Raw genomic sequence first — 56269 nt, 5'->3', positions numbered from 1 at the left:
ATGAAATTGATGCAAATTCAATCAGTAAAGTATCGATTCACCACGCTAACTTTTTTTGATTATTTTCTGAAAAAAGCAAAATAGTACTGCCCGGATGCGATAATTAATCCACCTTTTGATTCTGGATAACTAACATGGATAACGTTGAACTTTCACCCGCAACACGCTGGGGAATGATTGCTACCGGATTACTTCAGGGACTGGTTTGTTACCTGCTGATCGCCTGGCTTGCCGGAAAAAATCTCAGTTGGATTGTTTATGGCGTGCCTGCGACCGTCGCGTTTTCATCCGTTTTACTCTTCTCCGTGATCTCCTTTAAACAGAAGCGCCTTTGGGGATGGCTGGCGCTGGTGTTTATTGCCACGCTGGGAATGAGCGGCTGGCTGAAGTGGCAAACTGATGGCATGAACCCCTGGAGAGCTGAAAAGGCGCTTTGGGATTTTGGTTGCTATCTGCTGCTGATGGCAATGTTGTTGCTACCGTGGATACAACAAAGCCTTCGCATCCGCAATGACAGTAGCCGCTATCGCTATTTTTACCAGTCAGTATGGCATAACGTACTTATATTACTGGTGATTTTTCTCGCCAATGGCCTGACGTGGCTGGTACTTTTACTGTGGGGCGAGTTGTTTAAACTTGTTGGCATCACGTTTTTCAAAACGCTCTTTTTTGCAACCGACTGGTTTATTTATCTCACGTTAGGTCTGGTTACCGCACTGGCGGTGATCCTCGCGCGTACACAGTCACGTTTAATCGACTCTATTCAAAAGTTGTTCACGTTAATCGCCACGGGGTTGCTGCCGTTAGTATCATTGCTAACCCTGATGTTTATCATCACCCTGCCGTTTACGGGCCTGAGCGCGATTTCTCGCCACATCTCCGCCGCCGGGTTGCTGTTGACGCTGGTCTTTTTGCAATTGATTTTAATGGCTATTGTCCGCGATCCGCAAAAAGCGTCACTTCCCTGGACGGGGCCGTTGCGTTGCCTGATTAAAACCGCTCTGCTGGCTGCTCCGCTGTATGTGTTCGTCGCCGCCTGGGCGTTATGGCTGCGGGTCGCTCAGTACGGCTGGACTGTCGACCGCTTGCAGGGCGCGCTGGCGGTGCTGGTGTTACTGGTATGGTCGCTGGGGTATTTTGTCAGTATCGTCTGGCGTAAAGGGCAAAACCCTCTTGTTCTTCAGGGCAAAGTGAACCTTGCGGTTTCGTTATTGGTGTTGGTAATACTGGTGCTTCTTAATTCGCCGGTGCTGGATAGTATGCGCATTAGTGTGAACAGTCATATGGCACGTTATCAGAGCGGCAAGAACACGCCAGATCAGGTAAGTCTCTACATGCTCGAACAGAACGGTCGCTATGGACGTGCGGCGCTTGAGTCGCTGAAAAGCGATGCCGAGTATATGAAAGACCCGAAACGCGCACGGGATCTGCTGATGACGTTAGATGGAGAGCAACATCTTCAGGAACAGGTATCGGAAAAAGTATTAGCCGAAAATGTGTTAATTGCCCCAGGCTCTGGCAAACCGGATACGGCATTCTGGTCGGCCTTAATCCAGGATCGCTATAACGTGATGACCTGTATTGAAAAAGACGCCTGCGTACTGGTCGAGCAAGATCTGAATAGTGATGGTCAGGTGGAGCGGATCCTGTTTGCTTTTAATGATGACAGAGTCATTGTCTATGGCTTTGACCCGGCCAGAAAAGAATGGGACGCGCTTGATATGAGTTTACTTCCGCGCCAAATAACGAAAGAAAAATTACTCGCTGCTGCGAAGGATGGAAAACTGGGGACGAAGCCTAAAGCATGGTGTGATCTGACGGTAGATGGTGAAACGCTGGAAATAAACCTAAGTAAGTGACAATGCGTATTTGATTTTTTATCGGATACGACGCTTTATCTTACCAACAATAACTTGCGAATTATTGCGTAGGCCTGGTAAGCGCAGCGCATCAGGCCATTACGTCGTAAAATCCGGCAGAGCACTCTCTGCCGGACATACTCATTAATGAACTTGCGGATCTGCCGGAGACGCGTTGTTGCGGATTTCAGCAATATCCATCGCATTGAACAGATAGTGGTTACCGCAGTAATCACAATGCATGTCAATTTCGCCTTCTTCCGCCAGAATGCTATCCACTTCTTCATCCGGCAGTGTTTTTAGCGCGTCGGCGCAACGTTCACGCGAACAGGTGCATTTGAACTCCACATCCTGCGGATCGTAAACCGTCACCTCTTCTTCGTGATACAAACGCCACAACACTTCGTTTGCCGGTAAGGTCAGCAGTTCTTCAGTTTTGATGGTTTCGGTTAGCGTTGCCAGGTGGTCAAAGTCGTCCTGCTGGGCATTTTGCGCAGGCATTACCTGCAACAACATACCGCCTGCAGCCGGTTTGCCGTCTACGTCGCCGGTGCGAATAAACAGGCGCGTCGGCAGCTGTTCAGAACGCATAAAGTAATCTTCCAGGCAGGCCGCCAGGGTATCACCTTCCAGACCCACCACGCCCTGATAGCGTTCACCTTCGCTCGGGGTGATGGTGATCACCACGTAACCATTGCCCACTAGCGTTTTCAGGTCGGCATTTTCTGGAATTTCGCCCTGCACGCGCGCCACACCGCGCATCTGCTGGTTGTTGTTACCGTTAATAACCGCCAGATTCATCGGTCCGTCGCCTTGCAGTTGTACGGTGATATCACCATCAAACTTCAGCGTAGCGGTTAACAGGCTGGTCGCAACCAGCAGTTCTGCCAGCACGTTTTTAACGGGCTGCGGATAATCGTGATTCTCAAGGATCTGTTGCAGGGTTTCCGAAACGGTTACCAGTTCGCCGCGAACGGCAAAGTTTTCAAACAGATAGCGATGTAATTGGTCATGTTGCGGCATAATCATCTCTCTTGCAGGTGACAGTTATTCACTGTCGCCGTGTTTAAATCGTAACAGGTCGCGGCGCTCTTTTTTGTCCGGGCGTCGGTCCGGGTGCGGCATGGTTAAGGCATTAAGTTTACGTGCCAGCGCCATTTTTTCGCGTTTCTCTACACTTTCTGCAGTCTCTTCATACAGCAAGACTGCCTCGCTGGCGGGGCGACGCTGTTCAGTAATCGCCTTTACAATCACCGTTCGTTCGTCATTTCCCTGGCGCAGAGTGAGCGTGGCATTCAGCTCGACGATTTTGCTTGGCTTGCTGCGCTGCCCGTTGTAGTGCACCTTACCGCCTTCGATCATTTCGCGGGCCAGCGCGCGGGTTTTATAAAAACGGGCGGCCCATAGCCATTTATCCAGTCGAACCTCAACAGCAGGTTTTTCTTTCATGGCGTCTCCTTCACATTAGCGAGGGGATCAGGCGGCGGTAGTCATTCAGTGACGGATGGTGCTGATACTGTTTCTCGGCAATCCCGGAGTCAGGATTAGTCACGCCGAGGCAGTAACGAATACCAAATTGTGCGGCAGCATCGAGAATCGCTTCGCTGTCATCAATAAACAGCGTTCTTTCAGCTTTCAGACCCGTAGCTTCGGCCACCGCATGCCATAACCGCTGATCCTCTTTCGGATAACCAAATGTGTGGGTGGAAAGTAATAAATCAAGGTGTGCGTCCAGACCGGTATGCTCAAGTTTTACCGCCAGGTTATGCGGATGAGCATTGGTGAGCAAAATTCGCTGCTTACCACTGGCTTTCAGTGCCTCAAGAAACGGAATGGTATCTTCACGCAGTACGGCACGCGGTCCCATCTCGGTGGTCATCGCACAGATATCCAGACCCAGTTGCTCACTCCAGTAATCAAGACAGTACCAGTTTAGCGTATGCTGCACGTCGTGATATTGCTGGCGCATATAGTCCATCGCTTCCTGTGGTGTGACCCCGTTTTTCGCCCCCCATGTTTCAGGCACCAGCTTTTGCCAGAAATAGTTATCGAAGGCGAGGTCGAGCAACGTGCCGTCCATATCCAGCAGAACGGTATCTACGTCCTGCCAGGCAATGTTGATATGCATGAGAGAAATCTCCAGAGTGAAGCAATTTGCGCGACAGGGTAGCATAACCTGCCGCGCAAACGTGTTATTCGATAAGGCTTTCTGAAGGGGTGATCAGTTGCGGGTTCAGGCAGCTTTCATAATAGGCCTGAATCTCCATCATGCGAGTGCGATGACGCTGGTAACGACGCCAGGCCTGTACGCCATTGTAAATGGCGCTACCCAGCATCGTCAGTAGCAGCAGTGTGGTGCTGAGATAGCGCCACAGACCGGAACGATCCGGGATCGGATGAAGGCCAATATGCTGCGTACCATTGGCGTCAGTGAAGATTTTTGTGACGATACCCTCGGCGTTAAACGGCGTATGCATTAACATTTGCGCCAGTTTCTGGAAAGCGTTCCACTGTTCTTGCGGCGGGTAGTCGTAAAGTGATGTTGAAGGCCAGGGTTGATCAACAAAATCGCTGCCTTCGTCGCTGACAATCAGGAATCCGCCGGGGGCCGGACTGTTTAGTGATTGTGCCGCTCGCGCCGTTTCATGCGTGATAAACGGCGCGGTGGAAGTTGCCACCAGGTTATCCAACGATTCCGCACTCACCGGGCGTAATAACACATTCACGCCATCGAGTTTCCCGGCGTTAGCGCGTTTAACCAGCGCGTCCCAGTCTTTACTGTTGCCGAGATTGACCAGCGCATTTTTCAGTCGCACACAGTCATCTTTGGCAGAACAAAGATCCGCTGTCTTCAGTACGATATCGCCAAAATCATCAAGCAATACCATACCGGATTTTTGAATTGCTGAACGTAATGAGGCGCTGACGCGAGATTCATCTTCCGGCTTTGGATGTAACTGGCGGTTAACTGCTTCGGTCAATGCCGTCGCTTTGTTGACCAGTTCAGATTCCGGTAATGGTAATGAACGGGCGTCATTCCAGATGATCTGCGAGCAGTCAAACGGTAAAAAAGGTGAATTGGTTTTCGCGCTCCAGGTACCGGAAGTGCGAATATTACACATTCCCGTACCGCTAATACGCAATGTATCGCCAACCCGCACGCCAGCGTCAGCCAGTTGTTTCACGCTGGTGGCTTCAATGGTCTGCGCGCCTTTCATCCACGAGAGGGTGAATTTCAGCGGCATATCCAGCGGGATCCAGAATAACAGCATAAACAGCACCAGTAGCGAGCCCGCAGCGATAATCGTACTGCGCAGCCAGTGCTGTAACGGAAAGTTTTTTACTTCATCATGCAGCGAAAGATATCGCCCCTGACGCACTACGTGGCGGTCGAGATAGATATCGATATCGGTTTGTTGACCGAGATCCTGAGCAATGTAGGGCTGCCAGTGTGCGGGATAGACCAGGTCGATAATACCGAGTGAAATATTGTTGATCTGTTCCTGATCGTTTTCGCCAAACAATCCCCAACGACGGGGTGTACCGCGCAGACAATGAATTTCCCGCAGGGAGGATTTTGCCGGGGGCGCGAATAGCCCCCACAGTCCTGCGCCCAGCAGCAGTAACGCGCCGCCTGCCAGCCACGGAACAAATACATCCGGGGTAATCAGGCAGAAAAAGAACATCAGGAAGGAGGCGACAATCAGCAACGCTTCGCGCAGCCCGCGCGGACGACTTAGCGCATACTCTTCGTGCGTTTCTTTGCGAATATTGAGTAGCTCGATTTGCTCACTCTCTTCCCCGCGAATAGACGCCTGTGTTGACGGAACAGGTTGCAAGGCATAGCCGCGAGTTTCCTGTATGTACTCCTGCAGCGTATGACCGTTGAGTGAAATAACCAGCGGCAGCGAATCGGTATGAATCAGTTCAACGGTATTCTCATCGTTGATGTACTGCTCCCAGAAAGGGGGCAGGTGGACTTCTACCGAATCGAGGTAGTAACGCCATTTATTCGGATCGTCGGTAGAGATGCCGTAACGCGTGATAGCGTGTGTCAGCATCATGACGTTGTTGCTTTCGGCATTCAGCGCCAGAGAGACCGGTGCCGCGCTGGCTCCCGTTGGGCCAGGCACCTGTAATACCTGCGTCAGGCTCTCAAGATAATTTTCAACGGCGCTACGTTCTTCAGGTGTGAGTTTGCGCGTTTGCGCGTCTGCGAAAGCGTTGGTCCAGGGCAGTTGACGCCGTCTGGATCGCACTTTTATCAGCCATCCCGCAAGTAGTGAGCAGGCCAGCAAAGCAGCTAAAAAAATCACAATGGTGCTCATGCTTTCCCCATCTTACTTAGTCTGTCAGGCGTGGTCAGTCGCACCGGACACAATACATGATTCTGCGGTTGGCTATCGGCAAGCGTGGAGTTTAACTTGAGCATCATTAAGCACATCACAGTAACCGCTGATCATAGCAAACCCTCTGAAGGCGGAATATCAGCAAATTCCTGGAGTTATTTCAACCTATTGACTTTTAATTTGATTTGAGGATGATTATTTAATAAGTTACATAAATGTAAATAACATGCAATTCACATTGCCGAAAGCGTGTCCGATATCGCACAATAACCGCTGATTTCACAGCATAGATCCCACGATGAGCAAATCATTACAAAAACCCACCATTCTGAATGTTGAAACTGTAGCCCGTTCACGACTGTTTACCGTCGAAAGCGTGGATCTGGAGTTCAGCAATGGCGTGCGGCGTGTTTATGAACGAATGCGTCCAACCAACCGGGAAGCGGTGATGATTGTGCCGATTGTGGACGATCACCTGATCCTGATCCGCGAATACGCAGTGGGAACGGAATCCTACGAATTAGGTTTTTCGAAAGGATTAATTGATCCGGGTGAAAGCGTCTACGAAGCCGCTAACCGCGAGCTAAAAGAAGAGGTTGGATTTGGTGCGAACGATCTGACTTTTTTGAAGAAGCTCAGCATGGCACCGTCTTACTTTTCCAGCAAAATGAATATCGTGGTAGCGCAAGATCTCTATCCGGAATCGCTGGAAGGCGATGAGCCAGAGCCGCTACCACAGGTGCGCTGGCCGCTGGCGCATATGATGGATTTGCTGGAAGATCCTGACTTCAACGAAGCACGTAATGTCAGCGCACTGTTCCTCGTGCGCGAGTGGTTGAAGGAGCAGGGGCGAGTGTAAATGCGTGAAGTTTGCCTGATGCACAATGCTTATCAGGCCTGCGCGGCTCCTGCAATATATTGATTTTTCTCGATGTTGCCAGACGGATAACGTGTTCACGCCGTATCCGGTATAAATAAAGTGACACTTTGTCAGCAAACTGAAAAAGGCGCCGAAGCGCCTTTTTAATCAGAACAATTCCTGTGCCTCGCCATTATCGATAATGGTCGTTCCCACCTCGTGCACCGCCTGTTGTGTTGGCTGTGTACCTTCGATGAAATACTCTTCGCGGCTGTTGCCACCATTAGCTAACTGCCCGGTGCTGCGATCGATATTCACCGTCACAATACCCGGCGGCGGCGTCAGCGGCTGTTCCGGCACGCCTTCAAGAACGGCTTTCATATAAGCGTCCCATGCAGGCTGGGCACTCTTGGCACCGCCTTCGTAACCTGAGATCTGATCTTTAATCGCTCCGGAAGCCGTTGTATGACCGAGATTACGGCGGTGATCATCAAAGCCAATCCAAACCGAGGTCACAACGCCCGGACCGTAACCCGAGAACCACGCATCTTTCGAACTGTTAGTGGTACCCGTTTTTCCGCCGATATCATGCCGTTGTAAATCACGACCTGCTCGCCAGCCGGTACCCTGCCAGCCTGGCTCACCAAAAATATTGGTGTTCAGGGCGCTCTTAATCAGGAATGCCAGCGGAGTGTTGATGACGTGCGGTGCGTACTCCTGCGCGCCAGTCTTCGCGACTAACGCCTGATTCGCCTGCTCCAGCTGCGGCATTGGTACAGAAGCATTCTGCTGCTCGCGGGAGATAGCGACATCTTCAACATCGTTATTTTCCAGCACGTTCGATTTCTGCGTATCACCGTAAATCACCGGAATATCGCATTCCGGGCAGGCTACTTTCGGTTTCGCTTCGAAAATCACGCCGCCCTGATCGTTTTCAATTTTGCTGATAAACCACGGGTCCACCAGGAAGCCGCCGTTCGCCATTACCGCGTAGCCGCGCGCCACCTGCATTGGGGTGAAGGACGCTGAACCCAGCGCCAGCGATTCGGTGTGGACAATGTTTTGCGCCGGGAAGCCGAAGCGTTGCAGATATTCTGCAGCGTAGTCGACGCCCATCGCCCGCATTGCGCGTACCATCACCACGTTTTTCGACTGGCCCAGTCCCTGACGTAAGCGAATTGGACCGGCATACTGTGGTGGTGAGTTCTTCGGCTGCCAGTCAGAACCGGCACCTGCATCCCAGCGGGAAATTGGCACATCGTTCAACATACTTGCCAGCGTCAGACCTTTATCCATCGCCGCGGTGTAGAGGAACGGTTTGATGTTGGAACCTACCTGACGCAGTGCCTGGGTGGCGCGGTTAAACTTGCTCTGATTGAAATCAAAGCCACCGACCAGCGCCATAACGGCACCGTTTTGCGGATTGATCGACACCAGCGCCGAGTTCACTTCCGGCACTTGTGCAAGCCACCATGCATCGCCAACCTGACGAACCCAGATTTGCTGACCCGTTTGCAGAACATCGGTCACTTTACGCGGCGTCGGTCCCTGCTGAGTATCCGAACGGTAAGGACGCGCCCAGCGAACGCCTTCCATACTCAATGCGACGGTCGACCCGTCCGCCAGCATCGCCGTCGCTTCCTGAGGATTGGCGCTGGTGACTGCGGCAGGCAGCAGCGGACCATAGGTCGGCAGCGCCTTCAGCGTATCGGTAATCTTGTTGTTATCCCACGCCGATTCGCCCACTTTCCACAGCACATTTGCCGGGCCGCGATAGCCGTGGCGCATGTCGTAGTCCAGCACGTTATTACGTACTGCCTGCTGTGCGGCCTGCTGTACTTTGCGGGTGATGGTGGTGTAAATGCGATAACCGTCTTCATAGGCACTTTCGCCATAACGGTTATACATCTCCTGGCGCACCATTTCGCTCAGGTACGGCGCAGAGAAAGCAATCTCCGGCGCGTGATAGTTAGCGTTAATCGCCTCAGTGCGTGTCTGATCGAACTGTTGTTGGGTGATATACCCTTCATCCAGCATCCGCGACAGTACGACGTTACGCCGCGCGACGGCACGATCCATTGAGTAGAGCGGATTAAAGGTGGAAGGCGCTTTCGGCAGCCCGGCTATCACCGCCATTTCGTTCAGCGTCAGTTGGTCGACCGTTTTACCGAAATAGACTTGTGCCGCAGCACCGACACCATAGGCGCGGTAACCGAGGTAAATCTTGTTCAGATAAAGCTCGAGGATCTCGTCTTTCGTCAGCAACTGTTCAATGCGAATCGCGAGGAAGACTTCCTTAATCTTACGCATCAGCGTGCGTTCTGGACTGAGGAAGAAGTTTCTCGCCAGCTGCTGGGTAATGGTACTCGCCCCTTGTGACGCGTGGCCGGAGAACAGCGCCACACTTGCCGCACGGAAGATCCCCACCGGGTCAACGCCGTGATGCTCGTAGAAGCGGCTGTCTTCCGTCGCGATAAAGGCTTTCACCATCTCCGGCGGGATTTGATCCAACGTAACCGGAATACGACGTTTCTCACCGTATTGAGCAATCAGCTCGCCATCGGCGCTGTAAATCTGCATCGGAATTTGCAGGCGAACATCTTTTAATGTCGCCACATCCGGCAGTTGTGGCTCGATGTAGCGGTATAGGCCATAAATCGAGCCTGCTCCCAGCAGAATGCAACAGACTGCAAGGATCAAAAAATACTTTACGAACTTCACTGGAAATTTCCCATTTAGTTTCATTTGGGCAGTTTATAAACAAACGCGCGGTAGTATAAAGGCAAGCCAGACGCATTGATATACCCGTCAGAGTGACGGGTGATAAGGAGATCATCACAATGGCATTTAAGATCTGGCAAATTGGCTTGCATTTACAACAGCAAGAAGCGGTGGCGGTTGCGATCGTGCGGGGCGCAAAAGAATGCTTTTTGCAACGCTGGTGGCGGTTGCCGCTGGCGAACGACATAATCAAAGATGGGCGGATTGTCGATGCACAGCGGCTGGCTAAAACGTTGTTACCGTGGAGTCGCGAACTGCCGCAGCGTCATCACATTATGTTGGCGTTTCCCGCCAGTCGCACATTACAGCGGTCATTTCCGCGCCCGTCGATGTCCCTTGGTGAGCGGGAGCAAACGGCCTGGCTGTCCGGGACGATGGCCCGCGAGCTGGATATGGATCCGGACTCCCTGCGCTTCGATTACAGCGAAGACTCACTCAGTCCCGCCTATAACGTGACTGCCGCGCAAAGCAAAGAGCTGGCAACGCTGCTTACTTTGGCAGAAAGGTTGCGTGTTCATGTTAGTGCGATCACCCCGGATGCCAGTGCATTACAGCGATTCCTGCCTTTTTTACCTTCTCATCAGCAATGTCTGGCCTGGCGTGATAACGAACAGTGGCTGTGGGCGACGCGCTATAGCTGGGGGCGCAAACTGGCGGTGGGGATGACTAGCGCGAAGGAGCTGGCGGCAGCGTTATCCGTTGATCCCGAAAGCGTCGCGCTATGTGGCGAAGGCGGATTTGACCCGTGGGAGGCGGTTTCTGTTCGTCAGCCGCCGCTACCGCCGCCAGGTGGAGACTTTGCCATCGCGCTGGGGCTGGCGCTAGGGAAGGCGTACTGATGAACCCGCCAATTAATTTTTTGCCCTGGCGACAGCAACGCCGGACCGCTTTTCTTCGTTTCTGGTTGCTGATGTTCGTTGCGCCTCTGCTGCTGACCGTCGGGATAACGCTAATATTGCGTCTGACAAGCAACGCCGAAGCTCGCGTAGATGCCGTTTTGCTTCAGGCGGAACAACAACTCGCCCACAGCTTACAAATAACGAAACCACGTTTGCTGGAGCGCCAACAAATTCGTGAGCAGCGTTTGCAAAGGCAGCGCCAGCGACAATTTACCCGTGACTGGCAATCTGCGCTGGAAGCACTGGCGGCGCTTTTACCCGAGCACGCCTGGCTGACAACGATAAGCTGGCAGCAGGGAACGCTGGAGATCAAGGGGCTAACAACAAGCATTACCGCGTTAAACGCGCTGGAAACGTCACTCCGCCAGGATGCTTCTTTTCATCTCAATCAGCGGGGGGCCACGCAGCAGGATGCGCAGGGACGCTGGCAATTTGAGTATCAGTTAACAAGGAAGGTTAGCGATGGACATGCTCTTTGACTGGTGGTTCGCCACATCACCCCGCCTCCGCCAGCTTTGCTGGGCATTCTGGTTGATGATGTTAGTTACGCTCATTTTTCTGTCATCGACACACCAGGAAGAGAGCGACGCATTAATTCGACTACGGGCAAGTCATTACCAGCAGTGGACCGCACTGTATCGCCAGGTAAACACCACTCCCTTCAGCGAGGAAAAAACGCAGCCCTTTTCGCCACTGGATTTTCAGTTATCCGGCGCGCAACTGGTTTACTGGCATCCATCCGCGCAGGGAGGTGAGTTGGCGTTGAAAACGCTGTGGGAAGCAGTGCCGTCGGCATTTACACGGCTGGCAGAGCGCAACGTCAGCGTGAGCCGTTTTTCGTTAAGCGTGGAAGGTGATGACCTTTTGTTCACGCTACAACTGGAGACGCCGCATGAGGGTTAAACGCTGGTTGTTAGCAGGCATTGCATTGTGCCTTTTAACCGGTATGCGTGACCCTTTTAAACCGCCGGAAGATCTATGCCGGATTAGCGAACTTAGCCAGTGGCGCTATCAGGGGATGGTAGGGCGAGGCGAGCGCATCATCGGTGTAATAAAAGATGGGCAAAAAAAATGGCGACGGGTGCAGCAAAACGATGTGCTGGAAAACGGCTGGACGATCTTACAGCTAACGCCAGACGCACTAACGCTGGGAACCGGGACAAACTGCGAACCGCCACAATGGTTGTGGCAACGGCAAGGAGATACAAATGAAGCAATGGATAGCCGCACTACTGTTGATGCTGATACCCGGCGTACAGGCGGCAAAGCCGCAAAAAGTGACGCTGATGGTGGATGACGTTCCGGTAGCTCAGGTGTTGCAGGCGCTGGCTGAACAGGAGAAGTTGAACCTGGTGGTGTCGCCAGACGTCAGCGGTACGGTGTCGTTACATCTAACAGATGTTCCCTGGAAGCAAGCACTACAAACTGTAGTGAAAAGCGCCGGACTGATAACGCGTCAGGAGGGCAACATTCTCTCGGTGCATTCCGTTGCCTGGCAGAATGACAATATCGCCCGTCAGGAGGCGGAGCAGGCGCGGGCGCAGGCAAATCTGCCGCTGGAAAATCGCAGTATAACCCTGCAATACGCCGACGCGGGAGAACTGGCGAAAGCGGGGGAGAAGCTACTGAGTGCCAAAGGGAGTATGACCGTCGATAAACGCACCAATCGCCTTTTACTGCGAGATAACAAAGCGGCGTTAAGCGCGCTTGAACAGTGGGTAGCGCAAATGGATCTGCCGGTCGGGCAGGTTGAGCTGTCGGCGCATATTGTCACCATTAATGAAAAAAGTTTGCGTGAGTTAGGCGTGAAATGGACGTTGGCTGATGCGCAACAAGCTGGTGGCGTTGGGCAAGTCACCACGCTTGGCAGCGACCTCTCCGTAGCGACGGCGACAACGCATGTCGGTTTTAACATTGGACGCATCAACGGACGTTTACTGGATCTTGAGCTTTCCGCGCTCGAACAAAAACAGCAGCTGGATATTATCGCCAGTCCGCGTTTGCTGGCCTCACATCTTCAGCCTGCCAGCATTAAACAGGGGAGCGAAATTCCATATCAGGTTTCCAGCGGGGAAAGTGGCGCGACGTCGGTGGAATTTAAAGAGGCCGTCCTGGGGATGGAAGTTACGCCCACGGTGTTACAAAAAGGTCGCATCCGGCTGAAATTACACATCAGCCAGAACGTTCCGGGGCAGGTGCTACAGCAGGCCGATGGCGAAGTGCTGGCGATTGATAAGCAGGAGATCGAAACGCAGGTCGAGGTCAAAAGCGGAGAAACGTTGGCGCTGGGTGGCATTTTTACCCGTAAAAATAAATCGGGTCAGGATAGCGTACCGTTGCTTGGCGACATTCCCTGGTTCGGGCAATTATTTCGTCATGACGGAAAAGAAGATGAACGACGCGAGTTAGTGGTGTTTATCACGCCACGACTGGTTTCCAGTGAGTAAACAGCCGTAAAAGCGGTAATGTTTTTACGCTGAACGTGTTTCATCTATTTGACGCGCGCAGGTATTTAGCATACAAGGAGTACCGATTTGAGAGTTGGTGCTCTTCGCTGCCTGCGTTCCATGATGATGATTTATCATTCAGGCGGCATTTTGCTGTCTTTTTTACGCTAATCTTACCCGGTGATTTATCGCCAGAGCGGTGGTAGCAAGGCAGCGCGCTTGCAGCGACCAGATATGCAGAGGGATGGGTGATTTATTCAGTTGCCAAACCCGCTGGAGTATTGAGATAATTTTCAGTCTGACTCTCGCAATATCTTATGAGGTTTCAGTTCATGTCCTGCGGCGCTCTCTGAGCGAAGCGGGTTTATCATTAACGAATAGTCTTAGTAGTACCGAAAAAATGGCAGAGAAACGCAATATCTTTCTGGTTGGGCCTATGGGTGCCGGAAAAAGCACTATTGGGCGCCAGTTAGCTCAACAACTCAATATGGAATTTTACGATTCCGATCAAGAGATTGAGAAACGAACCGGAGCTGATGTGGGCTGGGTTTTCGATTTAGAAGGCGAAGAAGGCTTCCGCGATCGCGAAGAAAAGGTCATCAATGAGTTGACCGAGAAACAGGGTATTGTGCTGGCTACTGGCGGCGGCTCTGTGAAATCCCGCGAAACGCGTAACCGTCTTTCCGCTCGTGGCGTTGTCGTTTATCTTGAAACGACCATCGAAAAGCAACTTGCACGCACGCAGCGTGATAAAAAACGCCCGTTGCTGCACGTTGAAACACCGCCGCGTGAAGTTCTGGAAGCGTTGGCCAATGAACGCAATCCGCTGTATGAAGAGATTGCCGACGTGACCATTCGTACTGATGATCAAAGCGCTAAAGTGGTTGCAAACCAGATTATTCACATGCTGGAAAGCAACTAATTCTGGCTTTATATACTCTCGTCTGCGGGTACAGTAATTAAGGTGGATGTCGCGTTATGGAGAGGATTGTCGTTACTCTCGGGGAACGTAGTTACCCAATTACCATCGCATCTGGTTTGTTTAATGAACCAGCTTCATTCTTACCGCTGAAATCGGGCGAGCAGGTCATGTTGGTTACCAACGAAACCCTGGCTCCTCTGTATCTCGATAAGGTCCGCGGCGTACTTGAACAGGCGGGTGTTAACGTCGATAGCGTTATCCTCCCTGACGGCGAGCAGTATAAAAGCCTGGCTGTACTCGATACCGTTTTTACGGCGTTGTTACAAAAGCCGCATGGTCGCGATACTACGCTGGTGGCGCTTGGCGGCGGCGTAGTGGGCGATCTGACCGGCTTTGCGGCGGCGAGTTATCAGCGCGGTGTACGTTTCATTCAAGTCCCGACGACGTTACTGTCGCAGGTCGATTCCTCCGTTGGCGGCAAAACTGCGGTCAACCATCCCCTCGGTAAAAACATGATTGGCGCGTTCTACCAGCCAGCTTCAGTGGTGGTGGATCTCGACTGTCTGAAAACGCTTCCCCCGCGTGAGTTAGCGTCGGGACTGGCAGAAGTCATCAAATACGGCATTATTCTTGACGGTGCGTTTTTTAACTGGCTGGAAGAGAATCTGGATGCGTTGTTGCGTCTGGACGGTCCGGCAATGGCGTACTGTATTCGCCGTTGTTGTGAACTGAAGGCAGAAGTTGTCGCCGCCGACGAGCGCGAAACCGGGTTACGTGCTTTACTGAATCTGGGACACACCTTTGGTCATGCCATTGAAGCTGAAATGGGGTATGGCAATTGGTTACACGGTGAAGCGGTTGCTGCGGGTATGGTGATGGCGGCGCGGACGTCGGAACGTCTCGGGCAGTTCAGTTCTGCCGAAACGCAGCGTATTATAACCCTGCTCACGCGGGCTGGGTTACCGGTCAATGGGCCGCGCGAAATGTCCGCGCAGGCGTATTTACCGCATATGCTGCGTGACAAGAAAGTCCTTGCGGGAGAGATGCGCTTAATTCTTCCGTTGGCAATTGGTAAGAGTGAAGTTCGCAGCGGCGTTTCGCACGAGCTTGTTCTTAACGCCATTGCCGATTGTCAATCAGCGTAACAACAAGAAAGGTCAGGCCGCTTATCAAGCGGTCTATTAGCTTCAGGTTAATTGCAACGTGGTAAGCATTAACCTTTTAGTGGGGTGTTAAATGGATGAATTCAAACCAGAAGACGAGCTGAAACCCGATCCCAGCGATCGTCGTACTGGTCGTTCTCGTCAATCTTCTGAACGTTCTGAGCGTACTGAACGTGGCGAACCGCAGATCAATTTTGATGATATTGAACTTGATGACACTGACGATCGCCGTCCGACTCGTGCGCAAAAAGAGCGCAATGAGGAACCGGAAATCGAAGAAGAAATTGACGAATCCGAAGATGAAACCGTGGATGAAGAGCGCGTAGAGCGTCGTCCGCGTAAGCGCAAAAAAGCAGCCAGTAAACCCGCTTCTCGTCAGTATATGATGATGGGCGTCGGCATTCTGGTTCTCCTGCTGTTGATCATCGGTATCGGTTCTGCGCTAAAAGCCCCCTCGACCCCTTCCAGCGATCAAACCGCGTCTGGCGAGAAGAGTATTGATCTTGCTGGCAATGCGACCGATCAGGCGAATGGCGTGCAGCCAGCGCCGGGAACCACGTCTGCGGAAAATACTCAGCAGGATGTTTCTCTGCCGCCGATCTCTTCTACGCCGACTCAAGGGCAAACCCCGGCGGCAACGGATGGTCAACAACGTGTTGAAGTGCAGGGTGACCTGAACAATGCGCTGACCCAGCCACAAAATCAGCAACAGTTGAATAATGTGGCGGTCAATTCCACGTTGCCGACTGAACCCGCGACGGTCGCGCCTGTTCGCAATGGCAATGCATCGCGTGACACGGCGAAAACGCAAACCGCTGAACGTCCGGCCACTACGCGTCCAGCTCGCCAGCAGGCGGTGATTGAACCGAAAAAACCGCAAGCAACCGTGAAAACGGAACCGAAGCCGGTAGCACAGACGCCGAAGCGTACTGAACCAGCTGCTCCTGTGGCGAGCACGAAGGCACCGGCTGCGACCTCTACGCCAGCACCAAAAGAGACCGCAACTACGGCTCCAGTACAGACGGCATCCCCGGCGCAAACCACGGCAACACCAGCCGCTGGAGGGAAGACCGCAGGTAATGTTGGTTCGTTGAAATCGGCACCGTCCAGCCATTACACTCTGCAGCTGAGCAGTTCCTCTAACTACGACAACCTGAACGGTTGGGCGAAGAAAGAGAATCTGAAAAACTACGTTGTCTATGAAACGACGCGTAATGGTCAGCCGTGGTATGTCCTGGTTTCTGGCGTGTACGCTTCGAAAGAAGAGGCGAAAAAAGCGGTATCTACATTGCCAGCAGATGTCCAGGCCAAAAACCCGTGGGCGAAACCGCTGCGTCAGGTACAGGCCGATCTGAAGTAATCAAGGTTATCTCCCGCAATGGTTTATCATCGCGGGAGTTGCCTGAAGCGCTGGATGCTGTCGGAGCTTTCTCCACAGCCGGAGAAGGTGTAATTAGTTAGTCAGCATGAAGAAAAATCGCGCTTTTTTGAAGTGGGCAGGGGGCAAGTATCCCCTGCTTGATGATATTAAACGGCATTTGCCCAAGGGCGAATGTCTGGTTGAGCCTTTTGTAGGTGCCGGGTCGGTGTTTCTCAACACCGACTTTTCTCGTTATATCCTTGCCGATATCAATAGCGACCTGATCAGTCTCTATAACATTGTGAAGATGCGTACTGATGAGTACGTACAGGCCGCACGCGAGCTGTTTGTTCCCGAAACAAATTGCGCCGAGGTTTACTATCAGTTCCGCGAAGAGTTCAACAAAAGCCAGGATCCGTTCCGTCGGGCGGTACTGTTTTTATATTTGAACCGCTACGGTTACAACGGCCTGTGTCGTTACAATCTGCGCGGTGAGTTTAACGTGCCGTTTGGCCGCTACAAAAAACCCTATTTCCCGGAAGCAGAGTTGTATCACTTCGCTGAAAAAGCGCAGAATGCCTTTTTCTATTGTGAGTCTTACGCCGATAGCATGGCGCGCGCAGATGATGCATCCGTCGTCTATTGCGATCCGCCTTATGCGCCGCTGTCTGCGACCGCCAACTTTACGGCGTATCACACAAACAGTTTTACGCTTGAACAACAAGCGCATCTGGCGGAGATCGCCGAAGGTCTGGTTGAGCGCCATATTCCAGTGCTAATCTCCAATCACGATACGATGTTAACGCGTGAGTGGTATCAGCGCGCAAAATTGCATGTCGTCAAAGTTCGACGCAGTATAAGCAGCAACGGCGGTACACGTAAAAAGGTGGACGAACTGCTGGCTTTGTACAAACCAGGAGTCGTTTCACCCGCGAAAAAATAATTCTCAAGGAGAAGCGGATGAAACAGTATTTGATTGCCCCCTCAATTCTGTCGGCTGATTTTGCCCGCCTGGGTGAAGATACCGCAAAAGCCCTGGCAGCTGGCGCTGATGTCGTGCATTTTGACGTCATGGATAACCACTATGTTCCCAATCTGACGATTGGGCCGATGGTGCTGAAATCTCTGCGTAATTATGGCATTACTGCCCCTATTGATGTGCATCTGATGGTGAAACCGGTCGATCGCATTGTGCCAGATTTCGCTGCCGCTGGTGCCAGCATCATAACCTTTCATCCAGAAGCCTCCGAGCATGTTGACCGCACGCTGCAACTGATTAAAGAAAATGGCTGTAAAGCGGGGCTGGTATTTAACCCGGCAACACCGCTGAGCTATCTGGATTACGTGATGGATAAGCTGGATGTGATCCTGCTGATGTCCGTCAACCCTGGTTTCGGCGGTCAGTCTTTCATTCCTCAAACACTGGATAAACTGCGCGAAGTACGTCGTCGTATCGACGAGTCTGGCTTCGACATTCGACTGGAAGTGGACGGCGGCGTGAAGGTGAACAACATTGGCGAAATCGCTGCGGCAGGTGCCGATATGTTCGTCGCTGGTTCGGCCATTTTCGATCAGCCAGACTACAAAAAGGTCATTGATGAAATGCGCAGTGAACTGGCAAAGGTAAGTCATGAATAAGTTTGAAGATATTCGCGGCGTCGCTTTTGATCTCGATGGTACGCTGGTGGACAGTGCTCCTGGTCTGGCTGCTGCGGTAGATATGGCGCTGTATGCGCTGGAGTTGCCCGTCGCAGGTGAAGAACGCGTTATTACCTGGATTGGTAATGGCGCAGATGTTCTGATGGAGCGTGCATTGACCTGGGCGCGTCAGGAACGTGCGACTCTGCGTAAAACAATGGGTAAACCGCCCGTTGATGACGACATTCCGGCAGAAGAACAGGTACGTATTCTGCGTAAACTGTTCGATCGCTACTATGGCGAGGTTGCCGAAGAGGGGACGTTTTTGTTCCCGCACGTTGCCGATACGCTTGGCGCATTGCAGGCAAAAGGCCTGCCGCTAGGTCTGGTCACCAACAAACCGACGCCGTTCGTCGCGCCACTGCTCGAAGCCTTAGATATCGCAAAATACTTTAGCGTGGTCATTGGCGGCGATGATGTGCAAAACAAAAAACCGCATCCGGACCCACTGTTACTGGTGGCTGAGCGGATGGGCATTGCCCCACAACAGATGCTGTTTGTTGGCGACTCACGCAATGATATTCAGGCAGCAAAAGCAGCTGGTTGCCCTTCTGTTGGTTTAACCTATGGATATAACTACGGCGAGGCTATCGATCTTAGCCAGCCTGATGTAATTTATCAGTCTATCAATGACCTTCTGCCCGCATTAGGGCTTCCGCATAGCGAAAATCAGGAATCGAAAAATGACTAAGCCCATCGTTTTTAGTGGCGCACAGCCCTCAGGTGAATTGACCATTGGTAACTACATGGGTGCGCTGCGTCAGTGGGTAAACATGCAGGATGACTACCATTGCATTTACTGTATCGTTGACCAACATGCGATCACCGTGCGCCAGGATGCACAGAAGCTGCGTAAAGCAACACTGGATACGCTGGCGTTGTATCTGGCTTGTGGTATCGATCCTGAGAAAAGCACCATTTTTGTTCAGTCCCACGTGCCGGAACATGCGCAGTTAGGCTGGGCACTGAACTGCTATACCTACTTCGGCGAACTGAGCCGCATGACGCAGTTTAAAGATAAATCTGCGCGTTATGCCGAGAACATCAACGCGGGTCTGTTTGACTATCCGGTGCTGATGGCTGCGGACATCCTGCTGTATCAAACTAATCTGGTACCGGTGGGTGAAGACCAGAAACAGCACCTGGAACTGAGTCGCGATATCGCTCAGCGTTTCAACGCGCTGTATGGCGATATCTTTAAAGTGCCGGAGCCGTTTATTCCGAAATCTGGCGCGCGCGTAATGTCGCTGCTGGAGCCGACCAAGAAGATGTCCAAGTCTGACGATAACCGCAATAACGTTATCGGCCTGCTGGAAGATCCGAAATCGGTAGTTAAGAAAATCAAACGCGCGGTCACTGACTCCGACGAGCCGCCGGTAGTTCGCTACGACGTGCAGAACAAAGCGGGCGTTTCCAACCTGCTGGATATCCTTTCTGCGGTAACTGGCCAGAGCATCCCGGAACTGGAAAAACAGTTCGAAGGCAAGATGTATGGTCATCTGAAAGGCGAAGTGGCTGATGCCGTTTCTGGTATGCTGACTGAATTGCAGGAACGTTATCACCGTTTCCGCAATGACGAAGCCTTCCTGCAACAGGTGATGAAAGACGGCGCGGAAAAAGCCAGTGCACACGCTTCTCGTACGCTGAAAGCGGTGTACGAAGCGATTGGTTTTGTGGCGAAGCCGTAATTTAACATTAATGCCAAAAACCGGGGAAACCCGGTTTTTTTATCCTCATTTGCAATAATCCGAAAAAATGTGAAGCGCCTCGCCGTTTCCACATCTCACAGTTGCCACTTATCTTCATTTTAATGAAGATATAAACATTCATTTTATTGAAAATATATTATGCGTCGAACGTTTATCAAAAAAGAAGGCGTCGTTATCACGACACTGGCCCGTTATTTGTTGGGTGAAAAGTGCGGTAATCGACTGAAAACCATAGATGAGCTGGCAACTGAATGCCGTTCATCGGTTGGTCTGACACAGGCCGCATTGAAAACACTGGAATCAAGCGGCGCGATACGGATAGAACGCCGCGGGCGCAATGGCAGTTATCTGGTGGAAATGGATAACAAAGCACTGCTGAGTCATGTGGATATCAACAACGTTGTGTGTGCCATGCCCTTGCCCTATACCCGCTTGTACGAAGGTTTAGCGAGTGGACTGAAAGCTCAGTTTGATGGCATTCCTTTTTATTATGCGCACATGCGCGGTGCGGATATTCGCGTGGAGTGTTTGCTTAACGGTGTCTATGACATGGCGGTGGTTTCCCGACTGGCGGCAGAAAGTTATCTCACGCAAAAAGGCTTATGCCTCGCGCTGGAGTTGGGGCCGCATACCTACGTTGGTGAGCATCAGTTGATTTGCCGTAAAGGGGAGTCTGCAAAGGTGAAACGCGTGGGGCTGGATAACCGTTCGGCGGATCAGAAAATTATGACCGATGTCTTTTTTGGCAGTAGCGATGTAGAACGTGTCGATCTCTCTTATCACGAGAGTTTACAACGCATTGTTAAAGGCGATGTCGATGCGGTGATCTGGAATGTGGTAGCGGAGAGCGAACTGGCCATGCTGGGATTAGAAGCGATGCCACTGACGAACGATCTGCGATTTTTACAGGCTACTGAAGCCGTGATACTAACACGTGCCGATGATTACCCGATGCAACAACTGCTGCGTGCAGTTGTTGATAAACAGGCCCTGCTTGCTCATCAACAGCGAGTAGTCAGTGGGGAACAGGAACCCAGTTATTAAACGAAAGGCATCTGAAATGGAAACCAGACTCAACCTGCTTTGTGAGGCAGGCGTTATTGATAAGGACATCTGCAAAGGCATGATGCAGGTCGTCAACGTACTGGAAACAGAGTGCCATCTACCGGTGCGCAGCGAGCAAGGAATGATGGCGATGACACATATGGCGAGCGCACTGATGCGCAGTCGCCGTGGTGAAGAAATAGAGCCGCTGGATAACGAATTGCTGGCAGAGCTGGCGCAATCCAGCCACTGGTCAGCCATTTTACAATTGCATCAGGTGTTGTTGAAGGAATTCGCACTGGAAGTTAACCCGTGTGAAGACGGCTATTTGCTGGCCAACCTTTATGGATTATGGATGGCCGCTAACGAAGAGGTCTGAATCTCCCGGCAAATCCACGTCGCGCATCTTAAATATTCAAAAAAATGAATATTTAATTCAAGGAACAGAAACGAGGCAACAAGATGTTTGTAGAAGCATTGAAACGCCAGAACCCGGCACTGATTTCCGTCGCACTCAGTTTGTGGCAACAGGGCAAAATCGCCCCGGACAGTTGGGTAATCGACGTCGATCAGATACTGGAAAACGGTAAGCGGCTGATTGAGACGGCGCGGCTTTACGGTATTGAACTGTATCTGATGACCAAACAGTTCGGTCGTAATCCGTGGCTGGCAGAAAAACTGCTGGCGCTGGGTTACAGCGGCATTGTGGCGGTGGATTACAAAGAGGCACGAATCATGCGCCGCGCAGGTTTACCGGTGGCGCATCAGGGGCATCTGGTGCAAATCCCTTGTCATCAGGTGTATGACGCTGTTGAACAGGGAACCGACGTCATCACCGTGTTTACCCTCGATAAAGCGCGGGAAGTTTCTGCCGCAGCGGTAAAGGCCGGACGGATCCAGCCTGTGCTGCTCAAAGTTTATAGCGACGATGATTTTCTTTATCCGGGGCAGGAGAGCGGTTTTGTACAGCATTCGCTGCATGAGGTGGTTGCTGAAATTAAGAAACTGCCGGGGCTGCATTTAGCCGGATTAACCCATTTCCCTTGCCTGCTTTGGGATGAGGCTGCCGGGAAAGTTTTGCCGACACCGAATCTTCACACGCTGGTACAAGCACGGGATCAACTGGCGAAATCTGGTATTGCGATTGAGCAACTGAACGCGCCTTCAGCGACCAGCTGCACTTCGCTGCCATTGCTGGCGGAATACGGTGTGACTCATGCCGAACCCGGTCATGCGCTGACGGGCACTATTCCGGCAAACCAGCAGGGCGACCAGCCTGAACGTATCGCCATGCTCTGGTTAAGTGAAATTTCCCACCATTTCCGTGGCGACAGCTACTGCTACGGCGGCGGTTACTACCGTCGTGGGCATGCGCATAACGCACTGGTATTTACGCCAGAAAATCAAAGCATTACTGAAACATATCTCAAAGCCGTAGATGACAGCAGTATCGACTACACCCTGCCGCTGGCAGGCGAGCATTCGGTAAGCAGTGCTGTGGTGCTCTGCTTTCGCACGCAGATTTTTGTCAGCCGTAGCGATGTGGTGCTGGTGTCCGGTATTCACCGTGGCGAACCGGAAATCGTTGGTCGTTATGACAGTCTTGGAAGCTCTCTGGAGGCGTAATGGCGCGATTTGTGGTGTTAGTGATTGATAGCTTTGGCGTAGGGGCAATGAAAGATGTCACGTTGGTGCGTCCGCAGGATGCCGGGGCGAATACCTGTGGTCACATCCTGAGCCAGTTGCCGCATTTACAGCTACCAACGCTGGAGAAAATGGGGCTAATCAACGCATTAGGTTATGCGCCTGGCGATATGCAGCCGTCAGACTCCGCAACCTGGGGCGTTGCAGAGTTGCAACATGAAGGTGGCGACACCTTTATGGGGCATCAGGAAATTTTAGGCACGCGCCCGTTACCGCCGCTGCGGATGCCCTTTCGCGATGTGATTGACCGTGTTGAGCAGGCATTAGTCACCGCTGGCTGGCGGGTTGAGCGCCGTGGCGAAGAGTTGCAATTTCTGTGGGTTAATCAGTCGGTTGCCATTGGCGATAACCTCGAGGCGGATTTAGGCCAGGTCTATAACATCACCGCCAATCTCTCTGCGATCTCTTTTGACGACGCAATCAAAATTGGTCGTATCGTGCGTGAGCAGGTACAGGCCGGTCGGGTCATTACATTTGGCGGCCTGTTAACTGACAGTCAGCGCATTCTCGATGCCGCAGAAAGCAAAGAAGGGCGCTTTATTGGCATCAATGCGCCGCGTTCTGGCGCTTATGACAACGGTTTCCAGGTCGTACATATGGGCTATGGCGTCGATGAAAAAGTGCAGGTGCCGCACCAACTGCATCAAGTGGGCGTGCCCACGGTGCTGGTGGGTAAGGTGGCAGATATCGTCAGCAATCCTTATGGCGTGAGCTGGCAAAACCTGGTGGATAGCCAGCGGATTATGGATATCACCCTCGACGAATTTAACACGCATCCGACGGCGTTTATTTGCACCAATATCCAGGAAACCGACCTCGCTGGTCACGCAGAAGACGTCGCACGTTATGCCGAACGTTTGCAGGTCGTTGACCGTAACCTTGTCCGGCTTGTTGAGGCGATGCAGCCAGATGATTGCCTGGTCGTGATGGCGGATCACGGTAACGATCCGACCATTGGTCACAGCCACCATACCCGTGAAGTAGTGCCAGTGCTGGTTTATCAGCAAGGGCTGGTCCACACGCAACTCGGTGTGCGCACCACGCTTTCTGATGTGGGGGCTACCGTGTGTGAATTTTTCCGTGCGCCACCGCCACAAAATGGTCGCTCTTTTCTTTCCTCCCTCCGGTTTGCAGGAGACACCCTATGAGTTTTGATCCGACGGGCTTCACCCTCGCCCATGAGCATCTGCATATTGATCTCTCCGGCTTTAAAAACAACGTGGACTGCCGCCTTGATCAGTATGCGTTCATTTGCCAGGAGATGAACGACCTGATGGCACTGGGTGTGCGTAATGTGATTGAGATGACCAACCGTTACATGGGGCGCAATGCACAATTTATGCTCGATGTAATGCACGAGACGGGGATCAACGTGGTGGCCTGCACCGGTTATTACCAGGACGCGTTTTTCCCGCAACATGTGGCGACCCGCAGCGTGCAGGAACTGGTGCAGGAGATGGTCGATGAAATTGAACAGGGTATCGATGGCACGGAGCTGAAAGCCGGGATCATCGCGGAGATCGGCTCCAGCGAAGGAAAGATTACGCCGCTGGAAGAGAAGGTATTTATTGCCGCCGCGCTGGCACATAACCAGACCGGACGCCCGATCTCCACGCATACGTCGTTCAGCACGATGGGGCTGGAGCAATTGGCTCTGCTGCAAGCCCACGGAGTTGATCTTTCGCGCGTCACCGTTGGTCACTGCGATCTGAAAGACAACCTCGACAACATTTTGAAGATGATCGATCTCGGCGCGTATGTGCAGTTCGACACCATCGGCAAGAACAGTTACTACCCGGACGAAAAGCGCATTGCGATGCTCCACGCGCTACGTGACCGTGGTTTGCTGAACCGCGTCATGCTGTCGATGGATATTACGCGCCGCTCCCATTTAAAAGCCAACGGTGGTTATGGCTATGACTATTTATTAACCACCTTTATTCCGCAATTGCGCCAGTCAGGATTCAGTCAGGCCGATGTGGATGTGATGTTACGTGAAACTCCCTCTCAATTTTTCCAATAAGGACAGACTCATGAAAAAGATTGGTGTTGCAGGCTTACAGCGTGAGCAGATTAAAAAAACCATTGAAGCGACGGCTCCTGGCTGTTTTGAAGTTTTCATTCATAACGACATGGAAGCGGCGATGAAGGTGAAATCCGGGCAACTGGATTACTACATCGGCGCGTGTAATACCGGTGCGGGCGCGGCATTGTCGATTGCCATCGCGGTGATTGGCTATAACAAAAGTTGCACCATTGCCAAGCCGGGCATTAAAGCGAAAGACGAGCATATCGCCAAAATGATCGCCGAAGGGAAAGTGGCGTTTGGGCTTTCCGTTGAGCATGTCGAACACGCGATTCCGATGCTGATTAACCATCTGAAATAAAAGGCACGACTATGGATCTGTATATTCAGATTATCGTGGTGGCGTGCCTGACGGGTATGACATCGCTTCTGGCGCATCGCTCGGCAGCCGTTTTTCATGACGGTATCCGCCCGATCCTGCCGCAACTGATTGAAGGCTATATGAACCGTCGTGAGGCGGGGAGTATCGCTTTTGGTCTGAGCATTGGTTTTGTGGCCTCGGTGGGGATCTCTTTTACCCTGAAAACCGGGTTGCTCAACGCATGGTTACTCTTTCTTCCTACCGATATCCTCGGTGTCCTGGCGATAAACAGCCTGATGGCGTTTGGCCTTGGTGCACTCTGGGGCGTACTGATCCTCACCTGCCTGCTGCCGGTAAACCAGCTGCTGACCGCGCTACCGGTGGATGTATTAGGTAGTCTGGGGGAATTAAGCTCGCCAGTGGTTTCAGCTTTTGCACTGTTCCCGTTGGTGGCGATTTTCTACCAGTTTGGCTGGAAGCAAAGTCTGATCGCCGCCGTGGTAGTGTTGATGACCCGTGTGGTGGTAGTGCGCTATTTCCCGCATCTCAATCCGGAATCCATCGAAATCTTTATTGGCATGGTGATGCTGCTGGGGATCGCGATAACTCACGACCTGCGTCATCGTGATGAAAATGATATTGATGCCAGCGGGCTTTCGGTGTTTGAAGAACGCACGTCGCGGATTATCAAAAACTTACCGTATATCGCCATCGTAGGGGCGCTGATTGCCGCCGTTGCCAGCATGAAGATTTTTGCTGGTAGTGAAGTGTCGATCTTCACCCTGGAGAAAGCATATTCCGCAGGCGTTACACCGGAGCAATCGCAAACGCTGATCAACCAGGCGGCGCTGGCGGAATTTATGCGCGGGCTGGGCTTTGTGCCGTTGATTGCCACCACCGCGTTAGCAACAGGTGTGTATGCCGTTGCGGGCTTTACCTTTGTTTATGCGGTGGGCTATCTCTCGCCGAATCCGATGGTTGCAGCGGTATTAGGCGCAGTGGTTATTTCGGCGGAAGTCTTGCTGCTTCGTTCGATCGGCAAATGGCTGGGGCGCTACCCGTCGGTGCGTAATGCGTCGGATAACATCCGTAACGCCATGAATATGCTGATGGAAGTGGCGTTGCTGGTCGGTTCGATCTTTGCAGCAATCAAAATGGCGGGCTATACCGGATTCTCTATCGCGGTTGCCATTTACTTCCTCAACGAATCCCTGGGCCGTCCGGTACAGAAAATGGCGGCACCGGTCGTGGCAGTAATGATCACCGGTATTCTGCTGAATGTTCTTTACTGGCTTGGCCTGTTCGTTCCGGCTTAAGGAAGGCACCTATGAAGACGTTTCCTCTGCAAAGCCTGACGCTTATTGAGGCGCAGCAAAAGCAGTTTGCGCTGGTGGATAGCATTTGTCGCCATTTTCCCGGCAGCGAGTTTCTTGCTGGCGGTGATTTAGGCTTAACGCCGGGGCTGAATCAACCGCGCATTACCCAGCGAGTGGAACAGGTGCTGGCTGATGCATTTCACGCACAGGCTGCAGCGCTGGTACAGGGCGCGGGTACTGGCGCGATCCGTGCGGCGTTGGCGGCTTTGCTCAAACCGGGGCAGCGTCTTCTGGTGCATGACGCGCCGGTTTACCCGACGACTCAGGTCATTATTGAGCAGATGGGGCTGACGCTTATCACTGCTGATTTCAATGACCTGTCGGCACTGAAGCAGGTTGTCGACGAGCAACAACCAGATGCGGCGCTGGTGCAGCATACGCGCCAGCAGCCGCAGGACAGCTATGTACTGGCAGATGTGCTGGCAACGCTGCGCGCAGCAGGTGTTCCAGCCTTAACCGATGACAACTATGCGGTGATGAAGGTGGCGCGCATTGGCTGTGAATGCGGGGCGAATGTCTCGACATTTTCCTGCTTCAAGCTATTTGGGCCAGAAGGTGTTGGCGCGGTGGTAGGCGATGCTGATGTTATTAACCGTATTCGCGCCACGCTCTACTCCGGCGGCAGCCAGATTCAGGGCGCGCAGGCGTTGGAAGTCTTGCGTGGGCTGGTATTCGCGCCAGTGATGCACGCGGTACAGGCGGGGGTATCTGAGCGGTTGCTGGCTTTACTTAACGGTGGCGCGGTGGCGGAAGTTAAAAGCGCCGTTATTGCCAATGCACAGTCGAAGGTGTTGATTGTGGAGTTTCATCAACCGATTGCCGCCAGAGTGCTTGAAGAGGCGCAAAAGCGCGGCGCGTTGCCTTATCCGGTCGGCGCAGAGTCAAAATATGAAATCCCGCCGCTCTTTTATCGACTTTCCGGAACGTTTCGTCAGGCGAATCCGCAATTAGAACATTGTGCAATTCGCATTAACCCGAATCGCAGCGGTGATGAGACGGTATTGCGGATTTTGCGCGAGAGTATTGCCAGCGTTTAATTCTGGGAACGATGTTTTCGCAGAGGATGGAGAAAAATACGCCCTCGGAAAATTCAGAGGGCGTTAGCTCATTAAATCGGTGTTAGCCGATTTCTGTCAGAGACTTACTGTGCAGTAGGACCGCAACCGCCAATGATTTTAGAAATAGAAATTGCCGGGTGCAGCAGGTAGTCGTAAGAGCAGTTCTTATCACGGTTTTCAATATGACCAGTACATGCAGTTAACGTAGCCAGTACTGCACCTACCAGTGCAACTTTAATAAATTTGTTCATTTACATTCCCTATGTGTTATATATTAATTAATATTCATTGATTATATGAATATAAGCGGACTGCTCATAAAAAACGATACAGGAATATTTAATTGGCGTCAGTGAGTGAATGACTTAATTTTGTAAGTCGCTGTAACGGTGAATATAATCCATTAGCAAATGATATTTATTAAGAGGGTATGCTTTATTTGCTGAATATATAAAAAGAGTGATAAAGAGGGCCAGAATTATCTGGCCCGGGTAAAATTAATGGTTAGAGAACCAGTTCAATTTATCGCGCAGGCCAACGACCCGACCAATAATAATTAATGAGGGACTGTTCATTTGCTGCGCCAGCTCGCCCAGCTGCGAGAGTGTACCGTCAATCACGCGTTGCGTTACCGCCGTACCGTTTTCGACAATCGCCACCGGCATTTCGCCAGGCATTCCGTGTTCAATCAGTTTTTGCTGAATGGTCGCGGCCTGATTAAGCCCCATATAGAACACCAGCGTCTGTTTTTCGGCTGCCAGGTTTTCCCAGTCCAGCTCGCCACCGGTTTTTAAGTGTCCGGTAATTAAGCGTACGCTCTGAGCATAATCGCGATGCGTGAGCGGAATGCCCGAATAGGCAGAGCAACCAGAAGCTGCGGTAATACCTGGAACCACCGAGAACGGAATGCCTGCATTGCACAGTGTTTCCAGCTCTTCGCCACCACGGCCAAAAATAAACGGATCGCCGCCTTTCAGCCGCACCACGCGTTTGCCTTTTTGCGCTTCCCGCAGCAGGATCTGGTTAATCTCTTCCTGCGGTACGCAGTGGTATCCCGCGCGTTTGCCGACGAAGACACGATCCGCATCGCGGCGTACCAGATTCATAATATCGTCAGAAACCAGACGGTCGTAGACCACCACATCTGCCTGCTGAATTTGTTGCAGTCCTTTTAGTGTCAGCAGACCGGCATCGCCCGGACCTGCGCCAACCAGCACCACTTCACCGCGATGATCGAGCGGTTCATTGATTAACTGTTCGGTCGTTTCGGTAATGGCTTTCTGATCGTTGTTCGCCAGCGACTGCGCCAGGCGATCATTAACGAACAGTTTTTCCCAGAAACGGCGACGTTCACCCATCGTGGCGAACTGTCTTTTGACCCGACCGCGTAACTGCCCCGCATATTTTGCTACCTGGCCGAGATGCAGCGGCAGCAGTGATTCAAGTTTTTCGCGCAACAGTCGCGCCAGAACCGGAGAGGTGCCGCCAGAGGAGACCGCTACCATGAGCGGGGAGCGGTCAATAATCGACGGCATAATAAAGCTGGCGGCTTTCGGCGCATCGACCACGTTACAGAAGATACGACGAGATTCGGCGGCTTCGCTGACACGCTGGTTAAGCGCGTCATCATCCGTCGCCGCAATTGCCAGCCAGCAGGTGTCGAGAAGGCTTTCATCAAATGGCCCTTCGACGAGGGTTAACATGCCTGCATCTGCCCATGCGGTGAACTGTGGAATAAACGCTAATGCATTCACCGTTAAGCGAGCACCTGCGTCTAACAGCAACCTTGCTTTGCGTTCCGCGACATCACCACCGCCGACAATCAAACAGTCGCGGTCGCGTAATTGGCAAAATATAGGCAAATGATCCACGTAAAAACCCCTTAATAATTAACCGGCAGCCGTTTCAGTTTGATTAAATTTGTCCGCAACCGGACGATTAGCTTTCGGCGTAGCATACCAATAACCCAATCCCATGAATACGGCGCCCGATAAAGTATTACCCAGCGTCACCCACAGCAGGTTATGACCAATACCCGCCAGCGTGTAGGCTTCGCTGTGGTTGCCGAACCATGAGAGCGCGAACAGCGTCATGTTAGCGATGGAGTGCTCGTAACCGGACGCAATAAACGCCAGCAGACACCACCAGATTGCGATAAATTTCGCCGCGCCTTCAGTACGCAGTGCCATCCAGATTGCCAGACAAACCAGCCAGTTACACAATGCGCCTTTGAAGAACAGTACCATTGCCGGTGCGGTGGTTTTAGCCAGCGCGACGGAGTGAACAATACTGGTATCTACTGGCAAAAGGCTACCACCGCCCCAGCTATAAAGCATGGCAACAAAGACGGAACCGACCAGGTTACCCAGCCAGGTTTGCGGCAGGATTGCCCACATTTGCCCGTGGCTAATGGTGCCCGCTTTCACCCCAAAGGTGAGGAACATGGTGTGTCCAGTGAACAGTTCAGAACCGGCGATAATCACCAGCGTTAAGGCGATACCAAAGGTCGCGCCCATCACCAGAGGACGAACAGATGGATCGAGCAGGTTACCGAGCGTGAAAATCAGGATGATCCCCAGCCCCACATACGCGCCCGCCATCGCGGAGCTTACCCAGAAGCCGAGCGGGTTATTTGCCGACAGGCGTGCAATGCGCGCAGCGTTAGCCGCACACTTATTAATAGTGTCTGTAAACATTTGATTATCCTTTAAAAAATAAAACAAAAAGTTTAAAAAATGTCCTGCAATATACTTAAGGTCATTACAGGACAATGCAAAAAGGGGAGGCATTGCGCCTCCCGTTAAAACAATTAACCGCGTAGCTGTACCACGCCGTCTTTCACTCGTGCCTCGTAATGCTTGACGGAAAACTGTTCATCTTCCATGCATAAACCGTCGCTTAAGCGAAAACGCTGTTTTTTCAGCGGACTGGCGACCCACAGCTCGCCCTGGTGTTCCGCAATCAGCCCGCGTGACAGCACGCTGGATTCGAAGAACGGATCGATGTTGCTGATCGCAAACACCTGGTCGCTGTGATACGGGCGGAAAATCGCTACCTGCTCGTCACCTAACAGCGCGCAGACGCCGGTTTCAGGCAGGATGTCATCAATTTTGCAGATGTCTTTCCACTGGCTCATGCGTTGTCCTCCACCAGAGTTACCGGGATACGTTCATACGGCGTTGCCGGACGGTGCTGTTCGCGCTCTGGCACCATCTGCACGTTCGGGTCACGCTTATCGCTGTTGATGAAGTGTTTGAAGCGAGTCTGCGCAGACGGCGTATTGACCGTTTCAGTCCACTCACACACTACCGCTTCACGCAGGCGCGCCATCTCTTCTTCCAGATGTGCGTTCAGCCCCAGCTTGTCGTCAATGATCACCGCTTTCAGGTAATCAATGCCGCCTTCGAGGTTTTCTAACCACGGTGCGGTACGCGTCAGTTTGTCGGCAGTACGGATGTAGAACATCATGAAGCGGTCAAGATATTTGATCAGCGTTTCGCGATCGATATCCGCTGCCAGCAGATCCGCATGACGCGGTTTCATGCCGCCGTTACCGCACACATACAGGTTCCAGCCTTTTTCAGTGGCGATAATACCCACATCTTTACCCTGAGCTTCTGAACATTCACGGGTACAGCCGGAGACACCGAACTTCATTTTGTGCGGCGTACGGATGCCTTTGTAGCGGTTTTCCAGTTCCACGCCGAGGCCGACGCTGTCGCCAACGCCGTAGCGGCACCAGGTGCTACCCACGCAGGTTTTCGCCATACGCAGTGCTTTCGCATAGGCATGACCGGTTTCGAAACCTGCTTCAATCAGCTGACGCCAGATCTCCGGCAGATCGTCTTTCTGTGCGCCAAACATCGCCAGACGCTGGGAGCCGGTGATTTTGGTGTAGAGATTAAATTCACGCGCGATACGACCTACTGCCATCAGCCCTTCTGGGGTGATTTCACCACCTGGAGAACGCGGGATCACCGAGTAGGTGCCGTCTTTCTGGATGTTCGCGAGGAAGTTGTCGTTAGAATCCTGTAGCGGAGTATGTTCCGGCTTCAGAATGTATTCGTTCCAGCAGGAGGCCAGCAGTGAACCGACGGTTGGTTTACAAACCTCACAACCGTAGCCTTTACCGTGTTTCGCCAGCAGTTCTTCGAAGGTTTTAATGCCTTCAACGCGGATCAAATGGAACAGTTCCTGACGTGAATAAGCAAAGTGTTCGCACAGGTTATTGTTAACTTCGATACCCTGTTTTGCCAGTTCCGCGTTCAGTACCTGAGTGACCAGCGGGATACAGCCACCGCAGCCAGTACCCGCTTTGGTTTCGGCTTTCAGCGCCGCAACGGTGTGGCAGCCTTTGTTGATGGCAGCAATCAGATCGCCTTTGGTGACGTCAAAGCAGGAGCAGATTTGCGCGCTGTCCGGCAGTTTATCAACACCAATAGACGGCTTGCCGCTACCTGAGTGCGCCGGCAGAATCAGAGAATCCGGGTTTTCCGGCAGCTCGATTGCGTTCAGCACCAGTTGCAGCAGGTTACCGTAGTCGCTGGTATCACCCACCAGTACTGCACCGAGCAGGGTTTTGTTGTCTTCGCTGACAATCAGGCGTTTGTAGATCTCTTTACTTTCGTCGAGGTAAACGTAGCTACGTGCGCCAGGCGTGCGACCGTGAGCATCGCCAATACCGCCTACGTCTACGCCCAGCAGTTTCAGCTTGGCGCTAAGGTCAGCACCTTCAAAGGCGTTTTCGCTACCGAGAATATGGTCAACGGCGACCTGCGCCATTTTGTAGCCAGGTGCTACCAGACCAAATACACGGTTGTTCCAGCTTGCGCATTCACCGATGGCGTAGATATCCGGATCGGAAGTCTGGCAGGAATCATTTATGACGATACCCCCACGCGGAGCAACGTCCAGACCACACTGGGTTGCCAGCTTATCGCGCGGACGGATACCGGTAGAGAAGACGATAAAGTCGACTTCCAGTTCGCTGCCGTCGGCAAAACGCATGGTTTTACGCGCTTCAACACCTTCCTGCACGATCTCAAGAGTGTTTTTGCTGGTGTGAACGCGTACACCCATGCTTTCGATTTTGCGACGCAATTGCTCGCCGCCCATCTGATCAAGCTGTTCCGCCATCAGCATAGGGGCAAATTCGATAACGTGGGTTTCAATGCCTAAGTTTTTCAGCGCGCCAGCGGCTTCCAGACCTAACAGGCCGCCGCCAACAACGGCACCGCGCTTACTGCGACGGGCGCAGGATTCAATGGCGTTGAGGTCTTCAATGGTGCGATAGACAAAGCAGTCCTGAGTATCAGAACCTTTAATTGGCGGGATCCACGGGTAGGAACCGGTCGCCATGATCAGCTTGTCATAAAAAACGGTACGTCCGGCGCTGGAGTGAATCACCTTCTCCTGACGGTTGATGGTGATAGCGCGTTCGCCGACCAGAACTTTAATACCGTGTTTTTCGTAAAAGCCTTCGCGCACCAGCGACAGCTCTTCGGCGGTGTGGTGAGAGAAGTAAGACGAGAGGTGTACGCGGTCATAAGCGATGCGCGGTTCTTCACAGAAAACGGTAATATCAAAGTTGGCCGCATCAGATTTATCAAGAAGATCTTCGATAAAGCGATGGCCGACCATACCGTTACCGATAATTGCGAGTCTGACTTTGCTCATTTTTGCCTCGATTTCTTTTCTATTACCGCTTACCTTAACGATTCAGCAACCCCGCTTATTGATGTAAATCAAATTCACCTTTATATACTCCTTAAGGGGTATATTGCTGATTTGTATAAATTTTCTTAAGTCACGGAATTGTCTGACATTTCATGTTTGTGCAAAAAACAGACAAAATGAACGGGTTTACAGAAATAGATGTACGTAGCAGGGTAAGAGAGGAAAAGGCCGGACGACGATAGCGCCGCCCGGCATGAGCAATTAATGAGAGGTCAGGGTGTTATGCTGGCGGTGACGGCTGACAAAACCTAACAAGAAGCACATCACAAAGACGACAGCGTACAGACCGTTTGCGGTAAGCAGTGCTGCCTGCGGACCGCTATGTTCAACAATCGGTCCGGTGACCACAAAGGTCAACATGGTGCCAATGGTCCCGCAGGTCAGGACAAAGTTAACCAGTTTTGGCGATGGTACTTTGGTCTGCTGTGAACCCAGGGTGATGATGGTGGTATAGATCGCGCTGGAGAAGAAGCCCAGGGCGAGAATTGACCACGCCATATGTGCCGGTGTTCCGGTGTTAAAGACGTACATCAGAATCGCAGCCAGACCAGCCAGTACGGTCAGGATACGTTGCAAATCAAAGAAGCGAAGAATAAAGCTGAACGCCCACATGCCGACCATATAGGACATCCAGAAGTTACTCACCAGCGTACCTGCGTCGTTCAGGCTCATGCCCAGGCCTTTGGCATACTCTGGTACCCAGGAGATAAAACCTAACTGACCGAGGATGTAGCACAGCGCTGCAATTGAGAGAAACAGTACGCCGATGCCCCATTTTTCTTTCGCTACCGGAGCATCCGTTTTTGGCGCATGTTTGCCCAGTGCCGGAAACTCACAGCCGAAGGTCAGAATAAAAATAGCGACGTAAACCAGCCCGATGCAGGCATAAACCCAGTACCACTCAATGCTGCGCGCCAGCAGAAACGCGGCGATCATTGGGAAAATCATCCCTGCCATACTGAAGAAGGAGTCGGTAAATAACAGGCGAGAACCGCGCTGACGCCCTTCATACATTTGTGTTATCAGGAATGTACCAATCGACATGGTGATGCCGCTGACCACCCCGAGAATGAACATCGCTGCCGAGAAAAGCGCCAGGCTATGGCTGAACATCAAACCGGCAACCGCCAGCACCATCAGGAGAAAGCCAAAACGTAACTGCGTTTTCAACGGGACGATTTCCATCAGCCAGGCATTGAGGAAGATAGAGATTAAAATGCCAGCATTGAGGAAGGTGAAGGTGTTACTCATACTGGAAACAGGCAGATTGAAATAATCGGCGATATTTCCCATCACCATCCCGGTGACAATAACCAACGCACCCGTCAGTGCGTAGGAGAGAAAGCTAATCCATGTGAGCTTGATGCGATTGCTGTTAGTCATGATTGGCCTGCGTTCAAAAATAAAATGGCATAGCGGGATATGCCGCGAGCGGGCGATTTTAGGTGATTTTGTGATCTGTTTAAATGTTTTATTGCAATCGGTTGCTAAATTGCATTTTAAGGGTGATTTTGATCACGGAATAAAAAGTGATCGTCAGGTTACATATATTTCAGATACGTAAAATTAGGTAAAGGGATGGCCTTGTTCTTGAAGGCTATTTAGAATCTCTTCACTTGCTTTTTTTCTGCTCTGTTTGTTAAGGAAATCTCATGTTCAAATCGACCCTGGCGGCGATGGCTGCTGTTTTCGCTCTTTCTGCTCTTTCTCCCGCAGTAATGGCAGCGAAAGGGGACCCGCACGTATTGTTGACAACCTCAGCTGGTAACATCGAACTGGAGCTGGATAAACAAAAAGCGCCAGTATCTGTGCAAAACTTTGTCGATTATGTGAACAGCGGTTTTTATAACAACACCACCTTTCACCGCGTCATTCCTGGCTTTATGATTCAGGGCGGCGGTTTCACCGAGCAGATGCAGCAGAAAAAACCAAACCCGCCAATCAAAAATGAAGCCGATAACGGCCTGCGCAACACGCGTGGCACCATCGCGATGGCGCGTACCGCTGACAAAGACAGCGCCACCAGCCAGTTCTTTATCAACGTTGCCGATAACGCCTTCCTTGACCATGGTCAGCGTGATTTCGGTTACGCGGTATTTGGTAAAGTGGTGAAAGGCATGGACGTTGCCGATAAGATTTCCCAGGTGCCGACTCATGATGTTGGTCCGTACCAGAATGTGCCGTCAAAACCGGTAGTTATCCTTTCCGCTAAAGTCCTGCCGTAATGATTTCTCGCGCGGGCAATCTTGCCCGCGCTTCTGCTCTCCCGGCGTAACCCGGATTTGCCGCTTATACTTGTGGCAAATGGACACGTTCAGGGAGGCATCAAGTGAAGAAACTCACCGATAAGCAAAAGTCCCGTCTCTGGGAGCTTCAGCGTAATCGTAATTTCCAGGCCAGTCGCCGTCTTGAAGGCGTCGAGATGCCTTTAGTTACTCTTACTGCCGCAGAGGCTTTAGCGCGCCTTGAAGAGCTGAGGAGGCACTATGAGCGATAAATTCGGCGAAGGGCGCGATCCGTATCTTTATCCTGGCCTTGATATCATGCGTAACCGGCTGAATATCCGCCAGCAGCAGCGGCTGGAACAGGCCGCTTACGAAATGACGGCTTTGCGTGCTGCGACCATTGAGCTTGGTCCGCTGGTGCGCGGTTTACCGCATTTGCGCACTCTCCATCGCCAGCTGTATCAGGATATTTTCGACTGGGCGGGGCAACTGCGTGAAGTTGATATTTATCAGGGCGATACGCCGTTCTGCCACTTTGCTTATATCGAAAAAGAGGGCAATGCCCTGATGCAGGATCTGGAGGAAGAAGGGTATCTGGTTGGCCTGGAGAAAACGAAGTTCGTCGAGCGGCTGGCACACTACTATTGTGAAATCAACGTCCTGCATCCCTTCCGAGCGGGAAGTGGTCTGGCACAGCGGATCTTCTTCGAGCAACTGGCGATTCATGCTGGTTATCAACTGAGCTGGCAGGGTATCGAAAAAGAGGCCTGGAATCAGGCAAATCAGAGTGGGGCAATGGGTGATCTCACTGCGCTGCAGACGATATTTAGCAAAGTGGTAAGCGAAGCCGGGGAATCTGAGTAAAATAGCGCGGTTCTTTCGTACCGGAGCCGCCATGATCCTGCTTATTGATAACTACGATTCTTTCACCTGGAACCTCTACCAGTACTTTTGTGAACTAGGGGCCGACGTGTTGGTTAAGCGCAACGATGCGTTAACGTTGGCGGATATCGACACACTCAAACCGCAGAAAATTGTTATCTCACCTGGACCCTGTACGCCAGATGAAGCCGGGATCTCCCTTGACGTTATTCGTCACTATGCCGGACGCTTGCCGATTCTTGGTGTCTGCCTCGGTCATCAGGCAATGGCGCAGGCATTTGGCGGCAAAGTTGTGCGCGCAGCAAAGGTGATGCACGGCAAAACCTCGCCGATCACACATAACGGTGAGGGCGTATTTAAGGGGCTGGCAAATCCACTCACCGTGACACGCTACCATTCGCTGGTGGTGGCGCCTGACTCATTACCGGAGTGCTTTGAAGTGACGGCCTGGAGCGAAACCCGCGAGATTATGGGGATTCGTCATCGCCAGTGGGATCTGGAAGGTGTGCAGTTCCATCCAGAAAGTATTCTCAGCGAACAAGGGCATCAACTGCTGGCTAATTTCCTGGAGCGCTGATTTCTGATTGCCATTTAGTGATTTTTTATGCATATTTTGTGATTATAATTTCACATTGGTTTATGCGTAACAGGGTGATCATGAGATGGCAACTGAACAAACAGCAATTACACGCGCGACTTTCGATGAAGTGATTCTGCCGATTTATGCTCCGGCAGAGTTTATTCCGGTAAAAGGTCTTGGCAGCCGAATCTGGGATCAACAGGGCAAGGAGTATGTCGATTTCGCGGGTGGCATTGCAGTTACGGCGTTGGGCCATTGCCATCCTGCGCTGGTGAACGCGTTAAAAACCCAGGGTGAAACCTTGTGGCATATCAGTAACGTTTTTACCAATGAACCGGCGCTGCGTCTTGGTCGTAAACTGATTGAGGCAACGTTTGCCGAACGCGTGGTGTTTATGAACTCCGGCACGGAAGCTAACGAAACTGCCTTTAAACTGGCACGCCATTACGCCTGTGTGCGTCATAGCCCGTTCAAAACCAAAATTATTGCCTTCCATAACGCTTTTCATGGTCGTTCGCTGTTTACCGTCTCGGTGGGCGGGCAGCCAAAATATTCCGACGGCTTTGGGCCAAAACCGGCAGACATCATCCACGTTCCCTTTAATGATCTCCACGCAGTGAAAGCGGTGATGGATGATCATACCTGTGCGGTGGTGGTTGAGCCGATTCAGGGCGAGGGCGGCGTGACGGCTGCGACGCCAGAGTTTTTGCAGGGCTTGCGCGAACTCTGTGATGAGCATCAGGCATTATTGGTGTTTGATGAAGTGCAGTGCGGGATGGGGCGGACCGGCGATCTGTTTGCTTACATGCATTACGGCGTGACGCCGGATATTCTGACCTCCGCCAAAGCGTTAGGCGGCGGCTTCCCGATTAGCGCCATGCTGACTACGGCGGAGATTGCTTCTGCGTTTCATCCTGGTTCTCACGGTTCCACCTACGGCGGTAATCCACTGGCCTGTGCAGTAGCTGGCGCGGCGTTTGATATCATCAATACTCCTGAAGTGCTGGAAGGCATTCACGCGAAACGCCAGCGTTTTGTGGACCATTTGCAGAAGATCGATCAGCAGTACGATGTGTTTAGCGATATTCGCGGTATGGGGCTGTTGATTGGCGCAGAGCTGAAACCACAGTACAAAGGTCGGGCGCGTGATTTCCTGTATGCGGGTGCCGAGGCTGGCGTAATGGTGCTGAATGCCGGGCCTGATGTGATGCGTTTTGCGCCGTCGCTGGTGGTGGAAGATGCGGATATCGATGAAGGGATGCATCGTTTCGCCCACGCGGTGGCGAAGGTGATTGGGGCGTAAATAAGACGCGTCAGCGTCGCATCAGGCAAAAGATGTCGGATGCGACGTAAACGCCTTATCCGATGGTTTAGCCTGTATTACGCCTTCGAATCCCGTAACTTCCGACTTAACCAAATCCCATGATGCGGTCGCTGCCGCCATGCCATCGACGAAATGGTGTGCATGGTGTTCAGATGACCAATAACCCGCTGTAAATGCTGCTCCAGCGTACCTGCCGCGCCTTCGTGCGGCTGCATCTCCGGCGCATCCATGATATTGGCATCGCCAGAACTCCCCGGTTCGTCATATTCCAGTCGCTGCTGACAACGCTGAATGGCGATTTCACAAGACTGCAAATATTCTTGCGCCAGTTCAGGTGGCAATGCCCGGTGTTCCCGTGCCAGCGTGGTCATGGCATTGATATGCTCAACAATAAACTGACTGTGCGTTACCCACAGTTTCATATCTGCCAGATAATGGCTGTTGAATGCCGGTTCCTGCATCGCCTGATTCAATGAGTTATACAGAGTGTTATGCGCCTGATTCACCCGCATTCGCTGCCAGGCCAGTGGCGTAGGTTGCGGATCCTCGCTCAGAATCAAACGAATCGCTTCCTGATAGGCTTCTAAAGCGTCATGGGCGTTCTTACGCAATAACCCGCTCTGCCACTGCGGCCACAGCCAGACGGTACCGCCGAAAGCAATTAAACAACCAATAATGGTATCGATAAGACGCGGAAGGATGTACTGCTCACCGTTCAGCCACAACAGTTGCAGGGTATACACTGCGGTAATGGTAAAGCCGACCGTCGCCCAGCCGTAGTTTTTGCGCAATATCAGGTAGCTGGCGAGGGTGGTAATCAGCATCAAGGTCAGGGTGTAACCTTCGGGAATTTTAAAGTGCAGCGCCACGCCCGCAATGATTAACCCGACCACGGTTCCCACGGAGCGATTCACTATCCTCAGACGGGTTGCGCCATAGCCATTTTGCGTCACCAGCAATACCGTCATCAGGATCCAGTACGACTTCGGCAGATGCAGCGCGGTGCCCATCAGGCTGGCAACGCTTAACATCACACTGAGTCGTCCGGCATTGCGTAGCGCCGGAGACTTTAGTGACAGATAACTTTTCAGCGCCGGAAGTAACGGCATTCGCCGCTGTTTATCGGCCAGTAAGTCACGGGCATAGAGCGGTTTTTGGGTGCGCAGCACGCGGGCGATGCGGCTGAAGTGCCAATAGCAGAATTGCCCAACCGGATTATCCGGATGCTGGCGGGCGATTTTTTCCAGTGCGCCAATTTGCTTTTCCATCGTAAAACGCGTCGGCAGGCGATGGTAAAGAATGTCATCAGCCAGCACGCGCAGGCGAGCGGCGACGGTTTGCGCATTCCAGCGGATAACTTCTTCCGCATGGCTACGCTCGACCAGCTTTTGCACCTCTTCCGGCTGATGCAAACTGACCGAAATATGTTCCTGCAAATCCAGCGCCTCCTGGAAAATACGCAGCATCCGCTTGTAATCGGTATTATTTTGCGCGGAAAGCATATGCATTTGCTGATAGCACTGAGTAATTAAATCGACCGCTTTTTGCTGGCGCACCAGCAGCGGCGGCAATGCTTTTTCAGGATCGGTGTGCTGGGTAAGCAGGCTGTATTTGGCTTCACAATAATCTGCCAGTTCACGGTACAGCAGACTTAGTGACTCGCGTAGCGGTTGTTCGCGCCAGATCCAGAACCAAAACCAGTTAAACAATCCGTACCAGAGAGTGCCCAGCGCATAGATGAGCAACGGTTCCCAGACCGGCATGTATCCCGCCAGACTGAGGGTAAAAATGGCGGCGAGCAGCGATGCGGGAAGCAATTTTGCGTGCAATGGCCCCAGCTCAGCAGTGACACCAAGCACCAGCGTTAATCCGGTCAGCAAAAAGGGCAGGGGAACATCTTTTGCCAGTAGTAGCTGTGTCAGCAAGCTACAGGTGGCAAACAGTGACGCACCAATGATTAAGCGTTTGAAAAAGCGTTTATGAGGCGTATCAAGGCCCGCAATATTGCAACAGGCTGGAACGAGGGAGAAGAGCAGACCGAATCGTAATTCGCCAAGCATTAACCCAACGGCCACGGGCAAACATAGCACCAGCGTTTGTCGAAGTGCATAGTTGATATCGGGGTGATAAATCAGTCTGCGCCACATCGGGGGAAACAAAATGGCGCGCTACTCAGTAACGCGCCACTCCGACGGGATTAACGAGTGCCGTAAACGACGATGGTTTTACCGTGTGCGGAGATCAGGTTCTGATCTTCCAGCATCTTCAGAATGCGCCCCACGGTTTCACGAGAACAGCCGACAATCTGACCGATTTCCTGACGGGTAATTTTGATTTGCATACCGTCCGGGTGAGTCATGGCATCCGGTTGTTTTGCCAGGTTCAGCAGAGTCTGTGCAATGCGGCCCGTCACGTCGAGGAACGCCAGGTTGCCCACTTTCTCTGAAGTGACTTGCAAACGACGCGCCATCTGTGCAGAAAGACGCATCAGAATGTCCGGGTTTACCTGAATCAATTGGCGAAATTTTTTGTATGAAATTTCAGCCACTTCACAGGCGGTTTTCGCACGTACCCATGCGCTACGTTCCTGGCCTTCTTCAAACAGGCCCAGTTCGCCAATAAAATCACCCTGATTCAGATAGGAGAGGATCATTTCTTTACCCTCTTCATCTTTGATCAGCACTGCCACAGAGCCTTTAACGATGTAGTACAGCGTTTCCGCTTTTTCACCCTGGTGAATAAGCGTGCTCTTGGATGGGTACTTATGAATGTGGCAATGAGACAAGAACCATTCGAGAGTCGGGTCTGTTTGCGGTTTGCCAAGCACCATGCGCGGTTATCCTCTGTTATAAGCTTTCTCCAGAGCCAGAAAACGCCGCTGTCTCTGGATTGCCGAAATATGCTTCCCGCTACCTGGGAAGGGGCTATCAACTGTACTGCACGGTAATGTGACGTCCTTTGCATACATGCAGTACATCAATGTATTACTGTAGCATCCTGACTGTTTTAGCATAGCTTTCGCTTTGTGTCTCCTGGTGTCTCGCTTCAGCATGACCCAGGTCGCCTTCCGTTGCGCGATTTGGTTAGTACGCGTACTCTGTCAGGAAAATTGACGCAGTGGAGTAGCAAAAATGCAAGCGCGAGTGAAGTGGGTCGAAGGGTTAACTTTTCTGGGCGAATCCGCCTCTGGTCACCAGATTTTAATGGATGGCAACTCAGGCGATAAAGCACCAAGTCCGATGGAAATGGTGTTGATGGCGGCGGGTGGTTGCAGTGCCATCGATGTGGTTTCTATCCTGCAAAAAGGGCGTCAGGATGTGGTCGATTGTGAAGTAAAATTGACCTCTGAACGCCGCGAAGAGGCACCACGCCTGTTTACGCACATTAATCTGCATTTTATCGTCACCGGTCGCGACCTGAAAGACGCAGCGGTTGCGCGTGCGGTTGATCTCTCTGCTGAGAAATATTGTTCAGTGGCGTTGATGCTGGAAAAAGCGGTGAATATTACTCACTCGTATGAAGTGGTTGCCGCGTGATTTGATGTCAGGAGTACGATGCCGGATAATTGTTTATCCGGCATATTAGCAGAGTTACTCGATTTTCTTTCCTTCCATCAATCGTTGCACCAGTGGCAGCATAATTAACTCCATTGCCAGACCCATTTTACCGCCCGGCACCACTAATGTATTGATGTGGGAAATGAATGAGCCCTGCAACATCGCCAGCAGCCAGGGGAAATCGATCCCTTCCAGATTACGAAAATGGATCACCACAAAGCTTTCATCCAGCGACGGGATAGCTTTTGCCGCGAACGGGTTTGAGGTGTCAACGGTGGGGACGCGCTGGAAGTTAAGATGGGTGCGGGAAAACTGCGGTGTGATGTAGTTGATATAGTCTTCCATTGAGCGCACTACTGAGTCCATCACTGCTTCTCGTGAGTGCCCGCGCTCGCTGGTGTCGCGGATCAGTTTTTGAATCCACTCAAGGTTAACGATAGGCACCACGCCAACCAGTAAATCCACATGTTGCGCAACGTTATGATGTGGTGTGACCACGCCGCCGTGTAGCCCTTCATAAAACAGTACATCAGTGGGTTCCGGTAAAGGTTGCCATGGGGTGAATGTTCCCGGCACCTGATTCCACGGTACGGCTTCGTCGTACGTATGCAGATATTTGCGTGATTTTCCTTTGCCGCTCTGACCGTATTCAATGAAGGTTTGTTCCAGCAGGCCGAAGTCGTTCGCTTCGGGGCCAAAGTAGCTGATATGCCGCCCGGCATCACGCGCCTTGCGGATCGCCATGTCCATTTCCGGGCGCGTGTAACGGTGAAAACTGTCGCCTTCCACCTCAGCTGCATGCAGATTTAACTGCGCGAATATTTTACGAAATGCGAGACTGGTGGTGGTGGTCCCCGCGCCGCTGGATCCTGTTACCGCAATGACCGGATGTTTGGCAGACATAGTAACTCCATGACTTAGCTATCATTATTATCTCGTCCGCCGACGGCTGCAGGTTATTCGCGAAACTGACTGCGCGGCATGATATTGACCGTTTCGTGCAGCTCCGACCATACCAGCACCGCTTCTCCGCACTGTAGCTGGCGTTTGACGTCGGCGACTTTCTGTTCAAGTGTACGCTCATGTTCACCATAATCGGTGCCTTCGCGTAACACAAAACTTTCAATTAAATTTTCCAGCGTTTCGGGGGAGAGTTCTTGCCACGGAATCAACATGATTTCGCCTCCAGATACGTTGTTAACCAGTCAGGAATGCGTGACTCCAGCCACATTTGCGGATGAAATAATGTACCGCCAAGAAAGCCAACATGACCACCATGTTCAGTCAGTTGATACTCCACCTGCGGGGGGAGATTTTCCGGTTTCGGGATCACCTGATGATCCATAAACGGATCGTCTTTGGCGTGAATAATCAGTGTCGGTTTGGCGATCTGGTTCAGCATCGGCATGGCGCTACACTGACGATAATAGTCGATAGCGTCAGCGTAGCCGTGAATTCTGGCGGTGATCAGATCGTCAAATTCACGGATGCGACGTACCGATTTTAACTGTGCGAGATTAATCGGCAGCGTACCGGGATAGGCTGCCAGTTTGCGCGCAGCATTGGCTTTTAACAGGTTCAGCAAGTAACGCTGATAAACGCGGGAAAAGCCCTTTTCCATATGATAACTACAGGCTTCCAGCATAAATGGCGCGGAGACAATTACCGCTGCATCAATCGGGAGGTTATTACCTTCTTTTGCCAGCAAACAGGCGAGCATATTACCGCCGAGCGAATAGCCGACGGCAGCCGTTGGCGCATGTCCAAATTCGCGCTGCAGCCAGCGTAAAAACCAGCTGGCGTCTTCGGTTTCGCCCGAATGGTAAATGCGGTGCATACGGTTTGGTTCACCGCTGCATCCGCGAAAATGCATCACCACGCCCAGCCAGCCGCGTTTTTGCGCCGCCTCGACCAGACCGTGGGCGTAAGGGCTATTGAGGCTGCCCTCCAGCCCGTGAAACACCACTAAACGCGGTTTCTGTTTCGCCTGGGCAGGGTCTTCACTCCATGCGAGATCGACAAAATCGCCGTCGGGCAACTCCAGTCGCTGCCAGTGCGGGGTGAATTTCACCTTGCGACGAAACAGACGCGGCAGCATGGTTTGCAGATGACAATTGCTAAAGCCGCGCATAGGGGTGAATTCTGCACTGCTGCTGAATTCATTGGCATCGGTCGTCGTTATCTGCGCCATCAGTTGCTTTGGCCTTCCAGCAGCATCTGCTCAAGCTGCTCCTGGGCTTCCAGCCACGCCATTTCGCACTCTTCCAGGCCGGATTTGGCGCTGGCTTGCTGTTGCAGGCAGGCGGTCAACTCCGCTTTACGGCTTTGATCGTACAGTTCGCTGTCGCCGAGTTTCTCTTCCGCCTGCGCCAGTTGCGCGTTCAGCTTCTCCATCTCTTTTTCCAGACGGGCGATTTCTTTACGCAGTGGCTGGGTTTGCGCACGCAGCTCCGCTTCCCGACGCTTCTGGTCTTTACGTGCCTGGGCGCTGTTCGCGTTCTCTTTTGGCGCGTCGTCGGTCTGGTTTTCCTGCTTTTGAACGTCGCTCAACCACTGTTGATAATCTTCCAGATCGCCGTCGAACGGTTCGACTTTACGATCGTGAACCAGATAGAGATCGTCAGTGGTGGAACGCAACAAATGGCGGTCGTGCGAAACGACAACCAATGCGCCTTCAAACTCGATTAATGCTTCGGTTAGTGCCTGACGCATGTCGAGGTCAAGGTGGTTAGTCGGTTCGTCGAGCAGCAGTAGATTCGGACGCTGCCAGACGATTAATGCCAGCACCAGGCGGGCTTTTTCCCCACCGGAGAAACGGCGCGTTTCTTCCGTCACTTTATCGCCCTGGAAACCAAAGCCACCGAGGTAATCACGCAGTTTTTGTTCTAGTTCCTGCGGTGCTAAACGTGCCAGATGTTGAATAGGCGATTCGTCGGCGCGTAGATATTCCAGTTGATGCTGGGCGAAGTAACCGAGTTTGATCCCTTTCGCCAGGCCAATTTCACCGCTGACTGGCGCAAGTTCGCCGGCTAACAGTTTGATCAATGTCGATTTACCCGCGCCGTTGCGGCCTAACAGACCAATGCGCGAACCCGGCACCAGATTCAGTTTAATCGAGTCGAGAATAATGCGATCGCCATAACCCGCGCTGACCTTTTCCATTTTCAACAACGGATTTGGCAGGCTTTCCGGCGCGCGGAAGCTAAAGCGGAACGGGTTGTCGACGTGCGCGGGGGCAATCAACTCCATACGCTCGAGCATCTTAATACGGCTCTGGGCCTGCTTCGCTTTGGTGGCTTTGGCACGGAAACGGTCGATATAACTTTGCAGATGTGCCACGCGCTCTTGCTGGCTTTCATACATCGCCTGTTGCTGTGCCAGACGGGTAGCACGCTGCACTTCAAACGAGCTGTAGTTGCCGGTGTACTCGAACATGTTTTGCTGTTCGATATGAATAATTTTATCAACAATCGGATCGAGGAAGTCGCGGTCGTGGGAGATCAGGATCAGCGTGCCCTGATAGCTCTTCAGCCATTTTTCCAGCCAGATAACAGCATCGAGATCGAGGTGGTTAGTTGGTTCGTCGAGCAGCAGCAAGTCTGAACGGCAAATCAGCGCCTGGGCGAGGTTGAGACGCATACGCCAGCCACCGGAGAAATCACTTACCGGGCGCTCCAGTTGTTCATTGCTGAAACCGAGGCCGTGCAGCAGGCTGGCGGCGCGGGAGCGAATACTCCATGCGTCAATAGCATCCAGCTTGCCATGAATGGTCGCAATGGCGTGCCCGTCGTTACGTTCGTTGGCGTCGTGTAGCTGCGCTTCCAGTTGACGATATTCACGGTCGCCGTCAATGACATATTCCAGCGCCGCTTGCGGTAGCGCTGGTGTTTCCTGATTCACCCACGCCAGTTGCCAGCTTCCTGGAAAGGTGTAGCTGCCGCCGTCGGCGCTGATTTCATTTTTCAGCAATGCCAGCAGGGTAGATTTACCACAGCCGTTTTTACCCACCAGGCCGACTTTCTGCCCGGGGTTGATGGTGGCGGTGGCATTATCCAGCAGGACGCGCACGCCGCGACGAATTTGTAACGAGGAGAAAACAATCATAAGGCGCCGTATGTTCAGACTATGTTAACTTATCATTATGATAATGTAATGTATGGGCGAGCTGCCGCACCGGGCGCAATGGTAGCCCAAAACAGCGACTATACACAAAAACCATACCGGGAGGGGGATGATGTCTCAGCCAGCGAAAGTTTTGCTGCTGTATGCCCATCCGGAATCTCAGGACTCGGTGGCAAACCGGGTACTGCTTAAACCGGCCACGCAGCTCAGCAATGTTACCGTGCACGACCTTTATGCGCACTATCCCGATTTTTTTATTGATATCCCCCGTGAGCAGGCATTACTGCGCGAGCACGAGGTGATTGTCTTTCAGCACCCTCTTTATACCTATAGCTGCCCGGCGCTACTGAAAGAGTGGCTGGACCGGGTATTAAGCCGTGGTTTTGCCAGCGGGCCGGGAGGAAACCAACTGGCGGGAAAGTACTGGCGTAGCGTGATTACCACCGGCGAGCCGGAAAGTGCTTACCGTTATGACGCATTGAATCGCTACCCGATGAGCGATGTTCTGCGCCCCTTTGAGCTGGCGGCGGGCATGTGCCGGATGCATTGGTTAAGCCCTATCATTATTTACTGGGCGAGACGGCAAAGCGCACAGGAGCTGGCGAGTCACGCCAGAGCCTACGGTGACTGGCTGGCAAATCCGCTGTTTCCAGGAGGCTGCTGATGGAAGGTTCCGATTTTTTACTCGCAGGAGTGCTGTTTCTCTTCGCGGCGGTGGCTGCGGTGCCGTTGGCATCGCGGCTGGGTATTGGCGCTGTGTTGGGATATTTGCTGGCAGGGATTGCAATTGGCCCGTGGGGGCTAGGGTTTATTAGCGACGTCGATGAGATCCTCCACTTTTCGGAACTCGGCGTGGTGTTCCTGATGTTTATCATCGGCCTTGAGTTGAATCCCCCCAAGCTTTGGCAACTGCGGCGTTCGATTTTTGGCGTAGGCGCGGCACAGGTGCTGTTAAGCGCGGCGTTGCTGGCGGGATTATTGATGCTGACGGATTTCGCCTGGCAGGCGGCGGTGGTCGGTGGCATTGGCCTTGCGATGTCTTCAACTGCAATGGCGTTGCAATTGATGCGTGAGAAAGGGATGAATCGCAGCGAATCCGGCCAGTTAGGTTTCTCGGTACTGCTGTTTCAGGATCTGGCGGTGATCCCGGCACTGGCGTTAGTACCGCTGCTGGCGGGATCGGCAGATGAACATTTTGACTGGATGAAGATCGGCATGAAGGTGCTGGCGTTTGTCGGCATGCTGATTGGGGGGCGCTATTTACTGCGTCCGGTATTCCGTTTTATTGCTGCTTCTGGCGTGCGGGAAGTGTTCACTGCCGCGACGCTGTTGCTGGTGTTGGGTTCCGCATTGTTTATGGATGCGCTGGGGTTGTCGATGGCGCTCGGTACGTTTATTGCGGGCGTGCTGCTGGCGGAAAGTGAATATCGCCATGAACTGGAAACGGCTATCGATCCCTTCAAAGGCTTGCTGCTCGGACTGTTTTTTATCTCTGTCGGCATGTCGCTCAACCTCGGGGTGCTTTATACCCATCTGTTGTGGGTAGTGATAAGCGTGGTTGTGCTGGTGGCGGTGAAAATTCTCGTGCTGTATTTGCTGGCGCGGCTGTATGGCGTGCGTAGCTCAGAGCGGATGCAGTTTGCTGGCGTGTTGAGTCAGGGCGGTGAGTTTGCCTTTGTCCTCTTTTCTACTGCTTCTTCACAACGCTTATTCCAGGGCGACCAGATGGCGCTATTGCTGGTGACGGTGACGCTTTCCATGATGACCACGCCGCTGCTGATGAAGCTGGTGGATAAATGGCTATCCCGCCAGTTTAACGGACCGGAAGAAGAAGACGAAAAACCGTGGGTCAACGATGATAAACCCCAGGTCATAGTCGTGGGCTTCGGACGTTTTGGGCAGGTGATTGGTCGTTTGTTGATGGCCAATAAAATGCGCATTACCGTGCTGGAGCGGGATATCAGCGCCGTTAACCTGATGCGCAAATATGGCTACAAAGTTTATTACGGCGACGCCACGCAGGTAGATCTTTTACGTTCTGCGGGTGCAGAGGCCGCTGAGTCTATCGTCATTACCTGTAACGAACCGGAAGACACCATGAAGCTGGTGGAGATTTGCCAGCAACACTTCCCGCATTTGCATATTCTTGCGCGAGCGCGCGGACGTGTGGAAGCGCATGAGTTATTACAGGCAGGGGTGACGCAGTTTTCTCGTGAGACATTCTCCAGTGCGTTAGAGCTGGGGCGCAAGACGCTGGTCACGCTTGGCATGCATCCACATCAGGCGCAGCGGGCGCAACTGCATTTTCGCCGCCTGGATATGCGGATGTTGCGGGAGCTCATCCCAATGCATGCCGATACCGTACAAATTTCTCGCGCCAGGGAAGCCCGACGCGAACTGGAAGAGATTTTCCAGCGTGAAATGCAACAAGAACGACGCCAGCTGGACGGCTGGGATGAATTTGAGTAGAGGGTAAAGATGGCAATCCGAAAACGTTTTATTGCGGGCGCAAAATGCCCGGCCTGTCAGGCGCAGGATTCAATGGCGATGTGGCGCGAAAATAATATTGATATTGTTGAATGTGTTAAGTGCGGACATCAGATGCGAGAAGCAGACAAAGAAGCCCGCGATCACGTTCGCAAAGATGAGCAAGTGATCGGGATTTTTCATCCGGACTAGCGATATGCGCCGAGATTTTTTAAGCTAGTGAGTACACGGCTGCAGAATTCCGCTACAATCTGCGCCACTATTCTTCCCATGCTCAGGAGATATCATGAAAGTAGCAAAAGACCTGGTGGTCAGCCTGGCCTATCAGGTACGTACAGAAGACGGTGTGTTGGTTGATGAGTCTCCGGTGAGTGCGCCGCTGGACTACCTGCATGGTCACGGTTCCCTGATCTCTGGCCTGGAAACGGCGCTGGAAGGTCACGAAGTTGGCGACAAATTTGATGTCGCTGTTGGCGCGAACGACGCTTACGGTCAGTACGACGAAAACCTGGTGCAACGCGTTCCTAAAGACGTATTTATGGGCGTTGATGAACTGCAGGTTGGTATGCGTTTCCTGGCTGAAACCGACCAGGGTCCGGTACCGGTTGAAATCACTGCGGTTGAAGACGATCACGTCGTGGTTGATGGTAACCACATGCTGGCCGGTCAGAACCTGAAATTCAACGTTGAAGTTGTGGCGATTCGCGAAGCGACTGAAGAAGAGCTGGCTCATGGCCACGTTCACGGTGCGCACGATCATCACCACGATCACGACCACGACGGTTGCTGCGGTGGTCATGGCCACGATCACGGTCATGAACACGGTGGCGAAGGCTGCTGCGGCGGTAAAGGTAACGGCGGTTGCGGTTGCCACTAATACCGAAAAAGTGACAAAAAAGCGGGGAATCCCCGCTTTTTTTACGCCTCAATAATGTGGCGGTGGCGTTTCTTCAGCCTGCGACGCGATGTTCGACGGCTGGCTGGCTTTTAGCTTCTCGGTCAGCAGACGCAGATGATCGCGCAGTTTCGCCATCTCCATTTCATGAGCGGTCACCGTGACGTTCAGTTCTTCAATGGTGATTTCCTGAAAAGCCAGTCGGCTCTCCAGCTCTGCCAGGCGTGCTTCCAATGATAAATCCTGCATGATTCACCTCTTTTGTCGAATGGTCGCCGCGGATTCTACTTAACTTTGCTGCCCGAGACAGCACTCATTTCGCGGTCATCGAAACTAATTTAAACAAAAAGAGTCTGAAAATAGATGATAATAGGGCGTGTCTGTATGTAGATTTGTTCGACAACGCTTTATAGTACCCTTCTGATAATAGTTAACCCTGGGGTGAGATGCCCCGATCCTGGAGATATGGATGAAATCACTGTTTAAAGTAACGCTGCTGGCGACCACAATGGCCGTTGCCCTGCATGCACCGATCACTTTTGCTGCTGAAGCTGCAAAACCTGCTACAACTGCTGACAGCAAAGCAGCGTTCAAAAATGACGATCAGAAATCAGCTTATGCACTGGGTGCTTCGCTGGGTCGTTACATGGAAAACTCTCTTAAAGAACAAGAAAAACTGGGCATCAAACTGGATAAAGATCAGCTGATTGCGGGTGTTCAGGATGCATTTGCTGATAAGAGCAAACTCTCCGACCAAGAGATCGAACAGACACTGCAAGCATTCGAAGCCCGCGTGAAGTCTTCTGCTCAGGCGAAGATGGAAAAAGACGCGGCAGATAACGAAGCGAAAGGTAAAGAGTACCGCGAGAAATTTGCCAAAGAGAAAGGTGTGAAAACCTCTTCAACTGGTCTGGTTTATCAGGTAGTAGAAGCCGGTAAAGGCGAAGCACCGAAAGACAGCGATACTGTTGTCGTGAACTACAAGGGTACGCTGATCGACGGTAAAGAGTTCGACAACTCTTACACCCGTGGTGAACCGCTCTCTTTCCGTCTGGACGGTGTTATTCCGGGTTGGACAGAAGGTCTGAAGAACATCAAGAAAGGCGGTAAGATCAAACTGGTTATTCCACCAGAACTGGCTTACGGCAAAGCGGGTGTTCCGGGGATCCCACCGAATTCTACCCTGGTGTTTGACGTAGAGCTGCTGGATGTGAAACCAGCGCCGAAGGCTGATGCAAAGCCGGAAGCTGATGCGAAAGCCGCAGATTCTGCTAAAAAATAAGCATTAAGAACCGCCGCCTGACCAGGCGGCGGTTTTTTTATTACAGGCCGGATATAATTAGTGCTGGAAAGCGGAACCTCCGCTGTATTAATTTAGTTACCCGCATCATTAATGAGCCTGCCCTGAAAAGTTAACGACAGGCTCCTGAAAAGGAGTGTTTTTTTTCATGTCCAGGTCGCTTTTAACCAATGAAACCAGTGAGTTGGATTTACTGGATCAACGTCCTTTCGACCAGACCGATTTTGATATTCTGAAATCCTACGAAGCGGTGGTGGACGGGTTAGCGATGCTTATTGGCTCCCACTGTGAAATCGTTTTGCACTCTTTGCAGGATCTAAAATGTTCAGCCATTCGCATTGCTAACGGTGAACATACAGGCCGGAAGATTGGTTCGCCAATTACCGACCTGGCGCTACGTATGCTGCACGATATGACGGGAGCGGATAGCAGCGTTTCTAAATGCTACTTTACTCGCGCCAAAAGCGGCGTATTAATGAAGTCCCTGACTATCGCGATTCGTAACCGCGAACAGCGTGTAATTGGTCTGCTGTGCATCAATATGAATCTTGATGTTCCCTTCTCGCAGATTATGAGCACTTTTGTGCCGCCAGAAACCCCGGATGTCGGTTCAAGCGTCAACTTTGCCTCTTCTGTTGAAGATCTGGTTACCCAAACGCTGGAGTTCACCATCGAAGAAGTGAATGCCGATCGCAATGTTTCTAATAACGCCAAAAATCGTCAGATCGTGCTAAATCTCTACGAGAAAGGGATCTTCGATATTAAAGATGCGATCAACCAGGTTGCTGACCGCCTGAACATCTCCAAACACACTGTCTATCTCTACATCCGCCAGTTCAAGAGCGGTGATTTCCAGGGGCAAGATAAGTAATGCGTTTTGCCATCGTGGTGACCGGACCAGCATACGGTACGCAACAGGCGAGTAGTGCTTTTCAGTTTGCGCAGGCGCTGATAGCAGAAGGCCATGAACTAAGCAGCGTCTTTTTCTATCGGGAAGGGGTCTATAACGCTAACCAATTGACCTCACCGGCAAGCGACGAATTTGACCTTGTGCGCGGCTGGCAACAACTGAATGCGCAACATGGTGTGGCGCTGAATATCTGCGTAGCGGCAGCGTTACGCCGCGGTATCGTCGATGAAACTGAAGCAGGAAGGCTGCGATTGGCCTCGTCAAACCTTCAGCCGGGATTTACCTTAAGTGGACTTGGCGCGCTGGTGGAAGCCTCGCTGACCTGTGACAGGGTGGTACAGTTCTGATGAAACGAATTGCGTTTGTTTTTTCTACTGCGCCTCATGGTACCGCTGCAGGCCGGGAAGGTTTAGATGCTTTACTGGCAACTTCCGCATTAACTGACGATCTGGCTGTCTTCTTTATTGCTGATGGCGTTTTTCAGCTGTTGCCAGGACAAAAGCCCGATGCAGTGCTGGCGCGTGATTACATTGCCACTTTTAAATTGTTGGGTCTGTACGACATTGAACAGTGCTGGGTTTGTGCGGCTTCACTGCGCGAACGCGGGTTAGATCCGCAGACCCCCTTTGTTGTCGAAGCCACGCCGCTCGAAGCAGATGCCTTACGCCGCGAACTCGCCAACTACGATGTTATTTTGAGGTTTTGAGGCGTTTATGCTGCACACATTACATCGTTCACCCTGGCTGACGGATTTTGCTGCGCTGTTGCGTCTACTCAGTGAAGGCGACGAACTGCTATTATTGCAAGATGGTGTAACTGCCGCAGTTGACGGTAACCGCTACCTTGAAAGTCTGCGTAATGCCCCCATTAAGGTCTATGCCCTGAACGAAGACCTTATTGCCCGCGGTTTGACTGGTCAAATTTCGAACGACATCATTCCCATTGACTATACTGATTTCGTCAGACTTACGGTTAAGCACTCCAGCCAGATGGCCTGGTGATGGCGGGATCGTTGTATATTTCTTGACACCTTTTCGGCATCGCCCTAAAATTCGGCGTCCTCATATTGTGTGAGGACGTTTTATTACGTGTTTACGAAGCAAAAGCTAAAACCAGGAGCTATTTAATGGCAACAGTTAACCAGCTGGTACGCAAACCACGTGCTCGCAAAGTTGCGAAAAGCAACGTGCCTGCGCTGGAAGCATGCCCGCAAAAACGTGGCGTATGTACTCGTGTATATACTACCACTCCTAAAAAACCGAACTCCGCGCTGCGTAAAGTATGCCGTGTTCGTCTGACTAACGGTTTCGAAGTGACTTCCTACATCGGTGGTGAAGGTCACAACCTGCAGGAGCACTCCGTGATCCTGATCCGTGGTGGTCGTGTTAAAGACCTCCCGGGTGTTCGTTACCACACCGTACGTGGTGCGCTTGACTGCTCCGGCGTTAAAGACCGTAAGCAGGCTCGTTCTAAGTATGGCGTGAAGCGTCCTAAGGCTTAATGGTTCTCCGTTAAGTAAGGCCAAACGTTTTAACTTAAATGTCAAACTAAACTCGTAGAGTTTTGGACAATCCTGAATTAACAACGGAGTATTTCCATGCCACGTCGTCGCGTCATTGGTCAGCGTAAAATTCTGCCGGATCCGAAGTTCGGATCAGAACTGCTGGCTAAATTTGTAAATATCCTGATGGTAGATGGTAAAAAATCTACTGCCGAATCTATCGTATACAGCGCGCTGGAGACCCTGGCTCAGCGTTCTGGTAAATCTGAACTGGAAGCATTCGAAGTAGCTCTCGAAAACGTGCGCCCGACTGTAGAAGTTAAGTCTCGCCGCGTTGGTGGTTCTACTTATCAGGTACCAGTTGAAGTCCGTCCGGTTCGTCGTAATGCTCTGGCAATGCGTTGGATCGTTGAAGCTGCTCGTAAACGCGGTGATAAATCCATGGCTCTGCGCCTGGCGAACGAACTTTCTGATGCTGCAGAAAACAAAGGTACTGCAGTTAAGAAACGTGAAGACGTTCACCGTATGGCCGAAGCCAACAAGGCGTTCGCACACTACCGTTGGTAATCCCTTCGGAGTTTTAGTCACCAGGCGGGCGCTTCCAGTAAGCAGCCCGCTTTGGGCTACTTAAATTGAACGCCTAAAAGATAAACGAGGAAACAAATGGCTCGTACAACACCCATCGCACGCTACCGTAACATCGGTATCAGTGCGCACATCGACGCCGGTAAAACCACTACTACCGAACGTATTCTGTTCTACACCGGTGTAAACCATAAAATCGGTGAAGTTCATGACGGCGCTGCAACCATGGACTGGATGGAGCAGGAGCAGGAACGTGGTATTACCATCACTTCCGCTGCGACTACTGCATTCTGGTCTGGTATGGCTAAGCAGTATGAGCCGCATCGCATCAACATCATCGACACCCCGGGGCACGTTGACTTCACAATCGAAGTAGAACGTTCCATGCGTGTTCTCGATGGTGCGGTAATGGTTTACTGCGCAGTTGGTGGTGTTCAGCCGCAGTCTGAAACCGTATGGCGTCAGGCAAACAAATATAAAGTTCCGCGCATTGCGTTCGTTAACAAAATGGACCGCATGGGTGCGAACTTCCTGAAAGTTGTTAACCAGATCAAAACCCGTCTGGGCGCGAACCCGGTTCCGCTGCAGCTGGCGATTGGTGCTGAAGAACATTTCACCGGTGTTGTTGACCTGGTGAAAATGAAAGCTATCAACTGGAACGACGCTGACCAGGGCGTAACCTTCGAATACGAAGATATCCCGGCAGACATGGTTGAACTGGCTAACGAATGGCACCAGAACCTGATCGAATCCGCAGCTGAAGCTTCTGAAGAGCTGATGGAAAAATACCTGGGTGGTGAAGAACTGACTGAAGAAGAGATTAAAGGTGCTCTGCGTCAGCGCGTTCTGAACAACGAAATCATCCTGGTAACCTGTGGTTCTGCGTTCAAGAACAAAGGTGTTCAGGCGATGCTGGATGCGGTAATTGATTACCTGCCATCCCCGGTTGACGTACCTGCGATCAACGGTATCCTGGACGACGGTAAAGATACTCCGGCTGAACGTCACGCAAGTGATGACGAGCCGTTCTCTGCTCTGGCGTTCAAAATCGCTACCGACCCGTTTGTTGGTAACCTGACCTTCTTCCGTGTTTACTCCGGTGTGGTTAACTCTGGTGATACCGTACTGAACTCCGTGAAAGCTGCACGTGAGCGTTTCGGTCGTATCGTTCAGATGCACGCTAACAAACGTGAAGAGATCAAAGAAGTTCGCGCGGGCGACATCGCTGCTGCTATCGGTCTGAAAGACGTAACCACTGGTGACACCCTGTGTGACCCGGATGCGCCGATCATTCTGGAACGTATGGAATTCCCTGAGCCGGTAATCTCCATCGCAGTTGAACCGAAAACCAAAGCTGACCAGGAAAAAATGGGTCTGGCTCTGGGCCGTCTGGCTAAAGAAGACCCGTCTTTCCGTGTATGGACTGACGAAGAATCTAACCAGACCATCATCGCGGGTATGGGCGAACTGCACCTCGACATCATCGTTGACCGTATGAAGCGTGAATTCAACGTTGAAGCGAACGTAGGTAAACCGCAGGTTGCTTACCGTGAAACTATCCGCCAGAAAGTTACCGATGTTGAAGGTAAACACGCGAAACAGTCTGGTGGTCGTGGTCAGTATGGTCATGTTGTTATCGACATGTACCCGCTGGAGCCGGGTTCAAACCCGAAAGGCTACGAGTTCATCAACGACATTAAAGGTGGTGTAATCCCTGGCGAATACATCCCGGCCGTTGATAAAGGTATCCAGGAACAGCTGAAAGCAGGTCCGCTGGCAGGCTACCCGGTAGTAGACATGGGTATTCGTCTGCACTTCGGTTCTTACCATGACGTTGACTCCTCTGAACTGGCGTTTAAACTGGCTGCTTCTATCGCCTTTAAAGAAGGCTTTAAGAAAGCGAAACCAGTTCTGCTTGAGCCGATCATGAAGGTTGAAGTAGAAACTCCGGAAGAGAACACCGGTGACGTTATCGGTGACTTGAGCCGTCGTCGTGGTATGCTCAAAGGTCAGGAATCTGAAGTTACTGGCGTTAAGATCCACGCTGAAGTACCGCTGTCTGAAATGTTCGGATATGCAACTCAGCTGCGTTCTCTGACCAAAGGTCGTGCATCATACACCATGGAATTCCTGAAGTATGATGAAGCGCCGAGTAACGTTGCTCAGGCCGTAATTGAAGCCCGTGGTAAATAAGCCTAAGGGTTAATACCAAAGTCCCGTGCTCTCTCCTGAAGGGGAGAGCACTATAGTAAGGAATATAGCCGTGTCTAAAGAAAAATTTGAACGTACAAAACCGCACGTTAACGTTGGTACTATCGGCCACGTTGACCACGGTAAAACTACTCTGACCGCTGCAATCACCACCGTACTGGCTAAAACCTACGGCGGTGCTGCTCGTGCATTCGACCAGATCGATAACGCGCCGGAAGAAAAAGCTCGTGGTATCACCATCAACACTTCTCACGTTGAATATGACACCCCGACCCGTCACTACGCACACGTAGACTGCCCGGGGCACGCCGACTATGTTAAAAACATGATCACCGGTGC

The 56269-nt window shown here is 52.0% G+C and carries 59 protein-coding genes; 41 read left to right on the top strand and 18 right to left on the bottom strand.

Annotated elements, in window-relative coordinates:
- The first annotated feature begins 134 nt into the window (after positions 1 to 134).
- Positions 135 to 1859 carry a DUF4153 domain-containing protein gene (locus ATB02_RS10175; RefSeq protein WP_105271510.1) on the top strand — a complete coding sequence of 575 codons (1725 nt, stop codon included), beginning with the start codon at positions 135 to 137 and terminating at the stop codon, positions 1857 to 1859.
- A gap of 144 nt (positions 1860 to 2003) precedes the next feature.
- On the opposite strand, the gene hslO is transcribed toward ATB02_RS10175, so the two are convergent.
- The 4 genes from hslO to igaA form a co-directional block, all read right to left on the bottom strand.
- Positions 2004 to 2882, bottom strand: a complete 879-nt coding sequence (gene hslO / locus ATB02_RS10170; protein ID WP_024211926.1) for an Hsp33 family molecular chaperone HslO — start codon at positions 2880 to 2882, stop codon at positions 2004 to 2006.
- Positions 2883 to 2906: 24 nt separating this feature from the next.
- Positions 2907 to 3308, bottom strand: coding sequence for a ribosome-associated heat shock protein Hsp15 (gene hslR / locus ATB02_RS10165; protein WP_000660487.1), 402 nt, complete (start codon positions 3306 to 3308; stop codon positions 2907 to 2909).
- A 10-nt stretch (positions 3309 to 3318) separates the two neighbouring features.
- Complete coding sequence (gene yrfG / locus ATB02_RS10160; protein WP_001353628.1) at positions 3319 to 3987, bottom strand: GMP/IMP nucleotidase; 669 nt, start codon at positions 3985 to 3987, stop codon at positions 3319 to 3321.
- Positions 3988 to 4051: 64 nt separating this feature from the next.
- Positions 4052 to 6187, bottom strand: a complete 2136-nt coding sequence (gene igaA, locus ATB02_RS10155; protein ID WP_105271509.1) for an intracellular growth attenuator protein IgaA — start codon at positions 6185 to 6187, stop codon at positions 4052 to 4054.
- Positions 6188 to 6506: 319 nt separating this feature from the next.
- On the opposite strand from igaA, the gene nudE reads away from it, so the two are divergent.
- Positions 6507 to 7067: an ADP compounds hydrolase NudE gene (nudE, locus tag ATB02_RS10150; RefSeq protein WP_000045742.1), complete on the top strand. Its 561-nt coding sequence runs from the start codon at positions 6507 to 6509 to the stop codon at positions 7065 to 7067.
- A 168-nt stretch (positions 7068 to 7235) separates the two neighbouring features.
- Here nudE and mrcA read toward each other — a convergent pair whose 3' ends face one another.
- Positions 7236 to 9788, bottom strand: a complete 2553-nt coding sequence (gene mrcA, locus ATB02_RS10145) for a peptidoglycan glycosyltransferase/peptidoglycan DD-transpeptidase MrcA (protein WP_105271508.1) — start codon at positions 9786 to 9788, stop codon at positions 7236 to 7238.
- Between the two features lie 119 nt (positions 9789 to 9907).
- On the opposite strand from mrcA, the gene hofM reads away from it, so the two are divergent.
- From hofM to ATB02_RS10045, 20 genes are all read left to right on the top strand, one after another.
- Positions 9908 to 10687: a DNA utilization protein HofM gene (hofM, locus tag ATB02_RS10140; protein WP_001354999.1), complete on the top strand. Its 780-nt coding sequence runs from the start codon at positions 9908 to 9910 to the stop codon at positions 10685 to 10687.
- Positions 10687 to 11226 carry a DNA utilization protein HofN gene (gene hofN / locus ATB02_RS10135; RefSeq protein WP_039020609.1) on the top strand — a complete coding sequence of 180 codons (540 nt, stop codon included), beginning with the start codon at positions 10687 to 10689 and terminating at the stop codon, positions 11224 to 11226. The genes hofM and hofN overlap by 1 nt, the downstream gene beginning before the upstream one ends.
- Positions 11210 to 11650 carry a DNA utilization protein HofO gene (gene hofO, locus ATB02_RS10130; RefSeq protein WP_032303915.1) on the top strand — a complete coding sequence of 147 codons (441 nt, stop codon included), beginning with the start codon at positions 11210 to 11212 and terminating at the stop codon, positions 11648 to 11650. Before hofN ends, hofO begins: the two co-directional genes overlap by 17 nt.
- A complete protein-coding gene (gene hofP / locus ATB02_RS10125; RefSeq protein ID WP_001264139.1) occupies positions 11640 to 12044 on the top strand; it encodes a DNA utilization protein HofP in 405 nt (134 codons plus the stop codon). Before hofO ends, hofP begins: the two co-directional genes overlap by 11 nt.
- Positions 11956 to 13194 (top strand): DNA uptake porin HofQ, encoded by a 1239-nt coding sequence (gene hofQ / locus ATB02_RS10120; protein WP_000815999.1) that lies wholly within the window; start codon positions 11956 to 11958, stop codon positions 13192 to 13194. The genes hofP and hofQ overlap by 89 nt, the downstream gene beginning before the upstream one ends.
- Before the next feature lie 400 nt (positions 13195 to 13594).
- Positions 13595 to 14116, top strand: coding sequence for a shikimate kinase AroK (aroK, locus tag ATB02_RS10115; RefSeq protein ID WP_000818618.1), 522 nt, complete (start codon positions 13595 to 13597; stop codon positions 14114 to 14116).
- Positions 14117 to 14172: 56 nt separating this feature from the next.
- On the top strand, positions 14173 to 15261 hold the full coding sequence (gene aroB, locus ATB02_RS10110) for a 3-dehydroquinate synthase (protein WP_000439850.1): 1089 nt from the start codon (positions 14173 to 14175) through the stop codon (positions 15259 to 15261).
- A 91-nt stretch (positions 15262 to 15352) separates the two neighbouring features.
- Positions 15353 to 16639: a cell division protein DamX gene (gene damX, locus ATB02_RS10105; RefSeq protein ID WP_105271507.1), complete on the top strand. Its 1287-nt coding sequence runs from the start codon at positions 15353 to 15355 to the stop codon at positions 16637 to 16639.
- Between the two features lie 106 nt (positions 16640 to 16745).
- Positions 16746 to 17582: an adenine-specific DNA-methyltransferase gene (gene dam / locus ATB02_RS10100; RefSeq protein WP_000742143.1), complete on the top strand. Its 837-nt coding sequence runs from the start codon at positions 16746 to 16748 to the stop codon at positions 17580 to 17582.
- 17 nt (positions 17583 to 17599) lie between these two features.
- Positions 17600 to 18277: a ribulose-phosphate 3-epimerase gene (rpe, locus tag ATB02_RS10095; RefSeq protein ID WP_000816280.1), complete on the top strand. Its 678-nt coding sequence runs from the start codon at positions 17600 to 17602 to the stop codon at positions 18275 to 18277.
- On the top strand, positions 18270 to 19028 hold the full coding sequence (gene gph, locus ATB02_RS10090) for a phosphoglycolate phosphatase (RefSeq protein ID WP_001031720.1): 759 nt from the start codon (positions 18270 to 18272) through the stop codon (positions 19026 to 19028). Before rpe ends, gph begins: the two co-directional genes overlap by 8 nt.
- Positions 19021 to 20025, top strand: coding sequence for a tryptophan--tRNA ligase (gene trpS / locus ATB02_RS10085; RefSeq protein ID WP_000165543.1), 1005 nt, complete (start codon positions 19021 to 19023; stop codon positions 20023 to 20025). The genes gph and trpS overlap by 8 nt, the downstream gene beginning before the upstream one ends.
- Positions 20026 to 20184: 159 nt before the next feature.
- A complete protein-coding gene (gene yhfZ / locus ATB02_RS10080) occupies positions 20185 to 21090 on the top strand; it encodes a GntR family transcriptional regulator YhfZ (RefSeq protein ID WP_105271506.1) in 906 nt (301 codons plus the stop codon).
- Between the two features lie 16 nt (positions 21091 to 21106).
- Complete coding sequence (locus ATB02_RS10075) at positions 21107 to 21469, top strand: PRD domain-containing protein (RefSeq protein ID WP_105271505.1); 363 nt, start codon at positions 21107 to 21109, stop codon at positions 21467 to 21469.
- 83 nt (positions 21470 to 21552) lie between these two features.
- Positions 21553 to 22716 (top strand): YhfX family PLP-dependent enzyme, encoded by a 1164-nt coding sequence (locus tag ATB02_RS10070; protein WP_105271504.1) that lies wholly within the window; start codon positions 21553 to 21555, stop codon positions 22714 to 22716.
- Positions 22716 to 23942 carry a phosphopentomutase gene (locus tag ATB02_RS10065; protein WP_105271503.1) on the top strand — a complete coding sequence of 409 codons (1227 nt, stop codon included), beginning with the start codon at positions 22716 to 22718 and terminating at the stop codon, positions 23940 to 23942. The genes ATB02_RS10070 and ATB02_RS10065 overlap by 1 nt, the downstream gene beginning before the upstream one ends.
- The gene (locus tag ATB02_RS10060; protein WP_105271502.1) at positions 23939 to 24817 is read left to right on the top strand and encodes a phosphotriesterase-related protein; all 879 of its coding nucleotides are present in this window, start codon (positions 23939 to 23941) and stop codon (positions 24815 to 24817) included. The genes ATB02_RS10065 and ATB02_RS10060 overlap by 4 nt, the downstream gene beginning before the upstream one ends.
- A gap of 10 nt (positions 24818 to 24827) precedes the next feature.
- Positions 24828 to 25181 (top strand): DUF2620 domain-containing protein, encoded by a 354-nt coding sequence (locus tag ATB02_RS10055; protein ID WP_000719728.1) that lies wholly within the window; start codon positions 24828 to 24830, stop codon positions 25179 to 25181.
- 11 nt (positions 25182 to 25192) lie between these two features.
- Positions 25193 to 26497, top strand: coding sequence for a YhfT family protein (locus tag ATB02_RS10050; RefSeq protein ID WP_000366881.1), 1305 nt, complete (start codon positions 25193 to 25195; stop codon positions 26495 to 26497).
- An 11-nt stretch (positions 26498 to 26508) separates the two neighbouring features.
- Complete coding sequence (locus ATB02_RS10045) at positions 26509 to 27594, top strand: aminotransferase class I/II-fold pyridoxal phosphate-dependent enzyme (RefSeq protein WP_105271501.1); 1086 nt, start codon at positions 26509 to 26511, stop codon at positions 27592 to 27594.
- A 104-nt stretch (positions 27595 to 27698) separates the two neighbouring features.
- Here the strand turns inward: ATB02_RS10045 and ATB02_RS10040 are convergent, their stop codons facing one another.
- From ATB02_RS10040 to tsgA, 6 genes are all read right to left on the bottom strand, one after another.
- The gene (locus ATB02_RS10040) at positions 27699 to 27866 is read right to left on the bottom strand and encodes a YhfL family protein (RefSeq protein ID WP_001031834.1); all 168 of its coding nucleotides are present in this window, start codon (positions 27864 to 27866) and stop codon (positions 27699 to 27701) included.
- A 246-nt stretch (positions 27867 to 28112) separates the two neighbouring features.
- Entirely contained in the window at positions 28113 to 29486 is a 1374-nt protein-coding gene (gene cysG, locus ATB02_RS10035; protein WP_105271500.1) for a siroheme synthase CysG, read from the bottom strand.
- An 18-nt stretch (positions 29487 to 29504) separates the two neighbouring features.
- Positions 29505 to 30311 carry a nitrite transporter NirC gene (gene nirC, locus ATB02_RS10030; RefSeq protein ID WP_000493563.1) on the bottom strand — a complete coding sequence of 269 codons (807 nt, stop codon included), beginning with the start codon at positions 30309 to 30311 and terminating at the stop codon, positions 29505 to 29507.
- A gap of 113 nt (positions 30312 to 30424) precedes the next feature.
- Positions 30425 to 30751, bottom strand: coding sequence for a nitrite reductase small subunit NirD (nirD, locus tag ATB02_RS10025; protein ID WP_000084764.1), 327 nt, complete (start codon positions 30749 to 30751; stop codon positions 30425 to 30427).
- Positions 30748 to 33291 (bottom strand): NADPH-nitrite reductase large subunit, encoded by a 2544-nt coding sequence (nirB, locus tag ATB02_RS10020; protein ID WP_000049213.1) that lies wholly within the window; start codon positions 33289 to 33291, stop codon positions 30748 to 30750. The genes nirD and nirB overlap by 4 nt, the downstream gene beginning before the upstream one ends.
- A 261-nt stretch (positions 33292 to 33552) precedes the next feature.
- Complete coding sequence (gene tsgA / locus ATB02_RS10015) at positions 33553 to 34734, bottom strand: MFS transporter TsgA (protein WP_000185226.1); 1182 nt, start codon at positions 34732 to 34734, stop codon at positions 33553 to 33555.
- Between the two features lie 269 nt (positions 34735 to 35003).
- On the opposite strand from tsgA, the gene ppiA reads away from it, so the two are divergent.
- The 5 genes from ppiA (at position 35004) to argD (ending at position 38341) form a co-directional block, all read left to right on the top strand.
- Positions 35004 to 35576 carry a peptidylprolyl isomerase A gene (gene ppiA, locus ATB02_RS10005; RefSeq protein ID WP_096980101.1) on the top strand — a complete coding sequence of 191 codons (573 nt, stop codon included), beginning with the start codon at positions 35004 to 35006 and terminating at the stop codon, positions 35574 to 35576.
- Positions 35577 to 35680: 104 nt separating this feature from the next.
- Positions 35681 to 35848 carry a YhfG family protein gene (locus ATB02_RS10000; RefSeq protein WP_000736860.1) on the top strand — a complete coding sequence of 56 codons (168 nt, stop codon included), beginning with the start codon at positions 35681 to 35683 and terminating at the stop codon, positions 35846 to 35848.
- A complete protein-coding gene (locus ATB02_RS09995; RefSeq protein WP_032303903.1) occupies positions 35838 to 36440 on the top strand; it encodes a putative adenosine monophosphate-protein transferase Fic in 603 nt (200 codons plus the stop codon). Before ATB02_RS10000 ends, ATB02_RS09995 begins: the two co-directional genes overlap by 11 nt.
- Positions 36441 to 36471: 31 nt before the next feature.
- On the top strand, positions 36472 to 37035 hold the full coding sequence (pabA, locus tag ATB02_RS09990; RefSeq protein WP_105271499.1) for an aminodeoxychorismate synthase component 2: 564 nt from the start codon (positions 36472 to 36474) through the stop codon (positions 37033 to 37035).
- An 85-nt stretch (positions 37036 to 37120) separates the two neighbouring features.
- Positions 37121 to 38341, top strand: a complete 1221-nt coding sequence (gene argD / locus ATB02_RS09985) for a bifunctional acetylornithine/succinyldiaminopimelate transaminase (RefSeq protein WP_105271498.1) — start codon at positions 37121 to 37123, stop codon at positions 38339 to 38341.
- A gap of 77 nt (positions 38342 to 38418) precedes the next feature.
- Here argD and ATB02_RS09980 read toward each other — a convergent pair whose 3' ends face one another.
- Together ATB02_RS09980 and crp are read right to left on the bottom strand one after the other, a co-directional pair.
- Positions 38419 to 40509: a YccS/YhfK family putative transporter gene (locus tag ATB02_RS09980; protein WP_001295162.1), complete on the bottom strand. Its 2091-nt coding sequence runs from the start codon at positions 40507 to 40509 to the stop codon at positions 38419 to 38421.
- 50 nt (positions 40510 to 40559) lie between these two features.
- Positions 40560 to 41192, bottom strand: a complete 633-nt coding sequence (gene crp, locus ATB02_RS09975) for a cAMP-activated global transcriptional regulator CRP (RefSeq protein WP_000242755.1) — start codon at positions 41190 to 41192, stop codon at positions 40560 to 40562.
- A gap of 301 nt (positions 41193 to 41493) precedes the next feature.
- Here crp and ATB02_RS09965 point away from each other — a divergent pair, with 301 nt between their 5' ends.
- On the top strand, positions 41494 to 41898 hold the full coding sequence (locus ATB02_RS09965) for an OsmC family protein (protein WP_001148908.1): 405 nt from the start codon (positions 41494 to 41496) through the stop codon (positions 41896 to 41898).
- Between the two features lie 54 nt (positions 41899 to 41952).
- Here ATB02_RS09965 and ATB02_RS09960 read toward each other — a convergent pair whose 3' ends face one another.
- The 4 genes from ATB02_RS09960 to ATB02_RS09945 are packed head-to-tail and all read right to left on the bottom strand — an operon-like array spanning position 41953 to position 46023.
- Entirely contained in the window at positions 41953 to 42822 is an 870-nt protein-coding gene (locus tag ATB02_RS09960; RefSeq protein WP_032185285.1) for a phosphoribulokinase, read from the bottom strand.
- Between the two features lie 53 nt (positions 42823 to 42875).
- The gene (locus tag ATB02_RS09955; RefSeq protein WP_000907089.1) at positions 42876 to 43094 is read right to left on the bottom strand and encodes a YheU family protein; all 219 of its coding nucleotides are present in this window, start codon (positions 43092 to 43094) and stop codon (positions 42876 to 42878) included.
- Positions 43088 to 44110 carry a hydrolase gene (locus ATB02_RS09950; RefSeq protein ID WP_000057367.1) on the bottom strand — a complete coding sequence of 341 codons (1023 nt, stop codon included), beginning with the start codon at positions 44108 to 44110 and terminating at the stop codon, positions 43088 to 43090. Before ATB02_RS09950 ends, ATB02_RS09955 begins: the two co-directional genes overlap by 7 nt.
- Positions 44110 to 46023, bottom strand: coding sequence for an ABC transporter ATP-binding protein (locus ATB02_RS09945; RefSeq protein WP_000634783.1), 1914 nt, complete (start codon positions 46021 to 46023; stop codon positions 44110 to 44112). The genes ATB02_RS09950 and ATB02_RS09945 overlap by 1 nt, the downstream gene beginning before the upstream one ends.
- A gap of 130 nt (positions 46024 to 46153) precedes the next feature.
- On the opposite strand from ATB02_RS09945, the gene kefG reads away from it, so the two are divergent.
- The 4 genes from kefG (at position 46154) to slyD (ending at position 49405) form a co-directional block, all read left to right on the top strand.
- A complete protein-coding gene (gene kefG / locus ATB02_RS09935) occupies positions 46154 to 46705 on the top strand; it encodes a glutathione-regulated potassium-efflux system ancillary protein KefG (RefSeq protein ID WP_123059839.1) in 552 nt (183 codons plus the stop codon).
- Complete coding sequence (kefB, locus tag ATB02_RS09930; protein WP_105271495.1) at positions 46705 to 48510, top strand: glutathione-regulated potassium-efflux system protein KefB; 1806 nt, start codon at positions 46705 to 46707, stop codon at positions 48508 to 48510. Before kefG ends, kefB begins: the two co-directional genes overlap by 1 nt.
- Before the next feature lie 9 nt (positions 48511 to 48519).
- Positions 48520 to 48720, top strand: coding sequence for a YheV family putative zinc ribbon protein (locus ATB02_RS09925; RefSeq protein WP_001007730.1), 201 nt, complete (start codon positions 48520 to 48522; stop codon positions 48718 to 48720).
- Positions 48721 to 48814: 94 nt separating this feature from the next.
- Positions 48815 to 49405: a peptidylprolyl isomerase gene (slyD, locus tag ATB02_RS09920; RefSeq protein ID WP_000861334.1), complete on the top strand. Its 591-nt coding sequence runs from the start codon at positions 48815 to 48817 to the stop codon at positions 49403 to 49405.
- A gap of 48 nt (positions 49406 to 49453) precedes the next feature.
- On the opposite strand, the gene ATB02_RS09915 is transcribed toward slyD, so the two are convergent.
- Entirely contained in the window at positions 49454 to 49672 is a 219-nt protein-coding gene (locus tag ATB02_RS09915; protein ID WP_001153615.1) for a protein SlyX, read from the bottom strand.
- A gap of 220 nt (positions 49673 to 49892) precedes the next feature.
- Between ATB02_RS09915 and fkpA the strand changes: the two genes are divergently transcribed.
- From fkpA to ATB02_RS09870, 9 genes are all read left to right on the top strand, one after another.
- Complete coding sequence (fkpA, locus tag ATB02_RS09910; protein WP_000838261.1) at positions 49893 to 50705, top strand: FKBP-type peptidyl-prolyl cis-trans isomerase; 813 nt, start codon at positions 49893 to 49895, stop codon at positions 50703 to 50705.
- 166 nt (positions 50706 to 50871) lie between these two features.
- On the top strand, positions 50872 to 51594 hold the full coding sequence (locus tag ATB02_RS09905; protein ID WP_000091466.1) for a helix-turn-helix transcriptional regulator: 723 nt from the start codon (positions 50872 to 50874) through the stop codon (positions 51592 to 51594).
- The gene (gene tusD, locus ATB02_RS09900; protein ID WP_105271494.1) at positions 51594 to 51980 is read left to right on the top strand and encodes a sulfurtransferase complex subunit TusD; all 387 of its coding nucleotides are present in this window, start codon (positions 51594 to 51596) and stop codon (positions 51978 to 51980) included. The genes ATB02_RS09905 and tusD overlap by 1 nt, the downstream gene beginning before the upstream one ends.
- Entirely contained in the window at positions 51980 to 52339 is a 360-nt protein-coding gene (tusC, locus tag ATB02_RS09895; RefSeq protein WP_000820714.1) for a sulfurtransferase complex subunit TusC, read from the top strand. Before tusD ends, tusC begins: the two co-directional genes overlap by 1 nt.
- Before the next feature lie 7 nt (positions 52340 to 52346).
- Positions 52347 to 52634, top strand: coding sequence for a sulfurtransferase complex subunit TusB (tusB, locus tag ATB02_RS09890; RefSeq protein ID WP_000903377.1), 288 nt, complete (start codon positions 52347 to 52349; stop codon positions 52632 to 52634).
- Positions 52635 to 52759: 125 nt separating this feature from the next.
- On the top strand, positions 52760 to 53134 hold the full coding sequence (rpsL, locus tag ATB02_RS09885; protein ID WP_000246815.1) for a 30S ribosomal protein S12: 375 nt from the start codon (positions 52760 to 52762) through the stop codon (positions 53132 to 53134).
- A gap of 96 nt (positions 53135 to 53230) precedes the next feature.
- Positions 53231 to 53701 (top strand): 30S ribosomal protein S7, encoded by a 471-nt coding sequence (rpsG, locus tag ATB02_RS09880; protein WP_001138043.1) that lies wholly within the window; start codon positions 53231 to 53233, stop codon positions 53699 to 53701.
- Between the two features lie 96 nt (positions 53702 to 53797).
- The gene (gene fusA / locus ATB02_RS09875) at positions 53798 to 55912 is read left to right on the top strand and encodes an elongation factor G (RefSeq protein WP_000124703.1); all 2115 of its coding nucleotides are present in this window, start codon (positions 53798 to 53800) and stop codon (positions 55910 to 55912) included.
- A gap of 70 nt (positions 55913 to 55982) precedes the next feature.
- Positions 55983 to 56269, top strand: a 287-nt coding sequence (locus tag ATB02_RS09870) for a GTP-binding protein (RefSeq protein ID WP_000031683.1), incomplete at its 3' end; no start/stop codon positions are given.

The organism is Escherichia sp. MOD1-EC5189, assembly GCF_002966045.1.
Taxonomy (GTDB): Bacteria; Pseudomonadota; Gammaproteobacteria; order Enterobacterales; family Enterobacteriaceae; genus Escherichia; species Escherichia coli_F.
This window is presented reverse-complemented; position numbering and strand designations above follow the sequence as displayed.

What these genes read in the sequence shown, in the direction of transcription:
- fusA (WP_000124703.1), top strand. Translation starts at nt 53,798, where the DNA reads ATGGCTCGTACAACACCCATCGCACGCTACCGTAACATCGGTATCAGT.
- hslR (WP_000660487.1), bottom strand. Translation starts at nt 3,308, where the DNA reads ATGAAAGAAAAACCTGCTGTTGAGGTTCGACTGGATAAATGGCTATGG.
- ATB02_RS09995 (WP_032303903.1), top strand. Translation starts at nt 35,838, where the DNA reads ATGAGCGATAAATTCGGCGAAGGGCGCGATCCGTATCTTTATCCTGGC.
- ATB02_RS09980 (WP_001295162.1), bottom strand. Translation starts at nt 40,509, where the DNA reads ATGTGGCGCAGACTGATTTATCACCCCGATATCAACTATGCACTTCGA.
- nirD (WP_000084764.1), bottom strand. Translation starts at nt 30,751, where the DNA reads ATGAGCCAGTGGAAAGACATCTGCAAAATTGATGACATCCTGCCTGAA.
- hofQ (WP_000815999.1), top strand. Translation starts at nt 11,956, where the DNA reads ATGAAGCAATGGATAGCCGCACTACTGTTGATGCTGATACCCGGCGTA.
- damX (WP_105271507.1), top strand. Translation starts at nt 15,353, where the DNA reads ATGGATGAATTCAAACCAGAAGACGAGCTGAAACCCGATCCCAGCGAT.
- hofN (WP_039020609.1), top strand. Translation starts at nt 10,687, where the DNA reads ATGAACCCGCCAATTAATTTTTTGCCCTGGCGACAGCAACGCCGGACC.
- tusD (WP_105271494.1), top strand. Translation starts at nt 51,594, where the DNA reads ATGCGTTTTGCCATCGTGGTGACCGGACCAGCATACGGTACGCAACAG.
- igaA (WP_105271509.1), bottom strand. Translation starts at nt 6,187, where the DNA reads ATGAGCACCATTGTGATTTTTTTAGCTGCTTTGCTGGCCTGCTCACTA.
- dam (WP_000742143.1), top strand. Translation starts at nt 16,746, where the DNA reads ATGAAGAAAAATCGCGCTTTTTTGAAGTGGGCAGGGGGCAAGTATCCC.
- nudE (WP_000045742.1), top strand. Translation starts at nt 6,507, where the DNA reads ATGAGCAAATCATTACAAAAACCCACCATTCTGAATGTTGAAACTGTA.
- tusB (WP_000903377.1), top strand. Translation starts at nt 52,347, where the DNA reads ATGCTGCACACATTACATCGTTCACCCTGGCTGACGGATTTTGCTGCG.
- ATB02_RS10070 (WP_105271504.1), top strand. Translation starts at nt 21,553, where the DNA reads ATGTTTGTAGAAGCATTGAAACGCCAGAACCCGGCACTGATTTCCGTC.
- hofO (WP_032303915.1), top strand. Translation starts at nt 11,210, where the DNA reads ATGGACATGCTCTTTGACTGGTGGTTCGCCACATCACCCCGCCTCCGC.
- ATB02_RS10075 (WP_105271505.1), top strand. Translation starts at nt 21,107, where the DNA reads ATGGAAACCAGACTCAACCTGCTTTGTGAGGCAGGCGTTATTGATAAG.
- tusC (WP_000820714.1), top strand. Translation starts at nt 51,980, where the DNA reads ATGAAACGAATTGCGTTTGTTTTTTCTACTGCGCCTCATGGTACCGCT.
- ATB02_RS10065 (WP_105271503.1), top strand. Translation starts at nt 22,716, where the DNA reads ATGGCGCGATTTGTGGTGTTAGTGATTGATAGCTTTGGCGTAGGGGCA.
- ppiA (WP_096980101.1), top strand. Translation starts at nt 35,004, where the DNA reads ATGTTCAAATCGACCCTGGCGGCGATGGCTGCTGTTTTCGCTCTTTCT.
- slyD (WP_000861334.1), top strand. Translation starts at nt 48,815, where the DNA reads ATGAAAGTAGCAAAAGACCTGGTGGTCAGCCTGGCCTATCAGGTACGT.
- rpe (WP_000816280.1), top strand. Translation starts at nt 17,600, where the DNA reads ATGAAACAGTATTTGATTGCCCCCTCAATTCTGTCGGCTGATTTTGCC.
- yhfZ (WP_105271506.1), top strand. Translation starts at nt 20,185, where the DNA reads ATGCGTCGAACGTTTATCAAAAAAGAAGGCGTCGTTATCACGACACTG.
- tsgA (WP_000185226.1), bottom strand. Translation starts at nt 34,734, where the DNA reads ATGACTAACAGCAATCGCATCAAGCTCACATGGATTAGCTTTCTCTCC.
- argD (WP_105271498.1), top strand. Translation starts at nt 37,121, where the DNA reads ATGGCAACTGAACAAACAGCAATTACACGCGCGACTTTCGATGAAGTG.
- ATB02_RS10175 (WP_105271510.1), top strand. Translation starts at nt 135, where the DNA reads ATGGATAACGTTGAACTTTCACCCGCAACACGCTGGGGAATGATTGCT.
- aroB (WP_000439850.1), top strand. Translation starts at nt 14,173, where the DNA reads ATGGAGAGGATTGTCGTTACTCTCGGGGAACGTAGTTACCCAATTACC.
- ATB02_RS09905 (WP_000091466.1), top strand. Translation starts at nt 50,872, where the DNA reads ATGTCCAGGTCGCTTTTAACCAATGAAACCAGTGAGTTGGATTTACTG.
- rpsG (WP_001138043.1), top strand. Translation starts at nt 53,231, where the DNA reads ATGCCACGTCGTCGCGTCATTGGTCAGCGTAAAATTCTGCCGGATCCG.
- yrfG (WP_001353628.1), bottom strand. Translation starts at nt 3,987, where the DNA reads ATGCATATCAACATTGCCTGGCAGGACGTAGATACCGTTCTGCTGGAT.
- ATB02_RS10040 (WP_001031834.1), bottom strand. Translation starts at nt 27,866, where the DNA reads ATGAACAAATTTATTAAAGTTGCACTGGTAGGTGCAGTACTGGCTACG.
- aroK (WP_000818618.1), top strand. Translation starts at nt 13,595, where the DNA reads ATGGCAGAGAAACGCAATATCTTTCTGGTTGGGCCTATGGGTGCCGGA.
- hofM (WP_001354999.1), top strand. Translation starts at nt 9,908, where the DNA reads ATGGCATTTAAGATCTGGCAAATTGGCTTGCATTTACAACAGCAAGAA.
- ATB02_RS09915 (WP_001153615.1), bottom strand. Translation starts at nt 49,672, where the DNA reads ATGCAGGATTTATCATTGGAAGCACGCCTGGCAGAGCTGGAGAGCCGA.
- ATB02_RS09960 (WP_032185285.1), bottom strand. Translation starts at nt 42,822, where the DNA reads ATGTCTGCCAAACATCCGGTCATTGCGGTAACAGGATCCAGCGGCGCG.
- ATB02_RS10050 (WP_000366881.1), top strand. Translation starts at nt 25,193, where the DNA reads ATGGATCTGTATATTCAGATTATCGTGGTGGCGTGCCTGACGGGTATG.
- ATB02_RS10060 (WP_105271502.1), top strand. Translation starts at nt 23,939, where the DNA reads ATGAGTTTTGATCCGACGGGCTTCACCCTCGCCCATGAGCATCTGCAT.
- ATB02_RS09965 (WP_001148908.1), top strand. Translation starts at nt 41,494, where the DNA reads ATGCAAGCGCGAGTGAAGTGGGTCGAAGGGTTAACTTTTCTGGGCGAA.
- ATB02_RS09950 (WP_000057367.1), bottom strand. Translation starts at nt 44,110, where the DNA reads ATGGCGCAGATAACGACGACCGATGCCAATGAATTCAGCAGCAGTGCA.
- kefG (WP_123059839.1), top strand. Translation starts at nt 46,154, where the DNA reads ATGTCTCAGCCAGCGAAAGTTTTGCTGCTGTATGCCCATCCGGAATCT.
- ATB02_RS09945 (WP_000634783.1), bottom strand. Translation starts at nt 46,023, where the DNA reads ATGATTGTTTTCTCCTCGTTACAAATTCGTCGCGGCGTGCGCGTCCTG.
- rpsL (WP_000246815.1), top strand. Translation starts at nt 52,760, where the DNA reads ATGGCAACAGTTAACCAGCTGGTACGCAAACCACGTGCTCGCAAAGTT.
- nirC (WP_000493563.1), bottom strand. Translation starts at nt 30,311, where the DNA reads ATGTTTACAGACACTATTAATAAGTGTGCGGCTAACGCTGCGCGCATT.
- gph (WP_001031720.1), top strand. Translation starts at nt 18,270, where the DNA reads ATGAATAAGTTTGAAGATATTCGCGGCGTCGCTTTTGATCTCGATGGT.
- nirB (WP_000049213.1), bottom strand. Translation starts at nt 33,291, where the DNA reads ATGAGCAAAGTCAGACTCGCAATTATCGGTAACGGTATGGTCGGCCAT.
- trpS (WP_000165543.1), top strand. Translation starts at nt 19,021, where the DNA reads ATGACTAAGCCCATCGTTTTTAGTGGCGCACAGCCCTCAGGTGAATTG.
- hslO (WP_024211926.1), bottom strand. Translation starts at nt 2,882, where the DNA reads ATGCCGCAACATGACCAATTACATCGCTATCTGTTTGAAAACTTTGCC.
- fkpA (WP_000838261.1), top strand. Translation starts at nt 49,893, where the DNA reads ATGAAATCACTGTTTAAAGTAACGCTGCTGGCGACCACAATGGCCGTT.
- ATB02_RS09955 (WP_000907089.1), bottom strand. Translation starts at nt 43,094, where the DNA reads ATGTTGATTCCGTGGCAAGAACTCTCCCCCGAAACGCTGGAAAATTTA.
- ATB02_RS09925 (WP_001007730.1), top strand. Translation starts at nt 48,520, where the DNA reads ATGGCAATCCGAAAACGTTTTATTGCGGGCGCAAAATGCCCGGCCTGT.
- ATB02_RS10045 (WP_105271501.1), top strand. Translation starts at nt 26,509, where the DNA reads ATGAAGACGTTTCCTCTGCAAAGCCTGACGCTTATTGAGGCGCAGCAA.
- crp (WP_000242755.1), bottom strand. Translation starts at nt 41,192, where the DNA reads ATGGTGCTTGGCAAACCGCAAACAGACCCGACTCTCGAATGGTTCTTG.
- pabA (WP_105271499.1), top strand. Translation starts at nt 36,472, where the DNA reads ATGATCCTGCTTATTGATAACTACGATTCTTTCACCTGGAACCTCTAC.
- kefB (WP_105271495.1), top strand. Translation starts at nt 46,705, where the DNA reads ATGGAAGGTTCCGATTTTTTACTCGCAGGAGTGCTGTTTCTCTTCGCG.
- ATB02_RS10055 (WP_000719728.1), top strand. Translation starts at nt 24,828, where the DNA reads ATGAAAAAGATTGGTGTTGCAGGCTTACAGCGTGAGCAGATTAAAAAA.
- hofP (WP_001264139.1), top strand. Translation starts at nt 11,640, where the DNA reads ATGAGGGTTAAACGCTGGTTGTTAGCAGGCATTGCATTGTGCCTTTTA.